The 42,218-nt window shown below is 66.9% G+C and carries 44 protein-coding genes and 3 tRNA genes (1 of these 47 running past the window's edge); 33 read left to right on the forward strand and 14 right to left on the reverse strand.

What is annotated here, in order from left to right:
• From rocD to gshB, 6 genes are all read left to right on the forward strand, one after another.
• Positions 1-14, forward strand: partial view of an ornithine--oxo-acid transaminase gene (gene rocD, locus AB7E83_RS12880; RefSeq protein WP_428570022.1) — the 3' portion only. 1,264 nt of this gene lie to the left of the window's left edge; 14 of the gene's 1,278 nt are visible here — the last part of the coding sequence; its start codon lies beyond the left edge, outside the window; the stop codon is at positions 12-14.
• Positions 15-75: 61 nt separating this feature from the next.
• Positions 76-1,173, forward strand: a complete 1,098-nt coding sequence (holA, locus tag AB7E83_RS12885; RefSeq protein ID WP_428570025.1) for a DNA polymerase III subunit delta — start codon at positions 76-78, stop codon at positions 1,171-1,173.
• Positions 1,174-1,180: 7 nt separating this feature from the next.
• Positions 1,181-2,452, forward strand: coding sequence for a glutamate-5-semialdehyde dehydrogenase (locus AB7E83_RS12890; RefSeq protein ID WP_428570028.1), 1,272 nt, complete (start codon positions 1,181-1,183; stop codon positions 2,450-2,452).
• Between the two features lie 6 nt (positions 2,453-2,458).
• Entirely contained in the window at positions 2,459-3,754 is a 1,296-nt protein-coding gene (gshA, locus tag AB7E83_RS12895; RefSeq protein WP_428570031.1) for a glutamate--cysteine ligase, read from the forward strand.
• A 140-nt stretch (positions 3,755-3,894) separates the two neighbouring features.
• Positions 3,895-5,763: a potassium transporter Kup gene (locus AB7E83_RS12900; RefSeq protein WP_428570034.1), complete on the forward strand. Its 1,869-nt coding sequence runs from the start codon at positions 3,895-3,897 to the stop codon at positions 5,761-5,763.
• Between the two features lie 43 nt (positions 5,764-5,806).
• Positions 5,807-6,757, forward strand: a complete 951-nt coding sequence (gene gshB, locus AB7E83_RS12905) for a glutathione synthase (protein WP_428570036.1) — start codon at positions 5,807-5,809, stop codon at positions 6,755-6,757.
• A 3-nt stretch (positions 6,758-6,760) separates the two neighbouring features.
• Here the strand turns inward: gshB and AB7E83_RS12910 are convergent, their stop codons facing one another.
• From AB7E83_RS12910 to AB7E83_RS12930, 5 genes are all read right to left on the reverse strand, one after another.
• The gene (locus AB7E83_RS12910; RefSeq protein ID WP_428570037.1) at positions 6,761-7,522 is read right to left on the reverse strand and encodes a class II glutamine amidotransferase; all 762 of its coding nucleotides are present in this window, start codon (positions 7,520-7,522) and stop codon (positions 6,761-6,763) included.
• 8 nt (positions 7,523-7,530) lie between these two features.
• Complete coding sequence (locus AB7E83_RS12915) at positions 7,531-9,015, reverse strand: MFS transporter (protein WP_428570038.1); 1,485 nt, start codon at positions 9,013-9,015, stop codon at positions 7,531-7,533.
• A 33-nt stretch (positions 9,016-9,048) separates the two neighbouring features.
• Positions 9,049-9,294 (reverse strand): cysteine-rich CWC family protein, encoded by a 246-nt coding sequence (locus tag AB7E83_RS12920; protein ID WP_428570040.1) that lies wholly within the window; start codon positions 9,292-9,294, stop codon positions 9,049-9,051.
• Positions 9,295-9,299: 5 nt separating this feature from the next.
• The gene (locus AB7E83_RS12925) at positions 9,300-11,495 is read right to left on the reverse strand and encodes a malate synthase G (protein WP_428570042.1); all 2,196 of its coding nucleotides are present in this window, start codon (positions 11,493-11,495) and stop codon (positions 9,300-9,302) included.
• A 107-nt stretch (positions 11,496-11,602) separates the two neighbouring features.
• The gene (locus tag AB7E83_RS12930) at positions 11,603-12,583 is read right to left on the reverse strand and encodes an amidohydrolase family protein (protein ID WP_428570043.1); all 981 of its coding nucleotides are present in this window, start codon (positions 12,581-12,583) and stop codon (positions 11,603-11,605) included.
• A 109-nt stretch (positions 12,584-12,692) separates the two neighbouring features.
• Between AB7E83_RS12930 and AB7E83_RS12935 the strand changes: the two genes are divergently transcribed.
• The 6 genes from AB7E83_RS12935 (at position 12,693) to AB7E83_RS12960 (ending at position 18,862) form a co-directional block, all read left to right on the forward strand.
• A complete protein-coding gene (locus AB7E83_RS12935) occupies positions 12,693-13,646 on the forward strand; it encodes a Bug family tripartite tricarboxylate transporter substrate binding protein (protein ID WP_428570045.1) in 954 nt (317 codons plus the stop codon).
• A 439-nt stretch (positions 13,647-14,085) separates the two neighbouring features.
• Positions 14,086-14,325, forward strand: coding sequence for a hypothetical protein (locus tag AB7E83_RS12940; protein WP_428570047.1), 240 nt, complete (start codon positions 14,086-14,088; stop codon positions 14,323-14,325).
• Positions 14,326-14,766 (forward strand): hypothetical protein, encoded by a 441-nt coding sequence (locus AB7E83_RS12945; RefSeq protein WP_428570048.1) that lies wholly within the window; start codon positions 14,326-14,328, stop codon positions 14,764-14,766.
• 7 nt (positions 14,767-14,773) lie between these two features.
• A complete protein-coding gene (locus AB7E83_RS12950) occupies positions 14,774-17,386 on the forward strand; it encodes an AAA family ATPase (RefSeq protein WP_428570050.1) in 2,613 nt (870 codons plus the stop codon).
• A 91-nt stretch (positions 17,387-17,477) separates the two neighbouring features.
• The gene (locus AB7E83_RS12955) at positions 17,478-18,413 is read left to right on the forward strand and encodes a LysR family transcriptional regulator (RefSeq protein WP_428570101.1); all 936 of its coding nucleotides are present in this window, start codon (positions 17,478-17,480) and stop codon (positions 18,411-18,413) included.
• Positions 18,410-18,862, forward strand: a complete 453-nt coding sequence (locus tag AB7E83_RS12960) for a DUF2214 family protein (RefSeq protein ID WP_428570052.1) — start codon at positions 18,410-18,412, stop codon at positions 18,860-18,862. The genes AB7E83_RS12955 and AB7E83_RS12960 overlap by 4 nt, the downstream gene beginning before the upstream one ends.
• Before the next feature lie 34 nt (positions 18,863-18,896).
• On the opposite strand, the gene AB7E83_RS12965 is transcribed toward AB7E83_RS12960, so the two are convergent.
• Positions 18,897-19,184, reverse strand: a complete 288-nt coding sequence (locus AB7E83_RS12965) for a PsiF family protein (RefSeq protein WP_428570053.1) — start codon at positions 19,182-19,184, stop codon at positions 18,897-18,899.
• A 95-nt stretch (positions 19,185-19,279) separates the two neighbouring features.
• On the opposite strand from AB7E83_RS12965, the gene argS reads away from it, so the two are divergent.
• The 8 genes from argS (at position 19,280) to AB7E83_RS13005 (ending at position 27,103) form a co-directional block, all read left to right on the forward strand.
• Complete coding sequence (argS, locus tag AB7E83_RS12970) at positions 19,280-20,953, forward strand: arginine--tRNA ligase (RefSeq protein WP_428570055.1); 1,674 nt, start codon at positions 19,280-19,282, stop codon at positions 20,951-20,953.
• Positions 20,954-20,955: 2 nt separating this feature from the next.
• Entirely contained in the window at positions 20,956-21,657 is a 702-nt protein-coding gene (locus AB7E83_RS12975; RefSeq protein WP_428570057.1) for an SPOR domain-containing protein, read from the forward strand.
• Between the two features lie 60 nt (positions 21,658-21,717).
• A complete protein-coding gene (locus tag AB7E83_RS12980; RefSeq protein ID WP_428570058.1) occupies positions 21,718-22,368 on the forward strand; it encodes a thiol:disulfide interchange protein DsbA/DsbL in 651 nt (216 codons plus the stop codon).
• A gap of 130 nt (positions 22,369-22,498) precedes the next feature.
• Complete coding sequence (gene lptA / locus AB7E83_RS12985; RefSeq protein WP_428570060.1) at positions 22,499-23,110, forward strand: lipopolysaccharide transport periplasmic protein LptA; 612 nt, start codon at positions 22,499-22,501, stop codon at positions 23,108-23,110.
• The gene (lptB, locus tag AB7E83_RS12990) at positions 23,110-23,904 is read left to right on the forward strand and encodes an LPS export ABC transporter ATP-binding protein (protein WP_428570062.1); all 795 of its coding nucleotides are present in this window, start codon (positions 23,110-23,112) and stop codon (positions 23,902-23,904) included. Before lptA ends, lptB begins: the two co-directional genes overlap by 1 nt.
• A gap of 85 nt (positions 23,905-23,989) precedes the next feature.
• Entirely contained in the window at positions 23,990-25,501 is a 1,512-nt protein-coding gene (locus tag AB7E83_RS12995; protein ID WP_428570064.1) for an RNA polymerase factor sigma-54, read from the forward strand.
• Positions 25,498-26,715 carry a THUMP domain-containing class I SAM-dependent RNA methyltransferase gene (locus tag AB7E83_RS13000; protein WP_428570103.1) on the forward strand — a complete coding sequence of 406 codons (1,218 nt, stop codon included), beginning with the start codon at positions 25,498-25,500 and terminating at the stop codon, positions 26,713-26,715. The genes AB7E83_RS12995 and AB7E83_RS13000 overlap by 4 nt, the downstream gene beginning before the upstream one ends.
• On the forward strand, positions 26,696-27,103 hold the full coding sequence (locus AB7E83_RS13005) for a putative toxin-antitoxin system toxin component, PIN family (protein ID WP_428570066.1): 408 nt from the start codon (positions 26,696-26,698) through the stop codon (positions 27,101-27,103). Before AB7E83_RS13000 ends, AB7E83_RS13005 begins: the two co-directional genes overlap by 20 nt.
• On the opposite strand, the gene AB7E83_RS13010 is transcribed toward AB7E83_RS13005, so the two are convergent.
• The 7 genes from AB7E83_RS13010 to apaG form a co-directional block, all read right to left on the reverse strand.
• Positions 27,097-27,585, reverse strand: coding sequence for a CinA family protein (locus AB7E83_RS13010; RefSeq protein ID WP_428570068.1), 489 nt, complete (start codon positions 27,583-27,585; stop codon positions 27,097-27,099). The two genes, AB7E83_RS13005 and AB7E83_RS13010, sit on opposite strands and share 7 nt — an antisense overlap.
• The gene (locus AB7E83_RS13015) at positions 27,582-28,052 is read right to left on the reverse strand and encodes a phosphatidylglycerophosphatase A family protein (RefSeq protein WP_428570105.1); all 471 of its coding nucleotides are present in this window, start codon (positions 28,050-28,052) and stop codon (positions 27,582-27,584) included. Before AB7E83_RS13015 ends, AB7E83_RS13010 begins: the two co-directional genes overlap by 4 nt.
• 87 nt (positions 28,053-28,139) lie before the next feature.
• Positions 28,140-28,754, reverse strand: a complete 615-nt coding sequence (locus AB7E83_RS13020; RefSeq protein ID WP_428570070.1) for a thermonuclease family protein — start codon at positions 28,752-28,754, stop codon at positions 28,140-28,142.
• The gene (gene thiL, locus AB7E83_RS13025; RefSeq protein WP_428570071.1) at positions 28,736-29,689 is read right to left on the reverse strand and encodes a thiamine-phosphate kinase; all 954 of its coding nucleotides are present in this window, start codon (positions 29,687-29,689) and stop codon (positions 28,736-28,738) included. The genes AB7E83_RS13020 and thiL overlap by 19 nt, the downstream gene beginning before the upstream one ends.
• 31 nt (positions 29,690-29,720) lie before the next feature.
• Positions 29,721-30,788, reverse strand: a complete 1,068-nt coding sequence (locus tag AB7E83_RS13030) for a YbdK family carboxylate-amine ligase (protein ID WP_428570106.1) — start codon at positions 30,786-30,788, stop codon at positions 29,721-29,723.
• 103 nt (positions 30,789-30,891) lie between these two features.
• Positions 30,892-32,151, reverse strand: coding sequence for a cation:proton antiporter (locus AB7E83_RS13035; protein ID WP_428570073.1), 1,260 nt, complete (start codon positions 32,149-32,151; stop codon positions 30,892-30,894).
• 22 nt (positions 32,152-32,173) lie between these two features.
• Positions 32,174-32,554 (reverse strand): Co2+/Mg2+ efflux protein ApaG, encoded by a 381-nt coding sequence (apaG, locus tag AB7E83_RS13040; RefSeq protein WP_428570075.1) that lies wholly within the window; start codon positions 32,552-32,554, stop codon positions 32,174-32,176.
• Between the two features lie 32 nt (positions 32,555-32,586).
• Here apaG and rpe point away from each other — a divergent pair, with 32 nt between their 5' ends.
• Positions 32,587-33,270 carry a ribulose-phosphate 3-epimerase gene (rpe, locus tag AB7E83_RS13045; protein ID WP_428570077.1) on the forward strand — a complete coding sequence of 228 codons (684 nt, stop codon included), beginning with the start codon at positions 32,587-32,589 and terminating at the stop codon, positions 33,268-33,270.
• A gap of 70 nt (positions 33,271-33,340) precedes the next feature.
• Here the strand turns inward: rpe and AB7E83_RS13050 are convergent, their stop codons facing one another.
• Positions 33,341-33,574 carry a hypothetical protein gene (locus AB7E83_RS13050; RefSeq protein WP_428570079.1) on the reverse strand — a complete coding sequence of 78 codons (234 nt, stop codon included), beginning with the start codon at positions 33,572-33,574 and terminating at the stop codon, positions 33,341-33,343.
• A 205-nt stretch (positions 33,575-33,779) separates the two neighbouring features.
• Between AB7E83_RS13050 and AB7E83_RS13055 the strand changes: the two genes are divergently transcribed.
• The 12 genes from AB7E83_RS13055 to AB7E83_RS13110 form a co-directional block, all read left to right on the forward strand.
• Positions 33,780-33,902 (forward strand): hypothetical protein, encoded by a 123-nt coding sequence (locus tag AB7E83_RS13055; protein WP_428570081.1) that lies wholly within the window; start codon positions 33,780-33,782, stop codon positions 33,900-33,902.
• A 3-nt stretch (positions 33,903-33,905) separates the two neighbouring features.
• Complete coding sequence (locus tag AB7E83_RS13060) at positions 33,906-36,062, forward strand: catalase (protein WP_428570083.1); 2,157 nt, start codon at positions 33,906-33,908, stop codon at positions 36,060-36,062.
• 40 nt (positions 36,063-36,102) lie between these two features.
• On the forward strand, positions 36,103-36,789 hold the full coding sequence (gene gph, locus AB7E83_RS13065; RefSeq protein ID WP_428570085.1) for a phosphoglycolate phosphatase: 687 nt from the start codon (positions 36,103-36,105) through the stop codon (positions 36,787-36,789).
• A 210-nt stretch (positions 36,790-36,999) separates the two neighbouring features.
• The gene (locus AB7E83_RS13070; RefSeq protein ID WP_428570086.1) at positions 37,000-38,520 is read left to right on the forward strand and encodes an anthranilate synthase component I family protein; all 1,521 of its coding nucleotides are present in this window, start codon (positions 37,000-37,002) and stop codon (positions 38,518-38,520) included.
• A complete protein-coding gene (locus AB7E83_RS13075) occupies positions 38,517-39,092 on the forward strand; it encodes an anthranilate synthase component II (protein WP_428570088.1) in 576 nt (191 codons plus the stop codon). The genes AB7E83_RS13070 and AB7E83_RS13075 overlap by 4 nt, the downstream gene beginning before the upstream one ends.
• Positions 39,093-39,101: 9 nt before the next feature.
• Positions 39,102-40,133 (forward strand): anthranilate phosphoribosyltransferase, encoded by a 1,032-nt coding sequence (trpD, locus tag AB7E83_RS13080; protein ID WP_428570090.1) that lies wholly within the window; start codon positions 39,102-39,104, stop codon positions 40,131-40,133.
• A gap of 15 nt (positions 40,134-40,148) precedes the next feature.
• Positions 40,149-40,940, forward strand: a complete 792-nt coding sequence (gene trpC, locus AB7E83_RS13085; protein WP_428570091.1) for an indole-3-glycerol phosphate synthase TrpC — start codon at positions 40,149-40,151, stop codon at positions 40,938-40,940.
• Positions 40,940-41,647 (forward strand): uracil-DNA glycosylase, encoded by a 708-nt coding sequence (locus tag AB7E83_RS13090; protein WP_428570093.1) that lies wholly within the window; start codon positions 40,940-40,942, stop codon positions 41,645-41,647. Before trpC ends, AB7E83_RS13090 begins: the two co-directional genes overlap by 1 nt.
• A 51-nt stretch (positions 41,648-41,698) precedes the next feature.
• Positions 41,699-41,784, forward strand: a tRNA-Tyr gene (locus AB7E83_RS13095).
• A gap of 47 nt (positions 41,785-41,831) precedes the next feature.
• Positions 41,832-41,905, forward strand: a tRNA-Gly gene (locus AB7E83_RS13100).
• A gap of 64 nt (positions 41,906-41,969) precedes the next feature.
• Positions 41,970-42,044, forward strand: a tRNA-Thr gene (locus AB7E83_RS13105).
• Positions 42,045-42,082: 38 nt separating this feature from the next.
• A partial coding sequence (locus AB7E83_RS13110; RefSeq protein ID WP_428570107.1) for a GTP-binding protein occupies positions 42,083-42,218 on the forward strand: 136 nt, incomplete at its 3' end.

The following is a 42,218-nucleotide window of genomic DNA, read 5'->3' on the forward strand; positions in this document are numbered from 1 at the left end:
TCGCCCACGCCTGAGGCTCGTCGTCCCCCTGGATTCCCGCCTTCGCGGGAATGACGCCCCGCTACACTGCGCGGCATGCAGATCGCTCCGCAGCAGCTCCAGGCCCACCTCGGCAAGGGCCTGAAGTCCCTCTACACCCTGCACGGCGACGAGCCCCTGCTGGTGCAGGAGGCGGCCGATGCCATCCGCGCGGCCGCGCGTTCGCAGGGCTACTCGGAGCGCACGGTGCATACCGTCGCCGGCGCCCATTTCGACTGGAGCGAAGTGCTCGCCGCGGGCGGCTCGCTCTCGCTCTTCGCCGAAAAGCAGATCGTCGAGATCCGCCTGCCTACCGGCAAGCCCGGCAAGGACGGCGGCGGCGCGCTGCAGCAGATCGCCGAGAACGCGCAGGGCAACGACACGACGCTCACGCTCGTGCTGCTGCCCAAGCTCGACTGGCAGATCAGGAAAGGCGCGTGGTTCGGCGCGCTCGACGCGTACGGCGCGACCGTCGAACTCGCGCCCGTGGAGCGCGCCGCGCTGCCGCAGTGGATCGCGCAGCGGCTGGCGAAGCAGGGCCAGCGCGTCGCGGCCGGCGACGAAGGCCACCGCACGCTTCAATTCTTCGCCGACCGCGTCGAGGGCAACCTGCTCGCCGCGCACCAGGAAATCCAGAAGCTGGCTTTGCTGTATCCCGAGGGTGAGCTCGGATTCGAGCAGATCGAGTCCGCGGTGCTCAACGTCGCCCGTTACGACGTGTTCAAGCTGTCCGAAGCCGTGCTCGCCGGGCAGGCGGCGCGGGTGCAGCGCATGCTCGACGGGCTGAAGGCCGAAGGCGAGGCCGAGGTGCTCGTCCACTACACGCTTGCCGAGGACATCCGCGCGCTCAAGCGCGTGAAGGACGCCACGGCCGAGGGCAAGCCGCTGCCGCTCGCGCTTCGCGAAAACCGGGTGTGGGGCGCGAAGGAGCAGCTCTACGGCCGTGTGCTGCCGCGCCTGTCGGCGACGACGCTCGATGAGTTGCTGCAGTCGGCGCACACGGTCGACGGCATCGTCAAAGGCCTGAAATCGCCCGACTGGCCGAATGACGGCTGGCAAGCCCTCCACAGGCTCGCCATGACCGTCTGCCGGGCGTGCCTTGCTCCCTCCACCTCCGGGGAGGGCGGGGCGGGGTCCCGAAGGGGGAGGGGATAATAGGGGCATGAACGCGCTGAACGTCGCCGAATACATGCAGACGCTCGGGCTGCAGGCCCGCGAGGCGTCGGCTCGCATGGCCGCCGCGACCGCGGCCGAGAAGAACGCGGTGCTGCGCTCGCTCGCTGCGCTGCTTCGCAAGAGCGTGGCCACGCTGGCCGCGGACAACGCGAAGGACATCGAACGCGCCGTCGCCGCCGGCCTCTCGGCCCCGATGGTCGACCGGCTCAAGCTCACCCCGAAGATCATCGAGACGCTCGCCGTCGGCTGCGAGCAGCTCGCCGCCATGGCCGACATCGTGGGCGAGATCTCCGGCTTGCAGCAGCAGCCGAGCGGCATCCGTGTCGGCCGCATGCGCGTGCCGCTGGGCGTCTTCGGCATGATCTACGAAAGCCGGCCGAACGTGACCATCGAGGCGGCGTCGCTCTCGATCAAGAGCGGCAACGCCTGCGTGCTGCGCGGCGGCTCCGAAGCCATCGACTCCAACAAGGCGCTCGCGCGGCTCGTGCAGCAGGCATTGGCGGAAGGCGGCCTGCCCGCCGAGGCGGTGCAGATCGTTCAGACCACCGACCGCGAGGCGGTGGGCCAGCTGATCGCGATGCCGCAGTACGTCGACGTCATCATCCCGCGCGGCGGCAAGAGCCTGATCGAGCGCATCAGCCGCGACGCGAAGGTGCCGGTCATCAAGCACCTCGACGGCAACTGCCACACCTATGTCGACGATCCCTGCGACGTCGACATGGCCGTGCGCGTCGCCGACAACGCCAAGACGCAGAAGTACAGCCCCTGCAACGCGAGCGAAGGGCTTCTGGTCGCGCGCGGCGTGGCGAAGGACTTCCTGCCGAGGATCGCGGCGGTGTTCGCCGCCAAGGGTGTCGAGATGCGCTGCGACGCCGAAGGCCGCGACATTCTTCGCGACTACCCCACGGCCGCCGCGACCGAGCAGGACTGGTCCGAGGAATACCTCGCGCCCATCATCAGCATCAAGGTGGTCGCCGGCCTCGACGAGGCCATCGCCCACATCAACCGCTACTCCTCGCACCACACCGACGCGATCCTCACCCGCGACCACATGCATGCGCAGCGCTTCCTGCGCGAAGTGGATTCCGCGAGCGTGATGGTCAACACGAGCACGCGCTTCGCCGACGGCTTCGAGTACGGGCTCGGCGCCGAGATCGGCATCAGCACGGACAAGTTCCATGCGCGCGGGCCGGTCGGCATCGAAGGGCTGACTTCGCTCAAGTGGGTGGTGCTCGGCAACGGCGAACTTCGCAGCTAGGCGCGCATGGTCCCCCACCTCGTCACCGCCCTCACCGGCCCCACCAACGAGCTCGAGCAGCGCGTGCTCGACTCCATGCCCGCCATCGAGCGCTGGTTCCGCCTCGAGTGGATGGAGCACACGCCGCCGTTCTACTCGTCGGTCGACATCCGCAACGCGGGCTTCAAGCTCGCGCCGGTCGACACCAACCTGTACCCCGGCGGCTGGAACAACCTCACGCCCGAGATGCTGCCGCTGGCCGTGCAGGCGGCGATGGCGGCTATCGAGAAGATCTGCCCCGAGGCCAAGAACCTCCTGGTCATCCCCGAGAACAACACGCGCAGCACGTTCTACCTCTCGAACGTGCTGCAGTTGAAGCGCATCTTCCACATGGCCGGGCTGAACGTCCGCATCGGCTCCATCAGCCCCGACATCAAGAAGCCGACGCAGGTCACGCTTCCGACGGGCGAGACGATCGTGCTCGAGCCGGTGGTGCGCAGCAAGCGGCGCCTGGGGCTCAAGGACTTCGACCCCTGCACGATCCTCATGAACAACGACCTGTCGGCCGGGCCGCCGGGCATTCTCGAGGACCTCCACGAGCAGTACCTGCTGCCGCCGCTGCACGCGGGCTGGTCGGTGCGCCGCAAGAGCCGGCACTTCAAGAGCTACGAAGAAGTCGCCAAGCGCTTCGGCAAGATGCTGGGGATCGACTCGTGGCTGATCAATCCGCTGTTCAACAGCTGCGGCCAGCTCGACTTCAACGAGGCGCACGGCCTGGACTGCCTCACGACCAACGTCGACGCGCTGCTCGCGAAGATCCGAAAGAAGTACAAGGAATACGGCATCAACGAGAAGCCGTTCGTGGTGGTGAAGGCCGACAACGGCACTCACGGCATGGGCATCATGACCGTGCGCGACGTGAAGGACCTGGCGGACATCGGCAGCCGCACGAAGAGCCGGATGGCCGTCGACCAGGACGGCCGGCCGGTCAGCGAGGTCATCATCCAGGAAGGCGTGCTGACGGCCGAGCGCATCAACGAGGCCGTGGCCGAGCCCGTGGTCTACATGATGGACCGCTACGTCGTGGGCGGCTTCTATCGCGTGCATGCCGAGCGTGGCGACGACGAGAACCTCAATGCGCCGGGCGCGCACTTCGTGCCGCTGGCCTTTTCGGAAAGCACGCGCCTGCCGCAACCCGGCCAGAAGCCCGGCGCGAGCGCGCCCAATCGGTTCTACATGTACGGCGTGATCGGCCGGCTGGCGATGCTGGCGGCGAGCTACGAACTCGAGGCGACCGATCCTGAAGCCGAGGTCTACGAGTAGGTCGAAGGTGCAGCCGCGAACCTCGTTGCTGCACCGCAACATGGCGGATGCGGCGAGCCCGACGGCAGGCGTACGATAGCGGTCCCAAAGGAACCGAACCCCGAGCGCACGCGCGCGAGCGCGTCTGACGGGGTCGTACCGTGCAGAACTCGAAATCGTCTCTCGCGGCGCTCACCCTCGGCGCCATCGGCATCGTCTACGGAGACATCGGCACCAGCGTGCTCTACGCGCTCAAGGTGCTCTTCAACACGGGCCACGTTCCGCTCACGCCGGCCAACGTGTACGGCGTGCTCTCGATGGTGTTCTGGACGATCACCGTCATCGTCTCGCTCAAGTACGTCACGCTGATCCTGCGCGCCGACAACAACGGCGAGGGCGGGCTGGTGGCCATGCTCGCGCTGGCCTCGCGCGCGGTGGCGGACCGACCGGAGCTGCGGCGCTGGCTGCTCGCCGTCGGCATCTTCGGCACCGCCATCTTCTACGGCGACGGGGTCATCACGCCCGCGATCTCGGTGCTCTCCGCGCTGGAGGGCATCGAACTCGTCTCGCCGGTGATGAAGCCCTACGTCCAGCCCGCCGCGCTCGTGATCCTCTTCCTGCTCTTCTACGTGCAGAAGAACGGCACGAGCGGCATCGGCCGCTACTTCGGGCCGATCTGCGCGCTGTGGTTCATCGTGCTCGCCGCGCTGGGCATTCCGCACATCTGGTCGCATCCCGAGGTGCTGGGCGCGGTCAGCCCGCACCACGCGCTGCGCTTCATGTTCCAGAATCCGGGCACGACCTTCGTCCTGCTCGGCGCATTGATCCTGTGCGTCACCGGGGCCGAGGCCCTGTATGCGGACATGGGCCACTTCGGCAAGAAGCCGATCCGCTTCGCGTGGTTCGGCCTCGTCATGCCGTCGCTGCTGCTCAACTACTTCGGCCAGGGCGCGCTGCTGCTGGAGAACCCGGCGGCGCTCGAGAATCCGTTCTACCTGATGGCGCCGTCGTACCTGCTGCTGCCGCTCGTGATCCTGGCGACGGCCGCGACGGTGATCGCATCGCAGGCGCTGCTGTCCGCCGCCTTCTCGGTGACGAAGCAGGTGATCCAGCTCGGCTACCTGCCGCGCATGGCGATCCACCACACGTCCGTGCGCGAGACGGGACAGGTGTACGTGCCCGTCGTGAACTGGACGCTGTTCGGCGCGATCGTGGTGGCGGTGGTCCTCTTTCGCGATTCGACCAGCCTGTCGGCCGCCTACGGCATCGCGATCACGATCGACATGCTGATCACCACCGTGCTCACCTTCTTCGTGATCCGGTACGCGTGGCGGCTGCCCCTCGCGCTTTGCGTGGGCGCGACCGGCCTGTTCTTCGTCATCGACGTGCTGTTCTTCAGCTCCAACGTCCTGAAGATCATCGACGGCGGCTGGTTCCCGGTGCTGATCGGCATGCTGATGTTCACGGTCATGATGACGTGGAAACAGGGCCGCGAGATCCTCAACGCGAAGCTGCGCACCGACGCAATCGACCTGAACAGCTTTCTCGAGGCGGTGTTCGTCACGCCGCCCACGCGCGTGGAGGGCACGGCCGTCTTCATGACGGCGGAGCCGGGCGCGGTGCCCAACGCGATGCTGCACAACCTCAAGCACAACAAGGTGCTGCACGACCACAACCTGTTCGTGACGGTGCGCAACCACGAGGTGCCGTGGATTCCCCTCGACAAGCGCGTGGAGATCACCTCGCTCGGCCACGATTGCTGGCAGGTCATCCTCAACTACGGCTTCAAGAACAACTACGACATCCCGCGCGCGCTGGAGCGAATGCGCGACCGCGGCTGCGAGATCGAGCCAATGACGACCAGCTACTTCCTTTCGCGCGACGTCGTGGTGCCCACCATCGGGGCCGGCATGGCGCCGTGGCGCGAGAAGCTGTTCGCGCAGATGCACTACAACGCGAGCGCGGCGGCGGACTTCCTGAACCTGCCCAGCAACTCGGTCGTGGAGCTCGGCTCCAAAGTGGAGATTTGACGGCGCGCGGCGCGGGCATTCTCGTTGTGCGACAGTCCGGTGCATGAAACTGCTCTTCGTCGCCGACCCGCTGGAAGCCTTCAAGGTCTACAAGGACACCACGTTCTCGATGATGCGGGAGGCGCAGGCGCGCGGCCATCGCATCGCGGCCTGCGAGCCCGCGCACATCGTCTGGCAGTCCGGCGGCGTCGTGCAGGCGCTGGTGCGCGAGATCGAACTGACCGGAAGCACGAACGACGACGACTGGTTTCGTGAAGCGAAATCCGCGCGCTGGGCGCTGAAGGACTTCGACGCCATCGTCATGCGCAAGGATCCGCCCTTCGACAGCGAATACTTCTACGCGACGCACCTGCTGGAGCAGGCCGAACGCGAAGGCGCGCGCGTGTTCAACAAGCCCGCGGCGCTGCGCGACCATCCCGAGAAACTCGCGATCATGGAGTTTCCGCAGTACGTGAGCCCGACGCTCGTCACGCGCGACGCTCAGGAGGTCCGGCGCTTCCATGCGGAACACCAGGACATCATCCTGAAGCCCCTCGACGGCATGGGCGGCATGGGCATATTCCGCGTGGGCCCGGACGGGCTGAACCTCGGCTCGATCGTCGAGACGCTCAATCACGATGGCGCGACCACGATCATGGTGCAGCGCTTCGTGCCCGAGATCGTGCAGGGCGACAAGCGCGTGCTGGTGATCGGCGGCGAGCCGGTGCCGTTCAGCCTCGCCCGCATTCCGCAGGGCAGCGAGGTGCGCGGCAACCTCGCGGCGGGCGGCAAGGGCGTGGCGCAGCCGCTGACCGCGAAGGACCTGGAGATCGCGAAAGCCATCGGCCCCGTGCTCGCGAAACGCGGCCTGCTGCTGGTCGGGCTCGACGTCATCGGCGACTGCCTGACCGAGATCAACGTGACCAGCCCGACGTGCTTCCAGGAGATCACGCAGCAGGCGGGCTTCGACGTGCCGAAGATGTTCGTGGACGCGCTGGAACGCGCGCTCGCGTAGCGCTTAGAGCGCCACGCCGTCCTGGAACACGCGCAGTTCACCCGGCCCGAACTGCGTCCATTCCTCGTTCACCGTCAGCGGCGCGGTGACGACCACGGCCACCTTGTCCTGCGGCGTCGTGTTCCGCGCGAAGTCGATGGCCACGTCCTCGTCCTTCAGTTGCGCATGCGCGAACGGATGCTTGCGCTCCACGTAGTACAGATTCGTGGAGCAGTGCGCCCACAGCGCGACGCCGTTGGACAGCAGGAAGTTGAACGTCCCGTGCTTCGCGATGCGCGACACGAGTTCGCGCAGCGTGAGCGTGAGCTCCTCCACGTCGGGGACGCCGGCGTGCGACTTCGACAGCTCCTGCATGATCCAGCAGAAGGCGCGTTCGCTGTCGGTGTTGCCCACGGGACGGAAGTTCGCGTGCAGGCGCGGGTGGAAGTCCTTCAGGTCGCCGTTGTGCGCGAACACCCAGTAGCGCCCCCACAGCTCGCGCACGAAAGGGTGGCAGTTCTCCAGCGCCACTTCGCCCTGCGTCGCCTTGCGGATGTGCGCGACGACGTGGCGGCTCTTGATCGGGTAGCGGCGAATCAGCTCGGCCACGGGCGAATCGCAGGCGGGCTGGTGGTCGACGAAATGGCGCAGTCCGAGCCCCTCGAAGAAGGCGATGCCCCAGCCGTCGGCATGATGGTCCGTGCGGCCGCCGCGCTGGGCGAAGCCGCCGAAGCTGAACTGCACGTCGGTCGGCGTGTTGCAGTTCATTCCGAGCAATTGGCACATGGGATCGATTATTGGCGAGCTGCCGGTTCTTCGGGCGCATCGTGCAGTCGCCAGGCGGCGACCATCGCCACCGCGCAGAGGAAGGCGAGCAGCAGGAAGGACTCGTTGAAGGCCGCGATGCGTCCCGGACCCGTCTGCGCGTTCGCGAGCGAATCGCCGTGCGCCGCGAGCCGCCATTCGAGGAACACGGCGCAAAGGCTGATGCCGGCCGCGCCGCCCAGCATGCGCATGAAATTGATCGCGCTCGCCCCGAACGAGATCAGGTTCGACGGCAGGCCGCGCATCGCGCCGATGTTGAGCGAAGGCAGGATGAAGCCGAGGCCGATGCGACCGAGGATCGACCACACCACCAGCAGCACCAGCGGCCGTGCCGCGTCGATGGTCGGCATGAGAGCAAACGACGCGGCGAGCATGCCAAGCCCGCCGGCGACGAGCACCCGGGTGGGGAAGCGATGCGTGATGCGCCCGACGATGCCGATGGTGGCCGCGAGCACGAGGCCGGCCGGCAGCAGGATCGTGCCGACGTGCGACGGGGCCAGATTCAGGCCCAGCTGCATGTACACCGGCAGCAGATACGTCGAGCCGAACAGCGCGGTGCCGTAGATGAAGGCGACGATGCTGCCCATCGCATAGCGACGGTGCGCGAAGAGGCCGAGGTGCATCAGCGGCTCGCGTCCGGTCGCCACCGAGCGGCGCTCCCACCAGAGGAAGGCGCCGAACGAGACCGCGGCCACCGCCAGCAGCGGGACTGCCTGGGCCGCGGAGCTGCCGTGCAATTCCACCAGCCCGTTGAGCAGGCAGATCGTGCCCACGGTCGCGATGGCGAGGCCGCGCCAGTCGAGGCGTGCGCCGTCGCGGTCCGCGGCCACGCCGCCCGGACCTGAGACCGGCACGAGCTTGTACGCGAGCGCGATGGACACCAGGCAGAAAGGCACGACCATGAAGAAGGTCGAGCGCCAGCCGAAGAGGTCGACGAGCACGCCGCCGATGCTGGGGCCGAGCGCGGGCGCGAGCACGACGCCCATGCCGAACATGCCGCTCGCCCGGCCCTGCTCGTGCGGCTCGAAGGCGCGCAGCATGATGATGGCGGGGATGGGCTGCACGACGCCGGCGGCGAGGCCCTCGGCCACGCGCGCGGCCAGCACCAGCGGATAGCTGCCCGCCACGCCGCCCAGCACGCCGCCGGCGAGCAGCACGAGCATCGCGACCACGTACGTGCGGCGATAGCCGTAGCGCGCGAGCAGCCAGGGCGTCGTGAGCATCGAGACGGTGGTCGCGATCATGAAGCCGGAGCTGACCCACTGCGCGCGCTCCTGGCCGAGCACGAAGTAGCGGCTCATCTCGGGAATCGCCACGTTGACGATGGTCGAGGACATGATGGAGGCCATCGTGCCGACCATCACGGCCATGAGCAGCAGCCAGCGGTAGCGCGGGCCGTGGCGCGCCTGCAGTGCGGCGAGCGAGCCGGGGGGGTGTTCGGAGGCTGAATTCATTCGTGCAGCCATGATAGGCGGCACGCGCTCGCGCTACGAAGAGGGGGGCGAGTCGGAGGCCGGGAACGAATCAGCCGAAGCGGCCGCGCAAGCGCTGCAGATGCAGGCCATGCGCTGTTTTTCCGCCGGCACCCGCGCGAGCAGCTCGGCGCTGAAATCGACGCCCAGGCACCAGCAGGGCGGCTGCTTCACGCCGCTCTCGCGCTCGACCTCCATCGCGCAGCGGTTGGGCTTGCCGCACAGCGGGCAGGCCGTGGCGTCGAGCGGTGGGGTCGCCATGCCGCTCAGGCCGCGGCCTTCACCTTCTGCCGCCACGCGTGCAGCAGCGGCTCGGTGTAGCCCGAGGGCTGCTCCTTGCCCTTGAACACGAGATCGCGCGCGGCGAGGTAGGCGGCGCTCTTGTCCCAGTTCCCGGCCATCGGCTTGTAGAGCGGATCGCCCGCGTTCTGCTTGTCCACGACCGCCGCCATGCGCTGGAAGGTCTCGTCGACCTGCGCCTTCGTCACCACGCCGTGGTGCAGCCAGTTCGCGATGTGCTGGCTGGAGATGCGCAGCGTCGCGCGGTCTTCCATCAGGCCGACGTTGTGGATGTCCGGCACCTTGGAGCAGCCCACGCCCTGGTCGACCCAGCGCACCACGTAGCCGAGGATGCCCTGCGTGTTGTTGTCGATCTCCTGCTGGCGCTCCTCGGCGCTCCAGGTCGCGTCGGCCGCCACGGGAATCTGCAGCAGGCCTTCGAGCAGTTCCGCCCGCGCGGCTTCGCCGTTGCCGCGCTCAAGCTCCTGCATCACCGAGAACACGTCGACCTGGTGGTAGTGCAGCGCATGCAGCGTCGCGGCCGTGGGCGACGGCACCCAAGCGGTGTTCGCGCCGGCTTTCGGATGGTTGATCTTCTGCTCGAGCATCGCGGCCATCAGGTCGGGCATCGCCCACATGCCCTTGCCGATCTGCGCGCGTCCGCGCAGGCCGCAGGCGAGGCCGACGAGTACGTTGTTCTTCTCGTAGGCCTGGATCCAGGCCGTGGATTTCATGTCGGCCTTGCGGATCATCGGACCCGCGAGCATGGCCGTGTGCATCTCGTCGCCCGTGCGGTCGAGGAAGCCGGTGTTGATGAACGCGACGCGCGACGCGGCCGCTTCGATGCAGGCCATGAGGTTGACGCTGGTGCGGCGCTCCTCGTCCATGATGCCGAGCTTCACCGTGTTGGTGGGCAGGCCGAGCAGCGACTCGACACGGGCGAACAGCGCCGATGCGAAGCCGACCTCGGCCGGTCCGTGCATCTTCGGCTTCACGATGTAGACCGAGCCGGTGCGCGAGTTGCGGATGCCGTTCGCGCCGCGGCCCTGCAGGTCGTGCAGCGCGATGGCCGTGGTCACCACGGCATCGAGGATGCCTTCGGGAACTTCCTTGCCGCCGTCCCACAGCACGGCCGGGTTCGTCATGAGGTGGCCCACGTTGCGCACGAAGAGCAGGGAGCGGCCGTGCAGGCGCAGCTCGCCCTTGCCGTCCGGCGCCGTGTACGCGCGGTCGGCGTTCAGCGTGCGCCTGAAACTCTTTCCGCCCTTGGCGACCTCTTCGCTGAGCGTGCCCTTGAGAATGCCGAGCCAGTTGCGATAGCCGAGCAGCTTGTCCTCGGCGTCGACGGCGGCGACCGAATCCTCGAGATCGAGGATGGTGGAAAGCGCGGCCTCGACCACCACGTCGCTCACGCCCGCGGCATCGGTCGCGCCGATGGAGTTCGCGCGGTCGATGCGGATGTCGAGGTGCAGTCCGTGGTTCTTCAGCAGGACCGACGACGGTGCGGCGGCATGGCCCTGGTAGCCGACGAACTTCGCCGGGTCCTTCAGGCCGGTCGTGCCGCCGCCTTTCACGGCCACGACGAGCCGACCGCCTTCGACGCGATAGGCCGTCGCGTCGCGATGCGAGCCCTGCGCGAGCGGCGCGGCCTGATCGAGCACGCCACGCGCATAGTCGACCACCTTCGCGCCGCGCACTTCGTTGTAGCCGGGGCCTTTCTCCGCGCCGCCCGTCTCGGCAATCGCATCCGTGCCGTACAGCGCGTCGTACAGCGATCCCCAGCGCGCATTCGCCGCGTTCAAGGCATAGCGCGCATTCAGGATCGGCACCACGAGCTGCGGTCCCGCCTGCTGCGCGAGTTCGGCATCGACGTTCGAGGTCGTCGACTTCACATCCTTCGGCACGAGGACGAGGTAGCCGATCTTCTGCAGGAAACCCCGGTAGGCGTCCATGTCGCGGACCGGTCCCGGATTCGCCTTGTGCCAGCCATCGATCTCGTTTTGCAGCCGGTCGCGTTCGGCCAGCAGGGCCGCGTTCTTCGGCGCGAATTCATGCACGAGACCGTCGAAGCCTTTCCAGAAGGCCGCGCGGTCGACGCCGGTGCCGGGCAGCACCTCGTCGTCGATGAAGCGGGCGAGGGCGCTGTCGACCTTCAGGCCGTGGATGTCGGTGCGAGTGTTCATGGTGGAACTGTATTACCTCTTCTCAACGACATTAAGGATCGAAAAAGGGAATGATCTTTGACAAAAACCATGGTAATCGAGCGCCATTGAGGACCGCTGACGCTCCGCTAGAACCCGAACACCTTCATCGCCGTCCCCGACCGGATCGCATCGCACTGCGACTTGGGCAACAGCGCCGTGTTCGCGAACGAGCCCTTCGTGTCGTGGACCCAGTGCGGCCAGTCGGTGCCGAACATCACATGGTCGGCGCCGACGATCTCGGTGAGGTACTTCAGCGGGCGCGGGTCGTAGGTGATGCTGTCGTAGTAGATGTGGCGCAGGTAGTCGGTGGGCTTGCGCTTCATCTGCCGGCGCTGCGGCAGCTCCACCTCGTCGCCCTTCTCGAAGCGGCCCACGAGATAGGGCAGCGTGCCGCCGCCGTGCGAGGCGATGATCTTCAGGTTCGGGTACGTGTCGAAGAAGCCCTCGAAGATCATCCGCGTGATCGCGAGCGTGGTGTCGAACATGAAGCCGACCGACCAGCTCAGGTCGAACTTCGTCATGTCCATGAGGTCCACGCCCGGCGGGTCGGTGGGGTGGACCAGCACCGGCAGCGAACGCCTGTCGATCTCGGCCCAGATCGGCGCAAAGGCGGGGTCGGTGAGGCTGCGGCCCGCGACGTTCGCGAGCACCATCACGCCCACCGCGCCTTTCGCGCAACTGCGCTCGAGCTCCTCGATGGCGCGCTGCGGATACTCCCAGGGCAGCGAAGCGAACCAGCGGATGCGGTCCGGGAAGCGCGATTGCGCATCGGCCACGTCGTCGTTCGCTTCCCGCGCCGCCTGCACGCTCACGGCCTCGCCGCCCCAGTAGACGTTGGGGCAGGTGAGCGAGACGACGGACACGTCGATGCCTGCCTCGTTCATGTGCTTCACGCGCAGGTCCCAGTCGAAATGGCCCTTCTGCGGGATCACGACCGGCGTGTTGCCGCGGAAGATCTCCTTCTGCCCGTCGGGCCGCACCTGCAGGTTGTAGTCGCCGCCTTTTTCCTGCAGCAGCTTCAGCCAGGGGTGGGTGAACATGTGCGTGTGCACGTCGATGACCGGCATGTGATGTCTCCTTGGTTACTTCGATGGGTCGCGCCGCGCGGGTGATTGTCCCGATGGCCCGCGCGTTCGCCTGCCGGTAAATTTAACCGGGTCCAAGGAAGGAAATCGAATGATCAAACGCCGACATTTCGCCGCGCTCGCGGCCGCATCGCTCGCCGCACCCGCCGTGCTGGCGCAGGACCGCACCACGCGCATCTGGGTCGGCTTCCCGCCGGGCGGCTCGGCCGACGTGATCGCGCGCGTGCTCGCGGAGAAAATGCGCGCCTCGCTCGGGCAGAACGTACTCGTGGAGAACAAGCCGGGCGCTGCGGGCCGGCTGATCCTCGGCGAGCTCAAGCGCATGGCGCCGGACGGCCAGAATCTCGTGCTGTCGCCCAGCGGGGCGATGGTGATCGCGCCTCACCTGTACCAGCTGCAGTACGACCCGATCAAGGACTTCACGCCCGTCTCGCGCATCGTCACCTTCGATTTCGCGGTGACGGCCGGTCCGGCCGCGCCCGCGGGCGATCTGCGTGCGGTGCTGGCGTGGCTGCGCGCGAATCCGGCGAAGGCAAGCTATGCGACCTCGGGCGCGGGCACCGTGCCGCACTTCGCCGGCCTGTTGCTGAGCCAGGCGGCGGGCGTGCCGATCACGCACGTGCCGTACAAGGGCGGCGCGCCGGCGGCGCAGGACCTGATCGGCGGGCAGATTCCGCTGATGGTCGATACGGCGTCCGAAACCCTCGAGCACCACAAGGCCGGCCGCGTGCGCATCCTCGCGGTCACGGGCGAGCAGCGTTCGCGTGCGCTGCCGGACGTGCCGACCTTGCGCGAAATGGGCATCAACACCACGGCCGATGCATTCTTCGGCCTGTACGGCCCGCCCGGCATGTCCGCGGACACGGTCGCGAGAATCGACCGCGCGGTGGCGGAGGCGCTGCGCGCACCGGACATCCAGGAGCGCATCTACGGCTTCGGCCTCGTGCCGAATCACGCGCCCGGGCCGCAACTGGCGGTGACGCAGGCCGAGCACCTGAAGAAATGGGAGTCGCCGATCAAGGCGTCGGGGTTCAAGCCGGACTGACTGAATTCAGTGCTGTTCTCGTTTAGCAGTTCCGGATTCCGGGCATCAACGTGTTGGAGAGCTCCAATTCGGTGTGCTGTAGGTTCATGTGCAGAAGCCTGGGCTGGATTCGCCTAATGCCGAGCGCGTCATTCCGCGCCTCAGTAATTTGTCCTCGATTCAATGCCTCAGTGGGTCTGGCGCGTCCTGTAGTGCAGCAAAAAGACGTTGGCTTGGCTCGCTCGACTGCCGGAGACCACATCTCGGAGTCCATGACGCGAAAGTGTTCGTCAATCATGGTATGGTTTAACCATGAGGCAGCGGCTGGTGCGTAGTCTTAGGACCTTGGTTTCGATGCTTGATGTCCTATAAAGCGAATTGCAGATCGGAGGGGTGGCACCCTGCTCGCCGCAGAACGAACTCCCGAGCGTTATCAGTAAGGAGTGGGCGCCTGCACGTCGTGGAAGTGAAGCAGACCTTCGCAGAGCAGATGGCGGGTGCACTCGCCATCTTGGTGCTGCCAGCAGCGGTTGATAAGGCCAATGTGAGAGGCGTGGATCAGGACCTGCAGGTAGATCTTGCCCAAGCCTTTAACGATTTTTGGTTGAAGGGTCCTTTGGCTCAAGCTCGCCAGACGGTATTGACGTGGCATATCGGTGATCTTTTCGACGCGTCCAAGTCTGACCGAACACAAGATTGAATGACCCAACATACGTCAAACATTCGCGCTTTTGTCACCGCCGCAACATCAAATGCAGACGAGATGGTCAGTGCATACTGTGGCATGGTAGCAGTCGAGTTGGTTCTCAAACAGTCGACCGGTCTAACGGACCACAATGTACCGTCCGCATTAAACGTTTTCGCGCATCAGTTTGCAGTGGGCCATCAACGAGGATGCAAGATCCGTCTCCATGCGCTGTCCGCCCAGTTAAGCAATGCGCTTAAGGCAATTAGCGTGCAAGGTAAGGACGGAGGAGCCCGCTTTGCGCCTGCTGAATCCTATCCGTATATTCGTTACACGAGGCATGCCGCCGATGGCTGGCCAGCCCCAGCGACGACGCAACAACAGGTCAAGGTGCTCGCAGATATCGTAATTAGTACCAGGTCTTATCTCGCAACTAAATTTCAGAAATCACTCTGATCCGGCCATGACGATATCTGAGTTCATTGAGTCCATTGCGAAGACAGGGAGCTTCGTGATCGAGATAGAGTACGCGCATCCGACGCTGTATATCCTATGCATCAGCGATTCGTTTGATGGTTGGGCCGCTGATGCCCGATTGTCCGAATTTTGTAGGGCCTTCGGGTTTTCAAAGGCTGAGGTAGAACTGGTCCTGGCAAGCCCTATGGTCGAGTTGGTCATTGTTACGCAAAAGGAGCGTGAGACTCAGTTTGGTTTCCTGAGTTCAAGCCAGAGTGGAACTAGCTGGCTGAGCGCGTTTGCACCTCGCGCTGCATCGGCGGTTGCTCATCGCGTAAATGTACTCAATCAGCTCGATGCAGTGCATGCCACCAGGGCCGACCGGCGTACTGTCAAGGCAGTTCACTTTTACGGATACAAGGGGGGGCAGGGCCGATCAACAGTTTTGCTAGCGCTGGCCAAAGTACTTGCTGACGCGGGTTACCGCGTCTTGGCCGTCGATGCCGATCTTGAGGCCCCGTCCTTGGACGCGATGCTCGGCGTTGGAGCTACGGACATCGGTGCGACTTTGATGGGCCTTGCGACGCCGGGGACAAAACTTGTCCCGCTCTCGCGAACATATGTGGGGGTGTCTGTCGCAGGATACGTTGACCTAGTATCCGCGCGGCCGGTCGCGGCCCGCTTTGACATGGATTTCGCGGCGTTCCTGCTTAACGCTTCACTTGATGCGGCAGTGCTACAACTGGCAGTCACGGAGCTTCGGCGACAAGCGCTTGCACCCGACTCGGCGCGATACGACATTGTGCTGTTTGATCATCGGACCGGACTAGCGCCATCCGTGCTACCCATTATGGAAGCGTGGCCAGGGCCCGCAGTGATTTTTGTCCGACCGGACGGAATGGCTCGCCACATCTTGGATTCGAGGTTGCTGGATACATTGCTGGCTCATGACCCAGAGTCGCCGGGGGCTTTTGTTAGTTTTTCACTCGATCCAAAGAAGTCAGCAAAAGACGCGCGCACGCAAAGTGCAAGATTTATTGAGGGACTCCTCAGCAAGATCGCCGATGCAATGCAGACAAGCGAGGCGATTGATCCTCAAGACCTAGATCTCTACTGGGTCTTCTGGAAGCACGATCAAAATTTCGTCGACGGACAGCAACCGAGCCCGACTGAAATGTCGACAGCTACCCGCGAAGCGATCGGTCAACTGCGTTCGGTGTTAGGACTGAGCGGGAACGTCTCCGCTCCGATGCAGCAAACCACCACGCTGACAAGCAGCGGTTCAACGGATGATGGCAAGTTCATTTTGACGCCAGGACTTGCAAAGCTGTTTAGCCAAGACAGCCCTTATACGTACGTATTTGGCCGAAAAGGGACCGGAAAGACCAGGCTTTTAACTGAGCTTGTAGATCAGGGTCTCGCCGAGCCGCTGCTAGTCGCAAACGATTCGCGTGCTGGCGGGCTGCCCAGTGCAAGCGGCAGTTTCCAATTATTACTGTCAGCATGCAACCGCAACTTTGAGAATTTTTGGTGGTTGCTGTTGAGAGCGGCGCTTTCTACGCTTACTACCAAAGATGCTGCAGCGCTGGAAAAGGCAATTCAAGATCAGGTCGAGTTACTAGGAACTGGTCGTTCTACTCCCCCGCGTTCCGTCCCACAGGACATCGCACGTCGCACTGAAAGACGCGTTTTCGTAATTGACGGAGTGGAGACGGCAGTACCCGCCAGTGATCTCCGCTCCTTTGTCGAAGCCCTCTTCCGCTTCCTGGCGGCGGTGCAATTCGATAGGGCGTACTCCAAGTTCCTTACGATTCGACTTCTCTTGCGAACCGATCTCGCGATCGGAGCGGCAGAGAACGTCGAGCAGCAAATTGAAGGTTCAGCGCTCTATCTGCATTGGAACAAGACCACCATTCTCAACTTCGCGCTCGCGCGCATAGTGGATCTACCTTGGTTTAAGCAGCACTTTGCTAATGTCTGCGAACGGATTGAAGAGAAAGCCGATAGCATATCGCGCGGGGCTTTGCCTGATGATGATTCGGAATCTCTGCTTTTGGAGATCTTTCCCGCCGGTCTCGAACGCAATCGATTGAAGACAACCACTTTCTTTGCTTCATACTTTTCGGACGCGGGCGGGGATGCTGGCGCTGATTCGGCCTTCTATCCGAGATTGTTCGATGGATTCCTTAGGACGCTGGCGAACAATGCCGGCGAAAAATCAAGCCCTGAACTAGTCGACGGTCGACTGTCCAGCAAGAGCGTGCTGCTTGCCTATGATCAAGCGTCGCGTTCGTTTATTAGTGATGTCAGGACAGAACTCTATTCGTTCTTAATCATCGAGTCCGATATCGATGCCAATAAATCTGCGGTGGATCGCCTGATTGCAGCTTTCGACGGCCTTCAAACACCTTTTTCCGTTGAGGGAATCATCCCTGTTTTGGCTCGGAGAGCAAATGTTTCGGAAGATGCGGTTCGGCGCTCTCTAACTAGCATGCAGAAGATCGGCATGTTCGAAGCCAGGGCAGGCTATCCCGGCGAGCTACGGGCACGCCAACTATACAAGGCGGGTCTCGGGATGAAGTACGTAAGGAAGAAGCGTGAGGAAGATGGGAAAGAATGAGGTTACTGGAAGGTAGCCAGCAAATTCGGTGCGGCCAACCTGCGCTCCGTAAGTCAGAACAGTCAAGGTGGGCACTCGCCAGATCGCGCGCGTGGACAAGCTGAAGCAACTCGAGTCCTTCGCCTCCGTCGCCAGCCGCGGCAGCCTGACCGCCGCCGCGCGCGCCGAGGGGGTCGCGCCGGCCATCATCGGCCGGCGGCTCGACGCGCTGGAAGAGCGCCTGGGCGTGAAACTGCTCGTGCGCACCACGCGGCGCATCACGCTCACGCACGAGGGCAGCGCTTTCCTCGAGGACTGCCAGCGTCTCCTCGCCGACCTCGCGAATGCCGAAGCGAGCGTCAGCGCGGGCGGCGTGAAGGCGAGCGGCCACCTGCGGGTGACGGCGCCGGCCGGTTTCGGCCGCCGCCACGTCGCGCCGCTGGTGCCGAAATTCCGCGTGCTGCACCCCGAAGTGACCTTCTCGCTCAACCTGAGCGACCGCGTCGTCGACCTCGCCGCCGAGGGCTACGACTGCGCGGTGCGCGTGGGCGACTTCCCCGACTCGTCGCTCGTGAGCGCGCGGCTGGCCGACAACCGCCGCATGTGCGTGGCCGCACCTGCCTACCTGCGCGAGCGCGGCACGCCGAAGCATCCGTCCGAGCTTGCGCATCACGACTGCCTGGCGCTCTCCAGCGAAGCTTCGCAGACGCGCGGCTGGGCGTTCCGCGTGCCGGCCAGCGACGGGACGGACAACGGGCAACCGATGCATGTGAAGCCCTCCGGCTCGCTCGATTGCTCCGATGGCCAGGTGCTGCACGACTGGTGCGTGACCGGCGTCGGCATCGCCTGGCGCAGCACCTGGGAGGTCGAGCACGCCATCGCCTCGGGCCAGCTCGTCGAAGTGCTGGCCGATTTCGCCGCGCCGCCCAACGGCATCTACGCCGTCTTCCCCCAGCGCAAGCACCTGCCGCTGCGCGTGCGGCTGTGGATCGATTTCCTCAAGCACGCGTACGCCCAACCCCAGTTCTGGAACCATCCGACGCCATGACCCAGGAAGCACTGCTCGCCTACGCGCACCTGCTCGCCATCCTCACGATGGTGGTGTTCCTCACCAGCGAGGCGGCGCTGTGCCGCAACGAGTGGATGTCTACCGCGGTCGTGGAGCGGCTCGGGAAGGTCGACATTGTCTACGGCATCTCAGCGCTCGTCGTGCTGGCGACCGGCATCGCGCGCGTGTACATGGGCGCGAAGGGGCACGGCTGGTATCTCGCCAACACCTTGCTGTACGTGAAGATCGGGATGTTCGCGGTCGTGGCGCTGCTGTCCATCCCGCCGACGGTGCAGATCCTGCGCTGGCGGCGCGCGTTGCACGCGCAGGGCAGCCTGCCCCCCGCGCATGAGGTGCGCCACGTCCGGCGCCTGGTCATGGTCCAGGCGCACCTGATCGCGATCGTGCCCTTGCCGGCGGTGTTCCTGGCGCGCGGTTTCGGCGCGTAGACCCGGTTTCCCCGCCGGGGGGAAGCTCAGGCCGTCAGGCCTTCGTCTTCAGGCACTCGGACATGAACTTCTTGCGCTCGTCGCCCTTCTTGTCCTTGGCGTCGACGTTGCAAGCCTTCATCTTGTCCTGCTGGGTCATCTTCTTGTCGGCCTTCAGGCAGTCCGACATGAACTTCTTGCGCTCGTCGCCCTTCTTGTCGCCGGCGTCCTTGTTGCAGGTCGCCATCTTGGTCTGCTGCTTGTTCTTCTCGTCGGCGGCTTGCGCGCCGGTGGCGATGGACAGGGCGAGGCCGAGGGCGGCCAGGATCACGGTCTTGCGCATACTGCTACTCCTACTGCGTTGGGAACTGCTACTTCTGCCGTGCAGTGTGTGACGCCCGGACGTCATATGCAAGGCCCGCCGGTAAAATCGAAGCCATGCTTCTGGTGAAACAACAACTGCTCGGCGCCCTCTCCGCCGCGCTGGACACGCTGCTGCCCGGCTCCGCCGGCCGTGCCGCCTTCGAGTCGCCCAAGGCGGCGGCGCACGGCGACCTCGCCTGCACGGCGGCGATGCAGCTGGCCAAGCCGCTGAAGCAGAACCCCCGCCAGGTAGCCGAGGCGCTGCGCACCGCGCTGCTGGGGACCGAGGCCTTCGGCCGGTGGGTCGATGCGATCGAGATCGCCGGCCCCGGCTTCATCAACATTCGCCTGAAGCCGCAGGCCAAGCAGGAGGTGGTGAAGGAAGTGCTGGCGCAGGGCGCAGCCTTCGGCCGTCAGCCCGCGCAGGGCCGGAAGATGATGGTCGAATTCGTCTCCGCGAACCCGACCGGACCGTTGCACGTCGGCCACGGCCGCCAGGCGGCGCTGGGCGATGCGATCTGCAACCTCTACGCCACGCAGGGCTGGGACGTCCACCGCGAGTTCTATTACAACGACGCCGGCGTGCAGATCGAGACGCTCGCGCGCTCGACGCAGCTGCGCCTGGAGGGCGTGAAGCCCGGCGACGCGGCCTGGCCCGAGGACTCCTACCAGGGTGACTACATCCAGGACATCGCGGACGACTTCATCGCGAAGAAGACCGTGAAATCGGACGACCGCGAATTCACGGCCAGCGGCGACGTGGACGATTTCGACGGCATCCGCCAGTTCGCCGTGGCCTACCTGCGGCACGAGCAGGACCTCGACCTGCAGGCCTTCGCCGTCCGCTTCGACAACTACTACCTCGAATCGAGCCTGTACACGAGCGGCCGGGTCGACGGCGCCGTGCGGCGGCTCGTGGAGGCCGGCAAGACCTACGAGCAGGACGGCGCGCTGTGGCTGAAGTCGACCGACTACGGCGACGACAAGGACCGCGTGATGCGCAAGTCCGACGGCACGTACACCTACTTCGTGCCCGACGTCGCGTATCACATCACCAAGTGGGAGCGAGGCTTCGGCAAGGTCGTCAACATCCAGGGCACCGACCACCACGGCACGATCGCGCGGGTTCGCGCCGGCCTGCAGGCGGCGAACGTCGGCATTCCCGAGGGCTACCCCGACTACGTGCTGCACACGATGGTGCGGGTGCTGCGCGGCGGCGTCGAGGTCAAGATCTCCAAGCGCTCGGGCAGCTACGTCACGCTGCGCGACCTCATCGAGTGGACCAGCAAGGACGCCGTGCGCTTCTTCCTGCTGTCGCGCAAGCCCGACACCGAATACGTGTTCGACGTCGACCTCGCGCTCGCGAAGAACAACGACAACCCGGTCTATTACGTGCAGTACGCGCATGCGCGCATCTGCTCGGTGCTGGCGACCTGGGGCGGCGACCGCGCGCAACTCGCCTCGGCCGACCTGTCGGCGCTGGACAGCCCCGCCGCGTTGAACCTGATGCTGCAGCTCGCGAAGTACCCGGAGATGCTCACCGCCGCGGCGGCCGATTTCGCGCCGCACGACGTGACCTTCTACCTGCGCGAGCTGGCCGCGGCCTATCACAGCTACTACGACAGCGAACGGATCCTGGTGGACGACGAGACCCTGAAACGCGCCCGGCTTGCCCTCGTGGCGGCTTGCGCGCAGGTGTTGCAGAATGGCCTGGCCCAGCTGGGCGTGAGCGCGCCCGAAAAGATGTAGCGATGCAACTGAAGAAACACCAACGCGGCAATACGGTCGTCGGCGTCATCATCGGCGTCGTGCTCGGACTCGCCGCCGCCCTGGCGGTGGCGGTCTACGTCACCAAGGTGCCCATCCCCTTCCTGAACAAGGGCACGGCGCGCACCGCGGAGCAGGACGCCGCCGAAACGCGGAAGAACCAGAACTGGGACCCGAACGCACCGCTGCACGGCAAGAATCCGGCGCGCGCCCTGCCGCCGGCCCCGGCCACGGTCGCGCCCGGTGCATCCGCACCCGCGACAGCGGCCGTCCCCGACAAGGATGCCAAGGACAAGGACGCGAAGGACGCGAAGGCGGACAAGCCCGCGGTCGCCGCCAGCGCCTCGCGTCCGCCCGTGGCCGCCGCGAAGCCTTCGTCCGATCCGCTGGGCGAGCTCGCGGCCGCGCGCGCCGGCAGCACCTCGATCGGCGGAGGCGGCGGCGGCGAGCCGTTCATGTATTTCGTGCAGGCCGGAGCCTTCCGTACGGCCGACGACGCCGAGGCGCAGCGCGCCAAGCTGTCGCTCATGGGCATCGAGGCGCGCGTCACCGAACGCGAGCAGTCGGGCCGGCAGGTCTGGCGCGTGCGGGTCGGTCCGTTCGACAAGAAGGACGAGGCCGACCGCAGCAAGGAAAAACTCGAGGCCGGGGGCTTCGAGACCGCGCTGGTGCGCGTGCAGCGCTGAGCCGGGCCGGAACCTTTGCCCTTGCCCGACGCTCAGACCCCCGTCAAGGAGAAAGAATCGATGGATCGACGCGAGTTTTCCGCCGCAACCGCGGCATTGGTGGGCTCCGCCGCCCTGGGCTTGCCCGCGGGCGTCTGGGCGCAAAGCAGGCCCGAAGAGGGCAACCAGTACAAGAAGCTGGACAAGCCCGTGGCCACCGAGGCCGGCGCCGGCAAGATCGAGGTCATCGAGTTCTTCTGGTACAGCTGTCCGCACTGCAACGCGTTCGAGCCGCGCCTGGTCAACTGGATCAAGAAGCAGCCGGCCGACGTCGTGATCAAGCGGGTGCCGGTCGCCTTCCGCGACGACTTCGTGCCGCAGCAGCGCCTGTTCTACGTGCTCGAGGCCATGAACCGGCTGGACGACCTGCACCCGAAGGTGTTCGAGGCGATCCATGTGCGCAAGGAGCCGACCGACAAGGAGAACCTGATCCTCGCCTGGGCCGAGAAGAACGGCCTGGACAAGGCCAAGGTGCAGGAGCTCTACAACTCGTTCTCGGTGCAGTCGAAGGCGCGCCGCGCGCACCAGTTGCAGGAGGCTTTCAAGGTGGAGGGCGTTCCCGCGCTGGGCATCAATGGCCGCTGGTACACCGACGGCAGCATGGCCGGCAACATGGACAAGGCGCTCCAGGTGACCGACTACCTGGTGGCCGAGGCGCGCAAGGCCCGCTGACTTTTGTCGTCCCCGCCAAGGCGGGGACCCCGGGCTCCTCCAGGGCTCGCATGCAGGCCCTGGATTCCCGCCTTCGCGGGAATGACGGCAGGTCTTGTGGGTATACTTCCCAGCAAGATTCGTGCCTCATATGAAACCTTCCTACGCCCCGCTCCTGCTGCTCGCCGCGCTCGCGGTGTCCGCCTTCCCGGCCAGTGCCGAGCGCGCGGACCGCGCGAAGCCGATGAACGTGGAGGCGGACACGCTGAAGCACGACGACATCCGGCAGACGAGCGTCTTCACCGGACGCGTGGTGCTCACCAAGGGCACCATCCTGATCCGCGGCGCCAAGGTCGAGGTGCGGCAGGACCCCGAGGGTTTCCAGTTCGGCCTCGTCACGGCGGAGCCGGGCAAGCAGGCCTACTACCGGCAAAAGCGCGAGGGACTCGATGAGTACATCGAGGGCGAGGCGCAGACCATCGAATACGACGGCCGCGCCGACCGCGTGAAGTTCATCGGCCGCGCCGAACTGCGGCGCCTGCGCGGCTCGACGGTGAACGACGAAATCACCGGCAGCCTCATCACCTACGACAACACGACGGACGTCTTCAACGTCGACGGCGGCCCGGTCGGCGGCGCGCCGTCCAGCCCGGGCGGCCGCGTGCGCGCGACGCTCGCACCCCGGGCGAGCGCGTCGGCGCCCGCGGTGACGCCCCAGTCGCCCGCGCGCCTGCGTCCCAGCACGAGCGTGGAGTCGCGTTGATGGGGGATGCGGAAGCGGCGGGCGTCTCCCCGGCCGAGACGGCGTCGACAGCGAAGAGCCGCCTCGAGGCGCGGCACCTGCGCAAGTCGTACGGCAGCCGCACCGTGGTGCATGACGTGTCGCTCGCGGTCGACAAGGGCGAGGTCGTCGGGCTGCTCGGACCCAATGGCGCGGGCAAGACCACCTCGTTCTACATGATCGTGGGCCTCGTGCGCGCGGACGACGGCGAGATCGGCATCGACGGGCAGTCGGTCGAGCACATGCCGATTCATCGCCGTTCGCGCCTGGGCCTCTCCTATCTTCCGCAGGAAGCCTCGATCTTCCGCAAGCTGAACGTGGAGGAGAACGTCCGTGCCGTGCTCGAGTTGCAGCGCGGCGACGACGGCCGGTCGCTCCCGCGCCACGAGATCCAGCGCAGGCTCGACGCGCTGTTGCAGGACCTGCGCGTCGATCACCTGCGGGACTCGCCGGCCATGGCGCTGTCGGGCGGCGAGCGTCGGCGCGTGGAGATCGCGCGTGCGCTCGCGACACAGCCGCGGTTCATCCTGCTCGACGAACCCTTCGCCGGCATCGACCCCATCGCCGTGATCGAGATCCAGCGGATCATCAGCTTCCTCAAGTCGCGCGGCATCGGCGTGCTCATCACCGATCACAACGTGCGCGAGACCCTGGGCATCTGCGACCACGCCTACATCATCAGCGAGGGGCGCGTGCTGGCGCAGGGCACGCCCTCCGACATCGTGAACAACGCCGACGTCCGCCGCGTCTATCTCGGCGAACACTTCCGGATGTGAATGTGGCCCCCACGCTCCCCCGCTGCGCGAGGTCCGCTGCCCCCGGCGGCGCTCAAGTAGCCGATTCCCCAAGGTCGTAACTCACGTGAAGCAGGGGCTTTCCCTTCGGGTGTCGCAGCACCTGGCCTTGACGCCGCAACTGCAGCAGTCGATCCGGCTGCTGCAGTTGTCGACGCTCGAGCTCGCGCAGGAAGTCGAGCAGATGCTCGACGACAACCCCTTCCTCGAGCTGAATCCGGAAGACGCGCCGGAGGAATTCGGCATCAAGCAGTTGGACGCGCCGGCCGCGAGCGACGACGGCCAGCACGATGCGGTCGGCGCGGAGCCCGAGGCAGCCGCGCACGACGACGACCAAAGCTGGGACGGCGACGGCAGCACCGAGGTCGTGCCGGACGATGGCGAATGGGGCGGCGAGGCGCCCGCGAAGCGCGTGAACGGCGAGGACGACAACGTCGATGCGACCGAGCTCGCGCGCGGCGGCGAGACGCTGCAGGATCACCTGCACCGCCAGGCGCTGTCGCTGCGGCTCGGTCAGGAAGACCGCGTGGCCCTGCGCTACCTGATCGAATCGCTGAACGACGACGGCTACCTGGAGGAGCCGCTGGACGCGATGGCGGCGGGCCTCGCGCCGCACGACCTCGAGGAGCAGGAGGAGCTCACGCACCGGTTCACGGTGGCGCTGGGCCTCCTGCAAAGCCTCGAGCCGACCGGCGTGGGCGCGCGCGACCTGGGCGAGTGCCTGCGGCTGCAACTGCGCGCGCTCGCCGACGACGACACCATCGACGACGACGGGCGCACTGCGGCGCTCGCGATCTGCGCGCAGCCGATCGAACTGCTTGCCAAGCGCGACGTGAAGAAGCTCGCGTCCTTGTGCGGGCAGGGCGAGGCGCAGGTGAAGGCGGCCATCGCGCTCATCACGCGACTGGAGCCCAAGCCCGGGCGGCGCTTCGTGAACGTCGAGCGCAACATCGTCGTGCCCGACGTCCTGGTGACCTCGGTCGGCCGCGGCTCGCAGGTGCGATTTCGCGTGCAGCTCAACCCGGACGTGATGCCGCGGCTGCGCGTCCACGACGTCTACGCGGGCGCACTGAAGGCGCACAAGGGCGAGGGCCACCAGGCGCTGCAGCAGCGGCTGCAGGAAGCGCGCTGGTTCATCAAGAACATCCAGCAGCGCTTCGACACGATCCTGCGCGTGTCCTCGGCGATCGTCGAGCGGCAGCGAAACTTCTTCGTGCATGGCGAGCTCGCGATGCGCCCGCTCGTGCTGCGCGAGATCGCCGACGAACTGGGCCTGCACGAGTCGACGATCTCGCGCGTGACGACCGCGAAATACATGTCGACGCCCTACGGCACGTTCGAGCTGAAATACTTCTTCGGCTCCGCGCTCGGCACGGAAACCGGCGGCAACGCGTCGAGCACCGCGGTGCGGGCGCTCATCAAGCAGTTCGTGGCTGCCGAGAGCACGAAGAAACCCTTGTCCGACAGCCAGATCTCCGACATGCTGAAGGAGCAGGGCATCGAGTGCGCGCGGCGCACGGTGGCCAAGTACCGCGATGCCTTGCGCATCGCGCCCGCGAGTTTGAGAAAGGCGCTCTGACCATGCTGACGCTCTTCCTGCCCTGCGCCGGCGGCGTCGAGGACTTTCTTGCCGACGAGGTCGCGCGCATCACTGGCTGCGCGCCCGCGAAGGCGCGCGGCGGCGCGATCGTCACCGACGGCAGTGGCGCCGACGTCATGAGGCTGAACCTGCACAGCCGACTCGCCCAGCGCGTGCTGATCGAGGTCGCGCATGCGCCTTACCGGACGGAAGCGGAGCTCTACGAGGTCGCGATGGCCGTGCCCTGGGAGGACTGGTTCACCACGCGCCAGACCTTCAAGATCGAGATCACGTCGCACCAGAGCCCGCTCAAGAGCCTCAACTTCGCGGCCCTGAAGATCAAGGATGCGGTGGCGGATCGCTTCCGCGAGAAGACCGGCGTTCGCCCGGATGTCGAGGTCCGCTGGCCCGATGCGCGCGTGTTCGCGCACCTGGCGGCCGAGGCCGTCACGCTCTATATCGACACCTCGGGCGAGCCGCTGTTCAAGCGCGGCTGGCGCGAGGACAAGGGCGAGGCGCCGCTGAAGGAGACGCTGGCCGCCGCCATGCTGGCCGCGAGCGGCTGGGACGCGACCGTGCCGCTGTACGACCCCTGCTGCGGCAGCGGCACCATCGCCATCGAAGCCGCGCAGATCGCCTGCAACATCGCGCCCGGCGCGAAGCGGCGATTCGGCTTCGAGAACCTGCTGGTGCATCGCGCGGGCGAATGGGCCTCGCTGAAGGCCGAGGCTGCCGCGGCGAAGCGCGCACCCGCCGTGCCGATCTTCGGCAGCGACGTCGCGCACCGCATGGTCGATTTCGCGCAGCGCAACGCCGAACGCGCCGGCGTCGCGCAGGCCGTGCAACTGCGCGGCGGCGACGCCCTGCAGCGCATGCCGCCCTGCGATGCGCCGGCGACGATGCTGCTGAATCCGCCGTATGGCGAGCGCATCGAAGCGGGCGGCGTCGCGGGTGCGGGCCGCGGCGGACGCGAGCGGGCGCAGACGGAGGACGGCGGAGACTTCTTCGCGCAGCTCGCGGCGCACTGGAAAAAGAACTACGCGGGCTGGACGGCGTGGATGCTCACGCCCGACCTCAAGCTGCCCTCGCGCATGCGGCTGAAGGAGTCGCGGCGCGTGCCGCTGTGGAACGGACCGATCGAGTGCCGGCTGTTCCGCTTCGACATGGTGGCCGGCTCCGCGCGCGGCCCGGACCATGCAGCCGATCGTCATTGACACCAACGTCGTGCTCGACGCGTTCATGTTCGCGGACGTGCGCACGGCGCGGTTGCGGGCATGCCTCGTCGAGCGCAGCGTGCGCTGGCTCGCGACCGCGCCGATGCGCGAGGAGCTGTCGCGCGTGCTCGCCTATCCGCACATCGTGCGGCGGCTCCTCCAGTACGAATTGAAGGCCGAGGGGGTGCTCGAAGCTTTCGACCGGCACGCCGAGATCGCGCAAGACGCGGCCGTCGCACCGGCGCTGTGCCGGGACCCGGACGACCAGAAATTCATCGACCTCGCGGTGGCGCATGCCGCCATCCTGGTCAGCAAGGACCGCGAGGTGCTGAGGATGAAGAGCAAGCTGGCAAGCCTCGGCTGCCCCTCGGTGGCGGCGATCTACTGAGGCGCCGCCTCCACGAGCGCGAGCAGGCGTTCGAGCGCGTGCCGCACCGTCGCCTGGCGCACGCCCGCGCGGTCGCCGTCGAAGCGGCGCGTCTCGCTCGTGAGCACGCCGTCGACCATGAAGCCGAACCACACCGTGCCCACCGGCTTCTGCGCGCTGCCCCCCGTGGGCCCCGCCACGCCCGTCACCGCGACGCTCACGCGCGCCTTCGAATGCCTCACCGCGCCGAAGGCCATCGCGCGCGCGACGACTTCGCTCACCGCGCCGTGCTGCGCGATGGCCGCCGCGTCCACGCCCAGCAGTTCGTTCTTGGCCGCATTCGAGTACGTGACGAAACCGCGCTCGAACCAGTTGCTGGAGCCCGAAAGCCCCGTGCAGGCCGCGGCAATCAGGCCGCCGGTGCAGCTCTCGGCCGTGGCCATCATCCAGCCGCGTTGTTGAAGACGCGCCGCCAGCGCTTCGCAAAGCCCGTCGATGTTCATAGGAATCTCCATGCGGCAATGAGAAAGAGCGTGCAGAACGCCGCCATCAGGTCGTCGAACAGGATCCCGAAGGCGCCGCGCCAGCCGAAGCTGTGGAAGAGGCTGTCGGCCCAGGCGATGGGGCCGGGCTTCACCGCGTCGAGGAAGCGGAACAGCACGAAGGCCGCAAGCTGCGCGTCCCACGTCGCGGGCATCAGGAGCCACAGGACGATCCAGAACGAAACGACCTCGTCCCACACGATGTGAACGGGGTCGAGCACTTTCATGTTCTTCGCGGTGACCATGCAGGCCCACCACCCGATGGCGATGGACGCGACGATGACCCAGCCGATGGTGGAGGGCGAGAGCCAGCGCTGCATCGCGAGGTAAGCGACCCAGGCCCACAGCGTGCCGCAAGTGCCCGGCGCGAATCGCGCGAGTCCCGAGCCGAAGCCGAGCGCGACGATGTGCGCGGGGTGCGACAGCATGAAGCGCGCGGTGGGCCGCACGACGGTGGGTGCGAGGCGGGGAGAGAGGGTGCTCACTCTGGTTCGTGGGGTGCAATGTCGCCGATGTCAGCGAGGGCAGCGGCCATGCCGCCGGCGGAATTCTTGCGGATGCATCGGCGAGCCCTCGGCCCAGAGGCCCCGATGCGCCTCGCGCGCCTGCGCTTCGAGCTTCGCGTAGCGCGCGGGCGAGGGCCGGCCGTGGAAGCGCTGCGCCCAGGCGTGGCCGTTTGCCACGAGCCAGGCGCCGATGTCTTCGCCGCGATGCCGTACGTCGCCGATCTCGCGCTGGAAGTCGTCGCGGCCGCGCGTGCGCAGCGCGACACGCTGGCCATCGAGCCGGCGCAGCAGCGCCTCGCGCGACTGCGCTCCGTAGGGCTGGCACGACTCGGGCGCGTCGATGCCCTGCAGCCGCACGGAACGGCGCGTGCCCTCGGTGCCGCGCACCCACAGTGTGTCGCCGTCGGTGACGTGGGTGACGCGCACGGGCTCCGTCGGCGCACCGGTGGAGGCCGTCGCGGTCGCGCCGACGGCTCCGAGAAACAGGAAGAGGACGAGGTTGGCGAGAGACGCGAAGGGCGCGAGGGGCGCTTGACCTGCGCAGCCGGCCCCCGCATCGCAAAGCGACTCATTGCGCCGCCGCTCGCCGTGAAGCCGCGCCCCGGTCACGCGAAATGGTCCCACGATTCGACCCGAAGCGCCACGGGCGCGCCTTCGCCGTCGACGATGCGCAAGCCGGGCTGCGCCTCGATCGCTCCGATGCGCGTCACGTCGGTCCCGCTGCGCAAGCCGGCCTCGAGCACCGCCTCGCGCCGGTCCGCGGGCGCGGTGAAGGCGAGTTCGTAGTCGTCGCCCCCGGCCAGGACGTACTCCAGACGCAGCAGGTCGGGCAGCTCGCAGGTCGCCGCCATCAGCGTGCTGGCGGCCGCGGCCTCGATGCGTGCGCCGACGTTCGAGGCGCGCAGCACGTGGCCCAGGTCGCCGGCGAGCCCGTCGCTGATGTCGATGGCCGAGGTGGCGATGCCTTGCAAGGCCAATCCGAGTTCGACGCGCGGCTGCGGTTGTTCCATGCGGACGCGTGCCTGTTCGAACGCATCCGAAGGCAGCGACAGCGTGCCGCGAAACGCCTCGAGCGCGAGCCGCGCGTCACCAACCGCGCCGCTCACCCAGAGGTCGTCGCCCACGCGGGCGCCCGAGCGCAGCAAGGCCGTGCCGGGCGCGATCTCGCCGAACACCGTGATGCAGATCGCTAGCGGTCCGCGCGTGGTGTCGCCGCCGACGAGCTCGCAGCGGTGCGCGTCGGCCAATGCGAGCAGGCCGCGCGAAAAGCCTTCGAGCCAGCTTTCTTCCACCCGCGGCATCGCCAGCGCCAGCGTGAATGCGAGCGGCCGCGCGCCGCAGGCGGCGAGGTCGCTCAGGTTGACGGCGAGCGACTTGTGGCCGAGCCGCGCGGGGTCGACGGTGGAGAGGAAGTGCCGGCCTTCCACCAGCATGTCCGACGAGACGGCGAGCTGCATGCCGGCGGCGGGTTGCAGCAGCGCGCAGTCGTCCCCGACGCCGAGCACGTTGCGCGTGACCGGCCGGCGGAAGTAGCGTGCGATGAGGTCGAACTCGCCCATGGGGAGAGCATAGCGGTCCGGCCCCCGGCGCTTATCGACGCTCCCCCCGGAACCGCTGCGCCGCCTGCCGCACGACCTCGGCCAGCAACTGCTCGCGGGACTGCGTCTCGCGGATCCATTTCGCGTCGTTCGCCCCGAGGTCCGCCGACAGCGCGAGCATGTCGATGGCCGAGGTGGCGCCGATGTCCTGCGCATGCGCGTCGATGCGCCGCAGCGTCGAGACGATGTGCTCGCGCAGCGGCATGTGCTCGCCCGTCTCCGGCTCCACGTACACGGCGTCGAGTCCGAAGCGGCAGGCCTGGAATCGGTTGTAGGTGTAGACCATGTAGTCGTCCTCGCGCGGCGTGAACGGCTGCTCGCGCAGGAACCACGCCGCGAGCGACTGGACGAAGCCGGACAGGGCGGCCGCTCGCTCCACCGTCATCGGCGTGTCGAAGACGCGGATCTCGATGGTGCCGAACTCGGGCTTGGGGCGGATGTCCCAGTAGAAGTCCTTCATGCTCTTGACCACGCCGGTCTTCGTGGTCTTGGCGAAGAAGTGGCCGAACTCGTCCCACGACAGCGTGAAGGGCGCGCGGCCCGACATCGGGAAGGCGAACACCGAATTCAGCCGCGCCGAATCGAACTGCGTGTCCTGCCCCTGCACGTAGGGCGAGCTGGCCGACAGCGCGATGAAGTGCGGGATGTAGCGCGACATGCGGTGCAGCATGAGCAGCGCCGCGTCCGCGTCCGGGCAGCCGATGTGGACGTGCTGGCCGAAGATCGTGAACTGCTTCGACAGGTAGCCGTACAGCTCCGACAGCTGGCGAAAGCGCGGGCGGTCGTAGATGCGCTGCTCGTGCCACTGCTGGAACGGATGCGTCCCGCCGCCGACCACCGCGATGTTGAGCTTGTCCGCGCAGCGCACGAGCGCGTCGCGCATCGCGCCGAGCTGCTCCAGCACCTCGGCGGCCGACCGGCAGATGCCGGTGGACACCTCGATCATGCTCGAGGTCATCTCGGGCACGACCGAGCCGGGCAGCGGGATCTTCGACATCAGCCGCAGCATCTCGTGCGAATACGGCGCGAGGTCGTAGTCGTGCGTGTTCACCAGCTGCATCTCGAGCTCGACACCGAGCGTGAGCGGGTCGGAGCGCGCGAAGGGCTCCAGCCCCGGCGCCTGCTCCGCGGTCCGCGCCGTGCCTTGCACGTCAGGGGTCCCCTCAGCCACGAGCTTCTCCCGGTTCCGCGCCCGCGCCCCGTCGAGGCGCCCACGGCTTGCTCGACTCCCCCGCGCGGTAGATCGCGAAGGTGGCGATGATCGCGCCCAGCACTTCCATCAGCAGGATCGCGGGCAGCGCGATGCTGGCGATGCGAGGCCCGAGGGTGAGCGACGAAGCGACGAACTGCGAGACGAGCAGAAGCGCCACCGAGGACATCGGCGACATGGCGCAGCCCATCCACACGGCCTGGCGCCAGCTGGTGCCGCTGCCCCAGTTGGCGAGGAGGACGCCGCCGACCTTCGCGACGCCGCGCGCGGCGACGATGGCGAGCACGAGGCCCGCGACGGCTGGATTCCAGTCGGCCTTGGCGGCCACCACGGACACCAGCACGAACATCAGCATGGTGAGCAGGGAGACGGCGCTGCCGAGTTGCCGCGTCCAGGCCCAGGGCCGGGGATTCAGCTGCTTCAGCAGCACGCCGCCCAGCAGCGCCGCGAGCGGCGCGGAGCCGCCGAAGTGCGCCGCAAGCGCGGTGCCCGCCGCGATCAGCGTCACCAGCAGGATCGTGGTGTTCTCGCTCGTCGGGCTCATGGCGCGCAAGGCCATCCGCAAGACGAGCGCGAGCACGGCGCCGACGACGATGGAGATCCCGAGCACGACCGCCACGGGATAGAGCGTGGCGACCACGTCCGTGTGCGGCCGGTGCATGGTGCCTGCGCGCGCGCTGACGAGCGTGAGCGCGTAGAAGGTGCTCAGGGTCGACAGCACCATCGCGCGCTCGGTCACGGGGCCGGTGGCCTGCGTGTCCATCATGACGCGGCTCAGCACCGCCGGGGACGCCGCCATCGCGATCAGCGCCACCGCCTCGGCCACGGGCGCGCGCACGTCCATCCACCGCAGGACGTAGAACACGAAGAGCGCCGTCAGCACCGACTCGGCCAGGCTCTGCAGCAGCACCATCGGGTTGTGCCGGAACCAGCGCAGCGCGATGCGCCCGCCGGCTTCGAACAGCACGACGGACACGCCGAGCTCGAGCAGGAAGAGCGCGACGCCCTGCAGCGGCCACACCGCGCCGGAAAAACCGGCGAGGCCCGCGATGGTGCCCACCAGCGAATACCCCACCACCTTCGGCAGGCCCGCGTGCCGCTGGAGCAGGTGGCCGGCGGCCGCGGCCACCGCGAGCAGCAGTGACCACTGCACGGTGGGCAGGCCGGCCGACGGTTTGATCCAGTCGGCCCAGATCGCCATGATTTCGTTCATCGAGTCTCCGGTGAACGCGCGCTCAGTGGAGCACGCGCGTCGTTCCGTCGTCGAGCACGAACATCGGAATCTCCACATCGAAGCGATGTCCGTCCTCGGCGACGAAGAAATAGCTGCCCTGCATCGTGCCGCTGGCCGTGCGCAGGCGGCAGCCGCTCGTGTACTCGAACGCCTCGCCGGGCTTGAGCAGCGGCTGGTGCCCGACGACGCCGAGGCCCCTGACCTCCTCCACCTGCCCCGTGGCGTCGGTGATGATCCAGTGCCGCGAGATCAGCTGGGCCGGCACGCCGCCGGTGTTGGCGATCGTGATCGTGTACGCGAAGGCGTACACGTCGTCCTCCGGCGAGGACTGATCGGCCAGGTACTGCGGCTGCACTTCCACGCGAACTTGGTATTGGGCCATGGCGCGAATGGTACATGCGCGACAATGCCCCGATGGCCCGTAACTACCGTATCGCCCCATCGATTCTCTCCGCGGACTTCGCCCGGCTGGGCGAGGAACTGCGCGACGTCATCGCGGCGGGCGCCGACTGGATCCACTTCGACGTGATGGACAACCATTACGTGCCCAACCTGACCTTCGGCCCGATGATCTGCCAGGCGCTGAAGCCTCACGCGAAGCGCGCCGACGGCTCGGCCGTGCCGATCGACGTGCATCTGATGGTGCAACCGGTCGATGCGCTCGCTCAGGCGTTCGCCGAGGCGGGAGCCGACTACATCAGCTTCCACCCCGATGCGTCGGCGCATGTCCATCGCAGCGTTCAGGCCATCAAGTCGAAAGGCTGCAAGGCCGGGCTCACCTTCAACCCGGCGGCGCCGCTCGACGTGCTCGACTGGACCATCGACGACATCGACCTCATCCTCATCATGAGCGTCAACCCGGGGTTCGGCGGTCAGAGCTTCATCGATTCGGCGCTGCGCAAGATCGAGCAGGCGCGCAAGCGCATCGATGCGAGCGGCCGCGACATCCGGCTGGAGGTCGACGGCGGCATCAAGGCCGAGAACATCGCGCGCGTCGCATCCGCGGGCGCGGACACCTTCGTGGCCGGCAGCGCGATCTTCGGGCAGAAGGATTACGCCAAGGTCATCTCGGCCATGCGCGGCGCGGTCGCGAGCTGAAGGCCCCCGGGCAAAGTTCGTCATCCCCGCGAAGGCGGGGATCCAGGGCTTCCGGATCCAGGATGGATCTCTATCCTTTCCTGAATTCCTTCTCGTAGGTCGCATCCAGCACCGGCCCCCTGTCGGTGTCGGTGCGGCCCTTCTTCAGGTCGTCGTGCGCGACCGTGCCGATCGCCTTGCCCGAGGGCTCATGGCCTTGCGGGCTGCCGGCGGATTCGTCGCGCTCGTGCGGCGCGCGCGGCACCCGCTCCTGCGTCTCTCCCTGAACGGGAATGGTCTGGCCTTTGCTGGCGTCGGTGGGCATGGCGGGTCCTTTCGAAGCGCCATCCTGCCTGCTCGTGCGATGCTGGCTTGTAGGAAAACGAACCCTTTTTTCCTGTCGGATGCGTCCTACCGTTGCCGCCGTCCGCCGCCGACAAATGCGAACGCCGCATGGCTACGGTCCGCTGCGGCGGAGCTTGGTTCAATTCAAGGCGTCACACATCCAAAGCGCTCAAGGAGAAGAGATCATGGACATGCTCGCCGCGGCCCCCGATTGGCTGGTCTGGTGCGCCGCCGGCGGCGCCGGCGCGTTTGCGCTCGCCGCACTGGCGAACATGATCGCAGCCGCGGTCGACCTCGAAGCGTCCTGATCCGTGGCGGCCTCCCGATCCGATTCGCGCGGCAAGCCCAAGCCCGGGGAGCAGGCGGCCGCCAAGACCAAGCAGCTCGAGGGTTTCTCGCAGGCGCTGGAGCCGGTTCTGACCACCGACAGCGGCGTCGTCGTCGCGGACAACCACAATTCGCTCCGGGCCGGCGCACGCGGCCCGACCCTGCTCGAGGACTTCGTGCTGCGCGAGAAGCTCGTGCATTTCGACCGCGAACGCATTCCGGAGCGCGTGGTCTATGCGCGCGGGGCCGCGGCCCACGGCTACTTCGAGCTCACGCGCCCGCTCGTCGAATACACGCGCGCCGATTTCCTGCAGGAAGTCGGCGGCCGAACGCCCGTGTTCGTGCGCTTTTCCAACCTCACCGGCGCGCGCGGCAGCGCCGACACCGTGCGCGACTTCCGGGGTTTCGCGGTGAAGTTCTACACGCGCGAAGGCAACTACGACCTGGTCGGCGGCAACGCGCCCGTGTCCTTCGTGCAGGACGCGATGAAGTATCCCGACTTCATCCACGCCCTCAAGCCCGAGCCGCACCACGACATGCCGCAGGCGTCGAGCGCGCACGACACGTTCTGGGACTTCGCCTCGCTCGTGCCCGAATGCACGCACGCGCTGATGTGGCTGATGTCCGACCGGGCGCTGCCGCGCAGCTGGCGGATGCTCGAGGCCTTCGGCGTCCACACCTTCCGCATGATCAATGCGCGAGGCGTTTCGCACTTCGTGAAGTTCCACTGGCGGCCGAAGCTCGGCAAGCACGCGCTGGCCTGGGACGAGGCGCAGCGCCTCGCGGGGAAGGACCCCGATTTCCTGCGGCGCGACCTGTGGGATGCGATCGAGCGCGGCGACTACCCGGAGTGGGAGCTCGGCGTGCAGTTCATCGAGGATTCCAAGGTGGCGTCGCTCGGCATCGATCTGCTCGACCCGACCAAGCTGGTGCCCGAGGAGATGGTGGGCGTCACCATCGTTGGCAAGCTGGTGCTCAACCGCAATCCGGAGAACTTCTTCGCCGAGGCCGAGCAGGTTGCGTTCAACCCCGGCCACGTCGTGCCGGGCATCGATTTCTCGAACGACCCGGTGCTGCAGGGGCGGCTCTTCTCGTACGGCGATGCGCAGCTCGCGCGCCTGGGCGGGCCGAACCATCACGAATTGCCCATCAACCGCGGCGTCTGCCCCATGCACAACCTGCATCGCGACGGCCTCCAGCGGTTCACGATTCCCAAGGGGCGTGTTTCGTACGAACCGAACACGCTCGCGACGGGTTCCGAATTCCGCATGGACGGCGGCCAGCAGGGCTTCCAGAGCTGGCCGGAGGACACCGACCCGCCGAAGGGCCGGCGGCGCAGCCCCGGCTTCGACGATCACTTCAGCCAGGCCACGCTGTTCTGGAACAGCCAGAGCACGGCGGAGAAGGAACACATCGTCGCGGCGTTCCAGTACGAGCTGTCGCGCGTGGAAACGGCGGCGATCCGCCAGCGCGTCGTCGACAACCTCGCGCACGTCGATGCGAAGCTCGCGCGCAAGGTCGCCGAGCCGCTGGGCATCGGCGCGCCGGATGCACGCGCCGCCGCGGGCCGCTCGGGCTTTCGCGAGGCGGCGCCTACGAAGACGATCGAACGTTCGGCCTCCCTGAGCATGGAAACGCAGGGATCGTCCATCCACGGTCGCAAGGTCGCCGTGTTGATGGCGCCCGGCGTCGAGCTCGGGGCGTACAAGGTGATCCAGCAGGCGCTGCAGGAGGCGGGCGCGACGACGCGCGTCGTCGCCGCGCATCTGGGCTCGGTGGCGTCGTCGTCGGGGCAGCAGGTGCCGGTGGACCACACCTTCGCCGCCATGCCCTCGGTCATGTTCGACGCGGTGCTGGTGCCCGGCGGCGCGAACAGCGCCCAGGCGTTGCTGGCCAATGGCGATGCGCTGCATTTCGTGCTGGAGGCGTACCGGCATTGCAAGGCGATCTGCGTGATCGGCGAAGCGGCCGAGCTGCTGAAGAAGGGGCATCCGTCGCTGGCCGAGGACCTGGCGGTCGATGGCGTCCTGGTCGGCACCAACGACCCGGTGGCGCGCAACCAGCTCGCGCAGGACTTCATCGCCGCGATCGGCCGCCACCGGCACTGGATGCGCGCGCACGTCGACGCGACACCGGCCTGAGACTCTTCCGTCGCCCTGCGCGGGTGATAGTCTCGCCCGCATGAGCAGCATTCTCCACGGCGACCGCTTTCGCGGACTCGCCGCCGCCATCGTCGACCTCGACGGGACGATGGTCGACACCCTCGGCGACTTCGACGCCGCTCTCGGCGCCGTGCTGCGCGAGCTGGGCCTTCCGCCCATCGCGCGCGACGTGCTGGGCGCGATGGTCGGCAAGGGCTCCGAGCACCTCATTCGTTCGGTGCTCGCGCACATCGGCGCGAGCGACTCGTTCTATCCGCGGGCGTGGGACGCCTACCAGCGGCACTACCTCGCGATCAACGGGCGGCATGCCGACGTCTTCCCCGGCGTCGTCGAAGGATTGACCGGGCTGAAGGCGCGGGGGCTGAAGCTTGCCTGCCTCACCAACAAGCCGACGGCCTTCACGACCCCGCTGCTGGCAGGCAAGGGACTGGATGGATTCTTCGATGTCGTCTTCGGCGGCGACGCCTTCGAGCGCAAGAAGCCCGATCCGTTGCCGCTGCTGAAGACCTGCGAGGCGCTGGGGATCGAACCGGCGCGCACGCTGATGATCGGCGACTCGAGCAACGACGCGCGAGCGGCCCGCGCGGCCGGCTGCCCCGTGATCCTCGTGACCTATGGCTACAACCACGGCGAGCCGGTCCGCGGCGTCGATGCGGATGGCTTCGTCGACACGCTCGCCGAACTCGCGGCTCGAGCGCCGGGTTGAGCGTCGCCAGCTCTTTGCTACACTGGCCCCATGTTCATCCACCGCACGAACATCACAGGTTGCAGCGACCGGGGAGCCTGGCCCTGGCGCAAGCCTGATCACGTGCGCACCTGAAAGCACGGGGCAGCCCGTGCCCCCGCGCCCCGCCAACCGGGGCATCATTTTTCAGAAGGCGGTCATCGCCGCCGGGCTTGTGGAGGCTCGAATCCCTTGAACACCGAACTCGAATTCAAAAGTCTTGCGCTGCAAGGCTTCAACCGCATTCCGCTCATCGCGGAAGCCTTCGCGGACCTCGAAACGCCGCTGTCGCTGTACCTGAAGCTCGCGCACGCCAAGGATGGCGGGCGGCTCTCGTTCCTGCTGGAGTCCGTGGTGGGCGGCGAGCGCTTCGGCCGCTACAGCTTCATCGGCCTGCCGGCGCGCACGCTCCTGCGCTCGAGCGGCTTCGGCGCGGAGGCGGTCACGGAAGTGGTGACCGACGGACAGGTCGTCGAGACCTTCCGCGGCAATCCGCTGGACTTCGTCGAGACCTACCAGAAGCGCTTCAAGGTCGCGCTGCGCCCGGGCATGCCGCGATTCTGCGGCGGTCTCGCGGGCTACTTCGGCTACGACACCGTGCGCCACATCGAGAAGAAGCTCGAGAAGTCCTGCCCCACCGACACGCTGCACTGCCCCGACATCCTGCTGCTGCAGTGTGAGGAACTCGCGGTCATCGACAACCTGTCCGGCAAGCTGTATCTCATCGTCTATGCCGACCCCGGCAAGCCCGAGGCGTATTCCAACGGCAAGAAGCGGCTGCGCGAGCTGAAGGAGCAGTTGAAGTATTCGGTGAGCGCGCCGGTGGTGAAGGCATCGCAGGGTTTCCCGGCCGAGCGCGAATTCGCCAAGGCCGATTACCTGCGGGCCGTGGAGCAGGCGAAGGAACTGATCGCGGCGGGCGATTTCATGCAGGTGCAGGTCGGCCAGCGCATCAGGAAGCGGTACACCGAGTCGCCGCTGTCGCTGTACCGCGCGCTGCGCTCGCTGAATCCGAGCCCGTACATGTACTACTACAACCTCACGGGCGCGGACGGCACGGCGAGCGACTTCCACGTGGTGGGCGCGTCGCCGGAGATCCTGGTGCGGCAGGAGCACACGCCCGAGGGCCAGAAGATCACGATCCGGCCGCTCGCGGGCACGCGCCCGCGCGGGGCCACCCCGGAGCAGGACAAGGTGGCCGAGCATGAACTCGTCGCCGACCCCAAGGAGCGCGCGGAGCACGTGATGCTGATCGACCTGGCCCGCAACGACATCGGCCGCATCTCGAAGACCGGCACGGTCAAGGTCACCGAGGCTTTCATCGTCGAGCGCTACAGCCACGTGATGCACCTCGTGAGCAACATCGAGGGCGTGCTCAACGACGGCATGACCAACATGGACGTGCTGCGAGCGACTTTCCCCGCGGGCACGCTGAGCGGCGCGCCGAAGGTGCATGCGATGGAGCTGATCGACAAGCTCGAGCCGAACAAGCGCGGCCTGTATGGCGGCGCATGCGGCTACCTCAGTTATGCGGGCGACATGGACGTGGCCATCGCCATCCGCACCGGGATCGTGAAGGACCAGATGCTCTACGTCCAGGCGGCAGCCGGCGTGGTGGCCGATTCGGTGCCCGAGCTGGAGTGGAAGGAGACCGAGGCGAAGGCGCGCGCGCTGCTTCGCGCTTCCGAGCTGGTCGAGGAGGGCTTGGAATGACCCGCCTTCTGATGATCGACAACTACGACAGCTTCACCTACAACCTGGTGCAGTATTTCGCGGAGCTCGGCGCGCAGGTCGAGGTGTTCCGCAACGATGAGATCGACGTCGCGGGCGTGGCCGCGAGGAATCCCGACCGCCTCGTGATCTCGCCCGGCCCGTGCTCGCCGGCCGAAGCGGGCATTTCGGTCGAGGCGATCCAGCATTTCGCCGGCAAGCTGCCCATCCTCGGCGTGTGCCTGGGCCACCAGAGCATCGGCGCGGCGCTGGGCGGCAGGATCGTCCGCGCGCAGCAGCTGATGCACGGCAAGACGAGCGTGATCACCACCACGCGCGAAGGCGTGTTCGCGGGGCTGCCGGAGAAATTCACCGTCAACCGCTATCACTCGCTCGCGATCGAGCGCGACACCTGCCCGGCGGCGCTGAAGCGCACCGCGTGGACGGACGACGGCGAGATCATGGGCGTGCGGCATGCGTCGCTGCCCATCGAGGGCGTGCAGTTCCACCCCGAATCGATCCTCACCGAGCACGGCCACGCGATGCTGCGCAACTTCCTCGAGCAGACGTCTTAGGAGAACCCCATGTCCATCACTCCCCAGGAAGCGCTGCAGCGCACCATCGAGCACCGCGAGATCTTCCACGACGAGATGCTGCGGATCATGCGGCTCATCATGAGCGGCGAACTCTCGCCCGTCATGACGGCGGCCATCATCACCGGCCTGCGCGTGAAGAAGGAAACGATCGGCGAGATCACGGCCGCGGCGCAGGTCATGCGCGAGTTCTCGACCAAGGTCCACGTCGCCGACAAGACGCATCTGGTCGACATCGTGGGCACGGGCGGCGACGGTTCCCACACCTTCAACATCTCGACGTGTTCGATGTTCGTCGCGGCGGCGGCGGGCGCGAAGGTGAGCAAGCACGGCGGACGCAGCGTCTCCAGCAAGAGCGGCAGCGCGGACGTGCTCGAAGCGCTCGGCCTGAACATCGGCTTGCCGCCCGAAGCCATCGCGAAATGCATTGCCGAGGTCGGCATCGGCTTCATGTTCGCGCCCAACCACCATCCGGCCATGAAGAACGTGGCGCCGGTGCGCAAGGAAATGGGCGTGCGCACGATCTTCAACATCCTCGGCCCGCTCACCAACCCGGCGAGCGCGCCCAACATCCTCATGGGCGTGTTCCATGCGGACCTGGTGGGCATCCAGATCCGCGCGCTGCAGCGACTTGGCGCCGAGCATGCCCTGGTGGTCTATGGCCGCGACGGCATGGACGAGGTGAGCCTCGGCGCGGCCACGCTGGTGGGCGAGCTGAAGGACGGCGAGATCAGCGAATACGAGATCCACCCGGAAGACTTCGGCCTGCCGATGTCGGGCAGCCGTGCGCTGAAGGTCGACACGCCGGAGCAGTCGAGCGCCATGATGCGCGGCGTGCTCGACAACCAGCCCGGGCCGGCGCGCGACATCGTCATCCTGAACGCGGGCGCGGCGCTGTATGCGGCCAATGTGGCGACGAGCATCGCGGATGGCATCGCGAAGGCGCGCGCGGCGGTGGAGTCGGGCGCCGCGAAGAAGAAGCTCGAGGACCTCGCCCGCGTGTCGAAATCGCTCGCGAGCTGAGCCGGGTCCAGCGACATGTCCGACATTCTCGACAAGATCGTCGCCGTGAAGCGCGAGGAAATCGCGGCGGCGCAAAAGAAGAAGCCGCTCGAGGTCGTGCGCGCGGACGCCGAAAGCCGCGTGCTGACGCGGGACTTCGAAGGCGCGCTGCGCGGAAAGATCGCCGCCGGCCGCGCCGCCGTCATCGCCGAAGTGAAGAAGGCGAGCCCGAGCAAGGGCGTGCTGCGCGAGGACTTCATTCCCGCCGATATCGCGCAGAGCTACGCCGAGCATGGCGCCGCCTGCCTCTCGGTGCTGACCGACCGGCAGTTTTTCCAGGGCAGCGTCGACTACCTCAAGCAGGCCCGCGCGTCGTGCGACCTGCCGGTGCTGCGCAAGGACTTCATGGTCGATGCGTATCAGGTGTACGAGTCGCGCGCGATGGGCGCCGACTGCATCCTGCTGATCGCCGCGTGCCTCGACGACGCCCGGATGAGCGAGCTGGAAGCGGTGGCGCACGGGCTCGACATGGCGGTGCTCGTCGAAGTCCATGACCGCGACGAGCTGCAACGCGCGCTGAAGCTGAAGACGCCGCTGGTCGGCATCAACAACCGTAACCTGCGCACTTTCGAGGTGTCGCTCGACACCACGCTGGGCATGCTCGCGGACGTGCCGAAGGACCGGTTGCTAGTGACCGAGTCGGGCATCCTGGGTCCCGCCGACGTGAAACGCATGCGCGACGCGGGAATCCATGCCTTCCTGGTTGGCGAGGCGTTCATGCGCGCGGACGACCCGGGTGAGGCGCTCGCACGGCTGTTCGGCGGCTGATGGAATCGCCGGGAGATCGGCTCGAAGCGTGGGCGCCCGAGTCCTGGCCCGTGGCCGAGGGCTGGGCGGAGGTGATCCGCGAATTCCTGCGCAGCCGGGAAGGCGTGGCGCTCGACGTTTTCATGCGCGAGCGCCTTGCCGCCGGCGCCATCGTCTACCCGCCCACGCCCTTCAAGGCGCTGGAGCTGACGCCGCTGGCCGGGGTCCGCGCGGTCGTGCTCGGCCAGGACCCGTACCACGGCCCGGGCCAGGCGCACGGCCTCGCGTTCTCGGTCCCCGACGGCGTGAAGCCGCCGCCGTCGCTGCGCAACATCTTCAAGGAGCTCGGCCGCGACGCGGCTTCGGGCTCGCTCGTCGACTGGGCGCGGCGTGGCGTCCTGTTGCTCAACACGAGCCTCACGGTCGAGGCGGGCCAGGCCGGCAGCCATGCCCGCAAGGGCTGGGAGGCGCTGACCGATGCGCTCCTGGCCAAGGTGGCAGCCACCGCCTCGCCGTGCGTCTACCTGCTCTGGGGCGCGCATGCGCAGGCCAAATCGGAACTGATTCGCACGACCGCGCTCCAACACGGTCGCGACGCACTGATCCTCGCGGCGAATCATCCTTCTCCCCTGTCCGCGCTCCGCCCGCCCGTGCCCTTCATCGGCTGCGGGCACTTCGTCCGGGCGCGGTCGTGGCTGGCCGAGCGCGGCGTCGACGGCGTTTTCTGACGCAGGGGTGGGGCATCGTCCGATGATCCGTGCTATATTTCGAGGTTCGCCGGAGGGGTGCCCGAGTGGCTAAAGGGGGCAGACTGTAAATCTGTTGGCTTACGCCTACGCTGGTTCGAATCCAGCCTCCTCCACCAGCTTCCTGAAAAAGGGAGTCGGTACGGTGATGCGGTGTTGTTGAAGTGCGGGAGTAGTTCAATGGCAGAACCTTAGCCTTCCAAGCTAATGACGCGGGTTCGATTCCCGCTTCCCGCTCCAGGCTGGTTGCCGGCGCAGTACAGAGTTGTGCAGAGAATTCGCCCTTGTGGCGTATAGAGAATTCGCCCTTGTGGCTCAGTGGTAGAGCACTCCCTTGGTAAGGGAGAGGTCGCGGGTCCGATTCCCGCCAAGGGCACCAGTTTCAGTGAATGTGGTTACTTTTTCGGAGAACGAAAAATGGCAAAGGGTAAATTCGAGCGGACCAAGCCGCACATGAACGTGGGCACCATCGGTCACGTGGACCATGGCAAGACGACGCTCACGGCGGCAATCACCTCGGTGCTGGCGACCAAGTTCGGCGGCGAAGCCAAGG

Origin of the sequence: Ramlibacter sp. (assembly GCF_050250995.1) — a bacterium.
Classification (GTDB): Bacteria; Pseudomonadota; Gammaproteobacteria; order Burkholderiales; family Burkholderiaceae_C; genus Ramlibacter.

Bases quoted from the DNA above. Each gene is read 5' to 3' on its own strand.
- holA (WP_428570025.1), top strand. From the start codon at position 76: ATGCAGATCGCTCCGCAGCAGCTCCAGGCCCACCTCGGCAAGGGCCTG.
- AB7E83_RS12890 (WP_428570028.1), top strand. From the start codon at position 1,181: ATGAACGCGCTGAACGTCGCCGAATACATGCAGACGCTCGGGCTGCAG.
- gshA (WP_428570031.1), top strand. From the start codon at position 2,459: ATGGTCCCCCACCTCGTCACCGCCCTCACCGGCCCCACCAACGAGCTC.
- gshB (WP_428570036.1), top strand. From the start codon at position 5,807: ATGAAACTGCTCTTCGTCGCCGACCCGCTGGAAGCCTTCAAGGTCTAC.
- AB7E83_RS12910 (WP_428570037.1), bottom strand. From the start codon at position 7,522: ATGTGCCAATTGCTCGGAATGAACTGCAACACGCCGACCGACGTGCAG.
- AB7E83_RS12915 (WP_428570038.1), bottom strand. From the start codon at position 9,015: ATGAATTCAGCCTCCGAACACCCCCCCGGCTCGCTCGCCGCACTGCAG.
- AB7E83_RS12920 (WP_428570040.1), bottom strand. From the start codon at position 9,294: ATGGCGACCCCACCGCTCGACGCCACGGCCTGCCCGCTGTGCGGCAAG.
- AB7E83_RS12925 (WP_428570042.1), bottom strand. From the start codon at position 11,495: ATGAACACTCGCACCGACATCCACGGCCTGAAGGTCGACAGCGCCCTC.
- AB7E83_RS12930 (WP_428570043.1), bottom strand. From the start codon at position 12,583: ATGCCGGTCATCGACGTGCACACGCACATGTTCACCCACCCCTGGCTG.
- AB7E83_RS12935 (WP_428570045.1), top strand. From the start codon at position 12,693: ATGATCAAACGCCGACATTTCGCCGCGCTCGCGGCCGCATCGCTCGCC.
- AB7E83_RS12945 (WP_428570048.1), top strand. From the start codon at position 14,326: ATGACCCAACATACGTCAAACATTCGCGCTTTTGTCACCGCCGCAACA.
- AB7E83_RS12950 (WP_428570050.1), top strand. From the start codon at position 14,774: ATGACGATATCTGAGTTCATTGAGTCCATTGCGAAGACAGGGAGCTTC.
- AB7E83_RS12960 (WP_428570052.1), top strand. From the start codon at position 18,410: ATGACCCAGGAAGCACTGCTCGCCTACGCGCACCTGCTCGCCATCCTC.
- AB7E83_RS12965 (WP_428570053.1), bottom strand. From the start codon at position 19,184: ATGCGCAAGACCGTGATCCTGGCCGCCCTCGGCCTCGCCCTGTCCATC.
- argS (WP_428570055.1), top strand. From the start codon at position 19,280: ATGCTTCTGGTGAAACAACAACTGCTCGGCGCCCTCTCCGCCGCGCTG.
- AB7E83_RS12975 (WP_428570057.1), top strand. From the start codon at position 20,956: ATGCAACTGAAGAAACACCAACGCGGCAATACGGTCGTCGGCGTCATC.
- AB7E83_RS12980 (WP_428570058.1), top strand. From the start codon at position 21,718: ATGGATCGACGCGAGTTTTCCGCCGCAACCGCGGCATTGGTGGGCTCC.
- lptA (WP_428570060.1), top strand. From the start codon at position 22,499: ATGAAACCTTCCTACGCCCCGCTCCTGCTGCTCGCCGCGCTCGCGGTG.
- lptB (WP_428570062.1), top strand. From the start codon at position 23,110: ATGGGGGATGCGGAAGCGGCGGGCGTCTCCCCGGCCGAGACGGCGTCG.
- AB7E83_RS13005 (WP_428570066.1), top strand. From the start codon at position 26,696: ATGCAGCCGATCGTCATTGACACCAACGTCGTGCTCGACGCGTTCATG.
- AB7E83_RS13010 (WP_428570068.1), bottom strand. From the start codon at position 27,585: ATGAACATCGACGGGCTTTGCGAAGCGCTGGCGGCGCGTCTTCAACAA.
- AB7E83_RS13015 (WP_428570105.1), bottom strand. From the start codon at position 28,052: ATGCTGTCGCACCCCGCGCACATCGTCGCGCTCGGCTTCGGCTCGGGA.
- thiL (WP_428570071.1), bottom strand. From the start codon at position 29,689: ATGGGCGAGTTCGACCTCATCGCACGCTACTTCCGCCGGCCGGTCACG.
- AB7E83_RS13030 (WP_428570106.1), bottom strand. From the start codon at position 30,788: ATGCAGCTGGTGAACACGCACGACTACGACCTCGCGCCGTATTCGCAC.
- AB7E83_RS13035 (WP_428570073.1), bottom strand. From the start codon at position 32,151: ATGAACGAAATCATGGCGATCTGGGCCGACTGGATCAAACCGTCGGCC.
- apaG (WP_428570075.1), bottom strand. From the start codon at position 32,554: ATGGCCCAATACCAAGTTCGCGTGGAAGTGCAGCCGCAGTACCTGGCC.
- rpe (WP_428570077.1), top strand. From the start codon at position 32,587: ATGGCCCGTAACTACCGTATCGCCCCATCGATTCTCTCCGCGGACTTC.
- AB7E83_RS13050 (WP_428570079.1), bottom strand. From the start codon at position 33,574: ATGCCCACCGACGCCAGCAAAGGCCAGACCATTCCCGTTCAGGGAGAG.
- AB7E83_RS13055 (WP_428570081.1), top strand. From the start codon at position 33,780: ATGGACATGCTCGCCGCGGCCCCCGATTGGCTGGTCTGGTGCGCCGCC.
- gph (WP_428570085.1), top strand. From the start codon at position 36,103: ATGAGCAGCATTCTCCACGGCGACCGCTTTCGCGGACTCGCCGCCGCC.
- AB7E83_RS13075 (WP_428570088.1), top strand. From the start codon at position 38,517: ATGACCCGCCTTCTGATGATCGACAACTACGACAGCTTCACCTACAAC.
- trpD (WP_428570090.1), top strand. From the start codon at position 39,102: ATGTCCATCACTCCCCAGGAAGCGCTGCAGCGCACCATCGAGCACCGC.
- trpC (WP_428570091.1), top strand. From the start codon at position 40,149: ATGTCCGACATTCTCGACAAGATCGTCGCCGTGAAGCGCGAGGAAATC.
- AB7E83_RS13090 (WP_428570093.1), top strand. From the start codon at position 40,940: ATGGAATCGCCGGGAGATCGGCTCGAAGCGTGGGCGCCCGAGTCCTGG.